This window comes from Dyella halodurans (assembly GCF_026283925.1).
Taxonomy (GTDB): Bacteria; Pseudomonadota; Gammaproteobacteria; order Xanthomonadales; family Rhodanobacteraceae; genus Dyella; species Dyella halodurans.
In genome coordinates, this window is record NZ_JAPDPF010000002.1 from 519,045 (window position 1) to 575,583 (window position 56,539).

The following is a 56,539-nucleotide window of genomic DNA, read 5'->3' on the forward strand; positions in this document are numbered from 1 at the left end:
ACAGCTGCGATGTTTCCAAGGACACCGCATCACAGGGAAACTGATCCGGATAGATCGCATTGAGGCCTACGACCTCGCCCGGAAGATAAAACCCAAGCACTTGCTCGCGGCCGTGCTTGTCCACCACACAGGTTTTCACCGCGCCGGACCGCACGGCGAAGATCGCCCGGAACGGGTAGCCGGTCCTGAAAATGTGCTCGCCACTCCGAAATGGCCCGACGTGCTCGACCAGGCAATGCAGCGCAGCCAATTCGGGTTTGCCGTATCCCATGGTCTGACAGGATCCGGCGAATGCGCAGGCACCACAGAAGTGAGCCGCGTCACCGTCGTCCGCAATGGACGGGTCAAGCGATGCGGGAAGGCTGGCCAAGGGTCCTGAGTAATGCATGCTCGTCGCGCAACCTGTTGTTGACCCGTTGTCAAATAGTGCGCGAGTAGCGCACCGACGGTGTTTCGTTTGGCAAATACGCGTCAAAGCACATGGCGATGCTGCGCAGCAGGAGGCGCCCTTTGGGGGTGACGTGAATGGCGCGCTCATCCACCGTGACGAGACCGTCCTCGTCCAGTCGCCGCAAGCGCTCCAGTTCGGGTGCGAAGTACTCGTTGAATATGAGTCGATGCTGGTCGCCGAATGCTTGCCTGTCGAGCTGCCCATCGCACATCAGCTTGCCAATGAGCTTTCGGCGGATCAGGTCGTCCTCGTCCAGATGCAGGCCGCGCGCGATGGGCAATTTGCCGGCATCGAGCGCCGCGAAGTAGCCGAAGAGATCGCGCGCGTTTTGGCTGTAGCTGTTACCGATTCGACCTATCGCGCTGACCCCAAGACCTACGATGTCGCAGTCGCCGTGCGTGGAGTAGCCCTGGAAATTGCGCTGCAGCGTACCTGCGCGCTGCGCCCGTGCCAGCTCGTCGTCGGCACGCGCGAAATGATCCATGCCAATGTAGACGTAGCCGGCGTCGGTCAATCGATCGAGCGCGCGACCGAACAGTTCCAGGCGAACTCCCGGTTCCGGCAGCTCGTCGGCCACAATCTGCTGCTGTGCCTTGAACAGGTTGGGCAGATGCGCATAGCCATAAACCGCGACACGGTCAGGATTGAGATCGATCACCTCATCCAGGGTGCGATCGAAGCCAGCCAGGGTTTGCCGCGGCAACCCATAGATCAAGTCGACACTGGCCGACACGAAGCCAGCGGCACGCGCGGCGTCCAGGACCTCTCGCGTCTCAGCGACGCTCTGAATTCGATTGACCGCCTGTTGCACGGCCGGATCGAAATCCTGGATGCCCACCGAAATTCGATTGAAGCCAAGATCCGCCAACCCACGCACGTAGTCGCCATTGGCGAAGCGCGGATCGATCTCGATGCCAAATTCACGATCGCTCGCTGAGCTGAAGTTCCAATGCTGCGCGAGCGACCCGACCAGGTCCCTCATGCGCGGCAGGTCGAGGAAATTCGGCGTGCCGCCGCCGAAGTGCAACTGCCTGACGACGCGATCAGGATCGAACTTCGAGGCCATCAGTTCGATTTCGCGATACAGGCGCTCCAGGTAGACGTCGGCCTTGCCGATGTCGCGCGTGATGACCCTGTTGCAGCCGCAATAGAAACATGGGCTCATGCAGAACGGCACGTGCACATAGATCGACAATGGGCGCGGAATGGGCTCGTCGTTGGAGACCCGGATGACGCTGCTTAGTGCCGCCTCGTCAAAGTCACCACGAAAATGCGGTGCGGCCGGGTAGCTGGTGTAGCGCGGCCCGTTGGTGTCGTAGCGAGCGATCAGTTCGGCGTCGAACTCGGGGGTTTGGCTGGCCTGGTTCATGGCTCCAGTGTCTGGAGCAAGCGCCGGGCCTGCCCTGACACAAGTCAGGAGAAACGCACAATGCCCTACTTCTCGAGGCGATACCGTTCATTTTGCAGGCCGCCAAGGCCGAGCCCGTTCGCGGCAGCGAAGCCCCAACCCCCTCCTGGATTGCCTTGAACCAGACAGTCCGGGCTCTTGCATCACCCCGGTACCCGCCGAAGCCGTTTACCGAGGTCGGCGCGCCACGCATCCGGTATGCGCGTCGCCGTTTTCGGCGCTCCTGTGCGGAATGCAAGGCGGAGCACCCATAGGGCGCTCCGCCTCATCGTCGACCACGGCAGGTCCGTTCGTCTCAGCGCTGCTTGATCAGGCTGTGCATGGTCAACGGGCCGCCAAACTGTTGCAGCAACCCGCCTTCCCCAAGGCGGCCCAGGGTGATGGGAGCGAAGCCAAGCGAGGTGGCGAGCGATGCGACTTGCTCGTTGGCGTCGGCGTGGTCGCCTGAAACAAAGATAGTGCGATGGCCTTCACTCTGGCGCGGTTCGTCCGCAAGCACCGCGGCCGGCAGCGTGTTGAAGGCCTTGACCAGCTTGGCGCCCTTGAACTGGGCCGCGACCACGTCACTGGAGGGACGCCCGCCAAGATCCAGCGGTTTGAACGCGGGAAACTCGATCGCGTTGGTGGCATCCACCACAACCTTGCCGGACCAGCTGGTGCGCAACTTGGCGACCTCCCCCACCGACCCGAACGGGACGGCGAGAATGATCACTTCCGCATCCAGGGCGTCGCTGGTCTTTACGGCGCTTACGGTTGGAGCAAAGGCTTGCACTGCAGCTTCCAGCGAGGCGGGTCCGCGACGATTGCTGATGACGGCCTTGACGTTGTTGCGGGCGAACTGTTTGGCGAGGGCGCCGCCAATGGCGCCTGACCCGATGATGGCGTAGCTCATGAGATGTCTCCTGATGAACGGTGGATGGGATGGACGTCAAGGATTAGCGCGACTTGTGGTCGAGGCTGAGCGGGCCCGCGCCATTGACGGTCAGCAGCAGGAAGGCGCCGGCGATCGACACGTTCTTCATGAACATGATCATCTGCATCTGGTCGGCGAAATTCGTGTGGAACAGGATGCCGGTCAGCAAGGTGAAGCCGGCCAACAGGAACGAGACGACGCGGGTCTTCCAGCCGAGCATGATGGCGACAGCGCCAAGCACTTCGGTGGCGATTACCAGCGGAAGCATGCCGGCGGGCACGCCGACCGAGGCCATGTAGCTGGCGGTGGCGGCGTAGGCAGTGATCTTGCTTAGGCCGGAAAGCAGGAACAGACCAGCGATCAAGACGCGGCCGACGAGTTCGGCGGAGCTCTTGAGGGTGAGGCCAGACGCGACTTGGGGCTGGTCGATGGACGATGCATAGCTAACGGTTTCAATCTTGGTGTTCATGATGGATTCTCCAATGGGGATGGATAGGTCATACAGGCGAACAACTGGGACTTACGGCAGGCGGCCGGCTGCGCGCAGCTGGCGACCGATACGTGCGATTTCCGCTTCGCCTTCGGCGAGCGCGCGAGCATTGGTGTGGACGGAGTACTTGCCCATCACCAGGGGATACGGATGCTTTACGGCGGCGCCCAGCACGAAGGACACGTCGTCATGCGCCACCACGTCGATGGGATGGTTGGATGCTTCAAAGATGGCGAGGTCGCCGGCCGCCAGGCTCTCAGGCACGCTGGCCGTACCTCGATGCAAGGCCATCCACGCCACGGTCTCGCTCGGATTCGGCTGAAAGCGCCACTGCTCGCCTGCCTTCAGGCGCACATGCAGGTAGGTGATGCCGGCGGGACCGCGGATCGGGCTGGTCGCACCTTGGTAGTGCCCAAGCAGTACCCGCGCCGGACCAACCGCCGGCACCTTTTCCGGTGCGATGTTCTGGCTTTCCGGGACACCATTTTCCTGATCCGGCGGTAGCGTCACCCAGAGCTGGAAGAACTCCACGGGCGTATTCCCCACGACGTGACCGTCGTGCCACACACCGCCTCCCGCCCTCATCCATTCCAGCCCGCCCGTCTGCACTTCGCCCTGCTTGCCGGTGGTGTCTTCGTAGGCCACGCGGCCCGAAAGCACGGCCGTCAAGGTCGCGATGCCGGAATGCGGGTGAATGCCGAACAAGGGGCCGGCTGACGCCGGCAGCACGCCCGCATCCAGAAAGACGAAAGGCTTGATCCACTGGCCGAGATCGGAGGGGCTGACCAGGCGGGTGATCGGGCCACGGTGATAGCCCGTGGTGACCGTCCAGAGCTTGCGCGGCATGACTACCGATCCAATGGTCGATTCGGCTTGCGATTGGAAGGAAGCAACAGCATTCATGGAGGCGCCCTCGTTTGCGATGGAGGAAGGCTAGGCCTTGCCCGTGCATCTGAATAGCCTATATATTTCGATCAAATCTATCGTTTTGGACGATATATGCTTGACGCCGTCACGCTGGACCAGCTGCGCACCTTCATTGCCGCGGCAGAAGAAGGCAGTTTTTCCGCGGCAGGTCGAAAGTTGCGGCGTGCGCAATCGGTAGTGAGCCAGACACTGCTGAATCTCGAAGCCCAACTGGGCGTCACGCTGTTCGATCGCAGCGAGCGCTATCCCCGGCTGACCGAGGCAGGCGTGGCGCTACTGGCCGAAGCGCGCGGCGTGGCCGACCAGATGGACGGTTTCAAGGCCCACGCCCGCTCGATGAAAGAGGGCCTGGAGCCCGAACTATCCGTGGCGGTCGACGTGATGTATCCGATGGACGGGCTGACGCGTGCCGCCGGCTACTGCCGCGAGTCCTTCCCCAACACGCCCTTGCGGGTGTTCGTGGAAGCGCTGGGCGGCGTGATCCAGCCGGTGATGGATGGCGTGTGCCGCATCGGCATCGTGGGTTCGTTGCCGGTGATACCCGACGAGCTCGCATCGGAGCCGCTGATCGATCTTCCCCTGGTCACCGTGGTGGCGCCGTCGCACCCGCTGGCGAAGCATAAAGGCGCAATCGGCAGCAGGTACTTCGAGAAGCAGGTACAGCTGGTGCTGACCGATCGCACCTCGTTGTCGGAGGGCAGAACCTTCGGCGTGCTTTCACCGCTGACCTGGCACCTCGCCGACCTGGGTGCGAAGCACGCATTCCTGGCCGCGGGATTGGGCTGGGGGCATATGCCCTTGCCCATGGTCAAGAAGGATCTTGATGCTGGAACCCTGGTGAGGATAAGAATCGAAGGGCTCCCGCGCGAGTCGTTTCTCCCGATGCACGTGGTCTATCGCAAGGACGTGCTCCCCGGGCCTGCCGGCCGCGCCTTCATCTCGCAATTGCGCTGCTAGTGACGCGTCGAGCCGTCGACGACACCAATGTCGTGATGAGCGCAAACTTTTGGCGCAATCGGATTAGGCCATTGAACAGGCCATGGAGACACTTGCTGGGCGAACACGACGAGGTGGTGCGTACGTATGAAAGTGGCTTTGTTCGGTGCGACCGGCATGGTCGGTCAAGGCGTGTTGCGTGAGTGCCTACGGGACCCCGCCGTCTCGCAGGTGGTCTGCATCGGACGCACGCCGCTCGGCGTGCAGCATCCGAAGATTGAGGAACTCGTCACGGAGAACCTCTTCGCCTTGGATCAGATCGAAGACAGGCTGCGCGGCCTCGATGCTTGCTTCTTTTGCCTGGGCGTTTCCTCGAGCGGCATGTCCGAGGAAAGCTATCGCCACCTTACCTACGACCTGACCCTGTCAGCAGCCAGTCTGCTGGCGCGGATTAATCCCCAGATGACCTTTGTATACGTATCCGGGGCGGGTACCGACAGCACCGAGCGCGGCAGAAGCATGTGGGCGCGCGTGAAAGGCGCAACGGAAAATGCGCTGCTGCGCCTGCCGTTCAAGGCGGCCTACATGTTCCGACCCGGGGTAATCGTGCCCCTGGATGGCATCCAGTCGAAGACGCCGAGCTATCGGGTCTTGTACAGCGTGCTCGGCGTTTTGCTGTTGCCGCTGCAGCGACGCTTTCCTCGCTCCATGAGCACGACGCGAAGCATCGGGCTCGCCATGCTGGAGGTGGCTCGGCACGGGGCGAAGTCGCCGACGCTGGGGCCCGCGGACATCCACGCCGCTGCGAGCGCAGCAACAGCAAGTCGGAGTGGAGACTCTCTTTAAGTGGATGCCTGTGGATCACGGCAGAGCGTCCGGCGTGCCGCGATGGAAGCGGAATGGTTCGCGTGCGGCAACCGCTATCGCCCTGCAACGCCCGCCATCGGACGGCAGGCTTATTTGGCTGATAGGGCCTGAAGCAAATGTTGACGCCCGTCCTCGAGTATTTCCTTGGCGAGGACGGGGTCGGCATCGACGACCGCGCGCGAAAGGAGTAGCGAACCGACCATCTGGCTGAAAAGAGCGACCGCCATCTTTCTCTGCTCTCGCGGATTGTCGCCGTCGATCACTTTTGCCAGCTCGTTGAAGTTCAACGCCAGCCCATCAGCATAGGACTGCCGCGCTTCCTTGCCGAGTCGCCGAACATCGCCGGCGAACGCCGTCAACGGGCAACCCGCCTCGATATTCGCCAGATGGTCCGGCGACAGGTACCACTCGATGTGCTGCTGCATGGGGTCGGCCGCCTTCGCCCTGGACGCCTCGATACCGGCGACGAGTTCGGCTGCACCCTCTTCCATCGCCTTCTCCATCACGGCAGCGACCAGGGCGTCCTTCGACTTGAAGTGGTTGTAGAAGCCACCCTGGGTGAAACCCGCGGCCTTGGTCAGCTCAGCCAGCCCCACGGCCGCCACGCCTCGTTCGCGGAACAGTTTCTCCGCAGCAGCAACGATAGCCCTTTTATTTTCAATAACTTGCTGCTTTGAAACACCCATAAGTTCACCCTTGCCCGACGGTCGGTTAGCGGTTCGTCCTCAATCACAATGTCGATCACCATTGACAATCTTTGGTGTCAGTGGCAGCCTGCGCATTGTCGATGGTGATCACCATTGTATTTCATCCTGGCGCCCAGCGGCCAGCTCCCGATGCTGAAGGCCACATCGACGAACCCGCGCCCAGGCGCAGCGCCAGTCGAGTCACCCGTATCCAAGAGGAACCACCATGTCCAAGACCTCGCCCGAACAGAACAAGGACCTCGTCATCAAGGCATTCGACACGCTGTTCAACCAGCGTGACTACGAAGCTGCCGAACGTTTGTGGTCCGACAAGTACATCCAACACAGCGCGCATATCGAACCGGGCCGCGACGGCCTGTTCAATCTGGTTGGCAGCATCCCCAGCAGCCTGCGTTATGAGCATGGACTGGTCATGGCCCATGGCGACTACGTCATGTTGCATGGCCGCTTCTCTGGCATGGGTCTACCGGCGAACTGGATCGTGGTGGACATCGTCCGCGTCGAGAACGGTCTGTTGGCCGAACACTGGGACGTGATTCAGGACGAGGCGACACAGGAATCCTCAAAGAGCGGCTTGCCCATGTTCGGCGCGTTCTTCCCCGCCTAATCGCCACCCCAGGCGACCAGGTTCGCCTCTTTTGAATCTCGCAAGCAGGTGCACGACATGAACGAGTTGCTTGAGTTGGCCGTTGAGGCACACGGTGGCTTAAAGCGTTGGCAAGCGCTGCGCCACGTTGCCGCCGAACTTTCCGTGGGCGGTGTGATCTGGGAGCTCAAAGGACAGCCTGGGCTGTTTTCCAATGCCAACTACAGCGCAGATCTCCAAGTCCAACGCGCCACGCTTGGCCGCTTTGGAAACACCGACCGCCTAGTCCAGTTCTCGCCGGACAAGCTCGTGCTGGAGACCTCAGCGGGGCATGTACTGGAGGAGCGGGCGCATCCACGCGAGGCCTTTGCGGGCCATGACAACGAGACGCCGTGGGATCCGCTGCACGCGGCGTATTTCAACAGTTACGCGCTGTGGACCTATCTCACCCAGCCGTTCCTCTACACCTACCCCGGCTTTCAGGTGGCGGAGATCGAGCCCTGGCAGGAAGACGGTGAAACCTGGCGCCGCCTCAAGGTGCTGTTCCCTGGGACCGTGGCCAGCCACACGCGCGAACAAGTGAGCTACTTCGGTCCGGACGGCTTGATGCGGCGCCACGACTACGCGGTGGACATACTTGGTGGTGCCCAAGGGGCCCACTACATGGATGACTATCGCGACGTCGATGGCCTACGTATCCCGCATCGACGCCGTGTCTATCCACTCGGTGCAGGCAACGAGCGCGTAGCCGAACCGTTACTGGTCACCATCGACATTTCGGCGGTGAGCTTTACGTAACCGATCACCGGATGTGAAGCCGAGAGATCAACGCTGTCCCGTATCACCATGCTCCCACGCGGAGAACGCGTGACACTGCCATCAGGGCGTTGCAAGGCTGACCGGGCACCCAGGCAGCATGTCTTGTGGATGCCGGTTCGACGTCATGCCCCGGATAACAAGGTTGCTCCAGCAGCCGTGATATTTACGGTGTCACGTGAATATCGCCGGTCGCCAAGGCCAAACCCACCCAGGCGATCTGAGCATCGGCGCTGGCGCTCGCCAGCGCGGCTTGCGACTGCGCCATCAGCGCTTCGTCGTTGGCCAGGTCCGTATACGTACCTACACCATGTTGATAGGCATCGAGAGCCGCCTCGTAGGCAACACTAGCCGCGTGTGAGTAGGCCTGCGCCTCGGTGTAGGCTTCGCGGCTGGTGCGCAGATCGTTATAAGCCTTCACCACTTCCTGTGCGACGCCGTCGCGCACGTGTTCCAGCTGGTCTTCAGCGGCCTGGACCTGGGACTGCGCGATCGACAGATGCGCCGAGCGCGAGCCGCCATCGAAAAGGGGCAACTCGAAATTGAGGAAGACGGCGCCGCCCGGCTTGTTGATCGAATAGTACGGACTGCCGTCCGTGCTCAAGGCGCCAATATTCTGGTAGTAGTTGCCGGCGAAGCTGACGATCGGACGATAGGCGGCATGCGCACTCTGCACTTCGCCTTCCGCGGCCTTCACCTTCTCTTCCGCCGCGCGCACATCGGGCCGTCCCGCGAGCGCCTTCTGCACGTAATGATCGATGGACTCGGCGGGAAGCGCGGGCAAGGCCTGGTCTTTCGTTTCGCTGACCGTCAATTGCGTGTCAGCGGACAGGCCGATCGCTGCAATCAGCGACGCATATGCCGTGCGCACCGCGCCATTCGCCTTGACCTGATTGAGCCTGGACATCGCCGTCTGGCGTTCGGCCTGGGCCGCGGCAACGACAGTAGCCCGGCCGTTGCGGCGCTGGGCTTCCGTGGCGTCCTGAATCGTTTGCGCCGCCTTGACCGCTTCGTCGGCTGCGAGCAATTGTTCGCGACTGGACTGATAGTCGAAATATGCACGCGTCACACTGAAGACCAGTCGCTGTTGCACGCCGTTGTAGGCCACTTCGGCGGCCGCATGGTTGGCGCGCGCGGTTGCCTCCACGCCCGCGCGACGACCGAAATCGAACAACAGCCACTTCACGGACAGGGAGGGAATAAACTCGCGCGTGTCGGAGGTGAAGTATCCGCGTGATATCAGGTTGGTCGGAATCGGCAACGGCGTGCGCTGGAAACCGCCCACCGCCTCGAGGGACACTTGCGGGGCGTAGCTGCTGCGAACGACGTCGACAGCCAGCTCCGCCTGTCGCGTGTGTTCCCAGGCCTCGCGTGTTTCGGGACTCAGGCATTGCGCGATATCGAGCAAGCGCGGCAGATCGTAGCCGCCATGGGGTGTCGACGACGCTTCCATGCAGTGCGCCCGCAGCGGGGCAGCCTCTTCGCCGCAGGCATCGAAGGCGGCCAGGCACATGGCCATGGCCGTCAAGATGCCACGCACCCGCTTAGTGGGCCGGCGCGACATCCACGATCTCCTTCTGCAGGCAGGCCATGGCCTCTCTTTGCATTCGCGACCCGGCAGCACCATCCGCCCCGGTCGGACGCCCCCCTGCCCACGGCGGTGGCGAGCGCCCCTGCCCCGTCCGTACGGCCGCCTCCGAGAGCCAGCGCGCGGCCTCGCTACGTTCGGTGGCCAATGCATCCTGTTCGGCGACGTCTCTTCCGTGGCTGGGCACGGCGAACGCCGCCGCGGCGACCCGATCCAGCTGTCCTAGCGCCAGGTGAGCTGACGCCTCGTCCGACACGGGTGAAGCAAACAGGCCGCGCTCAAAGAAAGCCAGGGAGGCGAGCTTGTGCGAGCGCACCAGCTCCTGTGCCACGGTCAGACGCAGCGGACGATTTTCCTTCGTCGTATCCGATACCAGGCTGGCCAGCAGGCCGATCGCCTTGGCCATGGACGAACGGACCACCTGCAAGGCGCTCACCGGCCACAGCGTGCTGAAGATCATCGACATCAGGATGTTTCCAAGCACGATGCCGACGAGGCGATCACGCAGCACGGTCAGATCGGTGGCGGGCGCATAGTCCTGCAGCACGCCAAGGTAAAACGCGAACGCCATTTGCATGCCTGCGTAGGCGAGGCGTTCGCTACTGGTGGCCACCCAGGCGCAAAGCGCCGATGCGACAGCGATCAGCAGGCTCAGATCGCCGATGTCGGTCAGGTGAGGCAACAAGTAGACGATGCAGAAGCCCGCCAGGATGCCGCCTGCCATGGCGCCGGCGAGGCGCAGGCTCAGCTTGTGCATGGTCTCCGCCATGCTGCCCAGGGCGACGAAGAAGCACGTCGTGATGGCCGTACGTATGCCAGGCCAATCCAACAGTGTGTAGATGCAGTAGGCCAGCGTCACCGCCAGCGTCGTTTTCAGGGCGAACTGTGCGTGGCTCCGGTTGCTGAAGGCGTCGGGTACGAACAGGTGCTTGGCTTTGAACGCGGGAGCCACCGCCACGGGCCTTTCTGTCGCACTCTTCAACAGCTCATTCGTCGTGCGCGCCAGCGCCAGGATGATCGGACGTGACGCAACGTCGAGGGCGCCGAGCCCGCGCGCGTCGACCACGCATTCGCGTACCCGAGGTGCCGTGCCGGTCAACAAGGCGTCGCGGCAGGCATCGATGGCATGCGCAATGGGCACGCGTGCGGCAAGCGGCGCATCCCTCGGCAGCAGGCAGAGCAAGGACAGCAGGGTGACCAGCCCCTCGAACATCTCAAGGTCGATCGCCGTCTTTGCCTTCAGTTGCCGGTCCCACAGGCAGGCGTGTTCGTGCAGGGCCATCGTGTCGACAGCCTCTTCCCGCAGCTTCACCGGGTCTGCCTCGCCCCGTCCATCGAGTATGTCGGCTGTTCGTCGGAGCAGATCATCGGCACGCCTGCGCACCAGCTGCACCGGATTCTCACCCCACGCCAGATCGATAAGCACCGTGACGAAGGCAGGCACAGCCACGACCACCCACAGCCACAGCAGGATTCGGGTCAGGACTTCGGCGGAGGGAACGTCATCGATCAGCGTCTGCGAGAGCACCAGCACGAAGCCGGCGAGAAATGCGATCGGCCCCAGGGTGCTGGTCCGGGCAAAGAACATGGCGATGAAGGTGCTGACCGCCAACAGCGGAAGACGCAGCCCGGGTTCACTCGCATCCAGCAGATAGAACAGGAAGGACAACGCCACGGCCACCGTGGCCGCCAACGCACCGCCGATGGCCGTGAGCAGGGTTGCCGCCGTTTCCTCGCCGCTGACCAGGAACACGATGTAGGCCATATAGGCCGGCAGGGGAATCTGGAAGACCATGCCGAGCGCGACGACCAAGGTACTGCCGGCAGTAATGCGCCAGACGGCCCGCATCCTCCCTGGACGCGGTGCCAACTCATGCCGCAGGAAGCCGAGCAGCATCGGGCGTTCCGGCGGACTGCTAGTCATGGTGATCGTGCTCCACCTTGACCGAAGCCGTCGCGCCGATGCGCATGAGCTGCTCGGGCGGGTCGTCGAGCCGCACCCACACCGGAAAACGTTGCGCCACCACCACCCAGTTGAGCGACCTTTCCACCACGGGCAGGCCGGGTCCGGCCTTGTCCTCCGGCTGCACGCCGGCGCCCAGGCTCTCTACATGGCCATGTACTGGCTGGTTCTCCCTGCCCATCAGCCAGGCCGTGGCCTTGTCGCCGATATGGATGTGCTCGAGATCGGTCTCCCGAAAATCAGCGACGGCATACCACTCATGCAATTTGATGAGGGTGAACAGTGGACTGCCGGCCGAGGCGAAGGCGCCCTCCGCCAGTTGCATGCCGACCACGCGCCCATCGAAGGGAGCGCGTATCGTCGCTTCGCGCAGATCCCGGGCGGCCAATGCCTCGGCAGCTTCGGCACCGGCGAGTTGCTCGACCAGGCTGGCAGTGTCGCCGACGGCCTCATGGGCCTGCGCCGCCTGCAACGTGCTGGCGGACAGCGCGGTTGCCGCGCTTTGCTCGTTGGTGCGCGCCTCATCGATCTGCTGCTGCGTGACGTAGCCCTTGCCAACCATTGGCTCCAGCCGTTCGCGCGTCGAGCGGGCCAGCGCGAACTGCTCCTTCGCCCGCTGGATCTGGGTGGACGCCGCCATGGCGCCCGAGGTCTGCGCATTCACCTGGCGACCCGTGAGATCGATGTCCGCCTTCAGCGCGGCGACCTTCGCCTTTGCCTGCCGCAAGCGGAGTTCGAACGGCTCGGGGTCGATCTGCGCCAGCACATCGCCTTGCTTGACCCGTTGGTTGTTGACGACGCGGATCACCGTAATGCGGCCGCTTACCTCCGGCGCAATACCGGCGGTGTAGGCAAACAGGTGAGCGTCGTGGGTCCGCGGACGGCGGTCCGCCACGAAGATGACGACGACGAGCAGGACGAGCGCCACCGCCACGATAAGCAGGGTAAGGCTGCGCCCAAGCCACGAAGGTCGATTCGTTGTTGTCGTCATGGCGGCACTCACTCAGGCAAGCCAGATCAGCCACACGGCGAACGTGAAGGCCGCAAACAGCCCCAGATAGGCGACCAACGGCGCCGGAAGGACGGCGTCGATGCCCGTGCGAACGAACACGCCACGCACGATCACGGTGAGGACCAGGGCGAGCAGCGCGCACACCATCCACGACGGAAAGTAGGAGCCGAGAATGTTTCGTGATGGCGCGCTGCTGCAGGCCTGGAGCAGGCCACCCATCGCGACCAGCGCAAGGCTACGCAGAGGGCCATGGCCAGCTCCGAGCGCTTTCGACCGCTCATCTCGCGTCAACCGCATTAGCCCAGCCTGTCGCATGTAACCCCCTCGAACTTCGGAGTGCGCCTGCATGGGAAGGCGGAGGCCCCTCCGCGCGCGCCCTCCAACAAGGTCCAGCCGGCGACCCATGTCCGTAGCGGGCGACGCAGCGGAACGTCCCCGGTCGGTGCGATGCCGCGCCGTGACCTGACTATTCGCGGACCACGTACGTATAGAAGCGGATGCGTCCCGCTTCCTGCACCTGGTAGACACCTTGCACTTCGTACGAGAACCCCGGGAAGCGGTTGCAGCTATCCTCGAACGCCGCGAAATAATCGACCATGGGCTGGGCCCGGTCATCGTAACGCTCGCCTGGGACGATGATGCCAATGCCCGGCGGATAGATCAGCGCCAGCGTGGCGGCGATGCGACCGGACACCTCGCTCATCGGCACGAAGTCCACCTCGCCACCGACAAGCGCCTCGTTTGCTTCACGCGCCGACATCGCCTGCTCGGGAAACGATTCGTATCGAAAGCACAGTCGCTGCAGCTCCTTGATGTTCTTGGATACAAAGAAGTCGTGCATTTCCTGGGCAAGCTGTCGCAGCGAATAATTTCGATAGCGCTCTTCGTACTTCGCGTAAAGCGCAGGAACGACCGCCGAAAGTGGGCTATCGGCCTCATAGTGGTCCTTGAAGCGCTCCAGCGCCGCCACCAGCATCGCCATCTTTCCCTCACCTACCGCGGGCGTCATCAGGAACAGGATGCTGTAGAGGTCATTCTTCTCGGGAATGACATGGATCTCGCGCAGGAAATTGGCGAGGATCGTCGCCGGCAGCCCGGTCTTCTCGTAGCTGCCCGAACTCGTATCGATACCGCGGGTGATCAGCATCAGCTTGGTCGGATCGACCATCGCCAGGTCGTCGCCCAGGTTGCGGTAGCCGTGCCATTTTTCACCGGGCGCCAGCTGCCAGAAGGCCTGCTCCCGCGCCAGCACGTCGGTGGGCACGTGCTCCCACTTGGTCTTCTTGCCGTGGAAGTCCACCATGTGCGGAACAAAGGGGTCGATCAAACCGTTGAAGCGCTTGCGTATCGCCTTGCGCGCCACGATGCCGAGCTTCACCATGTCGTCCCACAGCACCCTGCCCGCCTTGTCCCCATGCATTTGCGCGTTGACATCGAGACTGGAGAACAGCGGGTAGAACGGCGATGTCGACGCTTGCAGCATGAACATCTCATTGAAGCGCTTGTGATTGATGCGAAACGACTTGCCGCGGATGTGCTCGTCGCGAACGTGGATCTGCGACGCCTGGGAAAAACCGGCGAGCTGCTTATGGGTGGACTGCGTGGCGATCACGCCCGGGTCTTTTTCAGAGAGCTTCAGGCCCATGCTGAAATGGTGCTTCATCAGCGGATGAAACGCGCCGAAGCCCGCCCAGGCCTCGTCGAAGTGTATGTATTCGCAAAGGTGGCCGATCTTGTCCAGCACCTTCTTGGCGTTATAGACCGTACCGTCATAGGTGCACTGCTCGATGATGGCAACACGAATCGGACGCTCCTTCTTCCATGCATCGGTGCCTTTCAGCCGCGGATGGTTCTTCAGTTTTTCGCGGATCGCGTCTTCGTCGAACGCCGACGCATCGATTGGCCCCACCATGCCGAAGCCATTGCGATCCGTTTCGAGGTAGATCGGGATGGCGCCTGCGAACAGCAGCGCGCCGTGGTGATTGGACTTGTGGTTGTTCCGGTCAAACAGGACCACGTCCTTGCTGCGCAACAGGGCCGTATTCACGACCTTGTTCGACGACGAGGTACCGCTGAGTACGAAATAGGTGCGGTCCGCGTGAAATATCCTGGCGGCAGCCTGTTGCGCGGACAGCGCGGGACCCTCGTGGATCAGCAGGTCGCCAAGTGACACCATGGCATTGCAGATGTCGTCCCGGAATACGTTCTCGCCCATATGCTCATAAAAAAGCCGGCCAATTGGGTGATGCATGAACATCTGGCCGCCCTGGTGGCCGGGGCAGGCCCACGTCCGGTTGGCGTCGAAGTCGTATTGCATCAGCGCGCCGAAGAACGGCGTCCTGAGGCTAAGGGCATAGTGCTCGACCGAGGCCAGCAGGCGCTTCTCATAGAACTCCCGTGTTTCGAGTTCAGCGATCACCACGCCGTCGAGCGACTTCAGAAACGGCTCGGCAAACGTCTCGTCTTCCCGGCTGCTGATCATGAAGATCGGCATGCGCAGGCCTCGCTCATCGCGGGCGCTGATCGCGGCAGGCGCATCCTCGCGCGATACGATGATGGCGCCAAGATCGGCGCCGTTGCGGATCGCCTGCACAATCTGATCAGAGGCAATGGACTGCACGTCGAAGTGCAATTCATCCTCAAGGACTTGTGCGACGACTCCAGTCGGCTCACCAATAACGAGGATACGAAGATAGCGCTGGACAGGAATGCTCATGATCAACCTCGCCCTCACCTGTGCTGTTGGCGACGACATCGAATCCCGTAGTCGGACCGTTGGCGGCTGCGCCTTTCCTGGTTTGCGCGAAGGCCTGTGCTAAAGCAAGCCTACGTTCACGCCATCTTTCGGGATGGATAGCCGTAGTTCTGCCGGCGGTGCGACTGCCCGGCCTATCTTCCGCACATGGCCACGGGATGTAATCCGTATTTTTACGGAGCACGGCCACGATCGTGCGGAAAGCCGATGGCGCCGCGCAAAGTGCAGGCCAAGCGAGGTACTGCCAGGGCGATGTAGCGGCCCGACGACCAGGCAAGGTTTTGGAGCGGATGGCGCAGATCGCCTACCATGGCGGCATGCACAATCACACCGACCTGCAAGCTTCATCGCTGCTGCACGCAGTGAGTCTCGATGGATTCGCCTTTGTCTCAGCCGAAAACATGGGCACCCTGCTCGCCTCAAGCGGAGAACTGGAGGATTGGGCGGGCTTCGTGGATAGCTGGAACCATCTCGAGCCCGACCGGTATCTGGCGGCCAAGGGGCGCTTTCGTCGAAGGCGCCATGCGACGTTTTCCGCCACGGCACAGAGCCCCGTTGTGCCGGAGCCCCATCAGGCGCACTTCCAGGCACTGCAGTACAACGCGCTGCAGGGCGATATCGAACGATGGTTTGAGCCGATATCTGCCGCCGTGGTGGCTGGTTCCACCCTGCGTGCCATCCTGACCTTTTGCAACGAGTTCTTTAGTTCGTTGGCGTCGCCTGCGCCTCGCTGGCATATCGAGGTTCATCAATTTCGCATCGAGGCCACGGCCGGTGTGGCTGGCGAGCCGACGCCGGAAGGCAGCCATCGTGACGGCGTCGACTACGTCCTGGTGCTGCTGGTGAATCGCCACAACATAGCGAGTGGCACGACGACGATTCACGCGCCGGATGGGCGCCTGCTGGGGGAATTCACGCTTGCACGACCACTCGACGCGGCCTTGATTCATGATCCCCGGGTCTTCCATGGGGTGACGCCAGTGATGCCGCTCGTCGCCGATGAACCTGCGTTTCGTGATGTGCTGGTGGTGACGTTCAGAGCGGTCCCGTCAGAAGCAGCGACCGGCTCAACCTGATTGAAGCCGACGCGGGCGATCCAAATGGATGCCGAGGGCCGCCACACTGCGTTCCGCCCTACTCGCGACGTCTACCCGGCACGTCGAGGCAGCCGCGAATTCTTCTGACCAAGGCAAGAACGCCTGCAACGTGCTTTACGGTCCAAGGCTTTTCGCTATGCTGCCCGGAACGTAGCACTGCGCTATCGGGACTTGCCGAGGATCGCCATGACCTCCGTTCGTTTGACCGACCTCGCCCACGGCGGCGGCTGTGGCTGCAAGCTGGCGCCTTCGGTGCTTCAGCAACTGCTCGCCGACAAGCCGGCCACCATGCCATTCGCGCAGCTCCTGGTGGGCACCGAGTCCAGTGACGACGCAGCCGTATGGCAGGTCGACGAGCGCACCTGCGTGATCGCCACCACCGATTTCTTCATGCCGGTGGTCGACGATCCGTTTGATTTCGGCAGCATCGCCGCGGCCAATGCGCTGTCCGACGTGTACGCGATGGGCGGCAAGCCGATCATGGCCCTGGCCATCCTGGGAATGCCGCTGAACAAGATCGACGTGGAGACGGTGCGCGCCATCCTCGCCGGCGGCGAAGCGATCTGCGCGCAGGCCGGCATTCCCATCGCCGGCGGCCACTCGATCGATTCGGCCGAGCCGATTTACGGACTCGCCGCGATCGGACTATGCGAGCCCACGAACGTGCGCCGCAACTCTGGTGCGCGAGCGGGCGATGCACTGATCCTGACCAAGGGCCTTGGCGTCGGCATCTACTCGGCCGCCTTCAAGAAGCAGGCCCTGCCGACGCATGCGTATGCGGAGATGCTTGCCTCGACGACCCAGCTCAACCGCATCGGCCAGGAGCTGGCCATGGATGCGGATGTGCACGCCATGACGGACGTCACCGGCTTCGGCTTGCTCGGCCATGGCCTCGAATTGGCAGTGGCCAGCGGCCTGCGGCTTCGCATCGAACAGGCGCGCCTGCCCTTCTTCGCCCAGGCCGAGGCCTTGGCCGAGGCAGGCCATGTCACGGGCGCCTCCCAGCGAAACTGGAACAGCTACGGCGACCGCGTCGCCCTGCCTCCGGACCTGTCGGCATGGCGCCGCGCGCTCCTGACCGATCCACAGACTTCGGGTGGCTTGCTGGTCTCTTGCACGATGGAGCGAGCCGAAGCGATACGAGCGATGATCGAGGCGGCTGGCTATTCGCGTGCAAGCATCATCGGAACGGCCGTGACCGGCACGCCTGGCATCGAAGTCGTGTGACCAAACCGCCAGCAAGCGCGCTACGGGGCCAGCCTTCGGCTGTCCAAACTTGCTCCTGCAAGTTTGTCGAACCCGAGTGGGTTCTCACCCAGTCTTTCCCTTAGAAACGAAAACGCCCCCGGCGGGGGCGCTTTCATTTCTGGCGGAAGAGAGTGGGAGTCGAACCCACCCGAGACAGTCTGGCTGCCTCACCCGGATTTGAAGTCCGGACGCCCCACCGGGGACGATGCTCTTCCATGGAACACGATCACTATGGCACGGGCCCGAACAAGTCCAGGTAGCGTGCCTGGATCCTGCGCAAGGTGCCGTGATTGAGCGTGACACCCTGCCGGTCGAAGAATTCTAGTATCTGGATCGCCACTTTTCGACCTATCCCGAGGCGGTCGCGGAACTGCGCCGCGGTAAATCGGCCCTCGGCCGCCCGGGCGGCCAGTTCGGCGGCGATCAGCGCCATCTCGTGCATCGTCGCGCGCACAAAGAAATGGTCGTGCGCCACTTCGTCAACCAGGCCCAGCCGCGCCGCGAAGGTCATCAGTTGCCGGATGTCGTGCTCCGGACGCTTGAGCGTCCCGGCAATATCGCGGACCCGCGGCGGGCAGAAACGCGCATCGCCGCCAAGCAGCGGGGCGATCAACCGCCATGACGCCTCGCGTTCGGGACTCAACTGCAGCGAGTGGCCCGGCAGGCGCACAAACGCACCGTCGCGCACGACACGACCGGCGAGGTCCGCGTGCTGCAGGGCCAGCGCAAACGCAGCAGCAGGTAGTCTCGGTTGCGATGCAAGCCGCAGTTTCTCGCGGCCCATGCCTTGCAGGTCCGGGTTCGCCGCGTGAAAGGCCTGCACACACTCGACCACGCCCGCGACGAAGCGTTGCCAATGCTTCTGGCTGATCGCGATGCGCTGCTCGCCAACAGGAAAGACCACGGGCGAGATGGCGGCAGCCATGTCATCCACTTTGGCCGCAGACAAAGCGCGATCCCGCGCAAAGGCCGACAGATCGCTCACGAACGGTGGCGCATCGAGCAAGGCGGCAAAGGCCTCCTGCGGATCGACGATGGCCAACGCGGCCCGCTGGGCCTCACGTTCCGCGGTTCGACGTTGGCGTGACGGGGCACGCAGGTCGAGTAAGTCACCGCCGCCGATCGTGCGCTGGGCGGAGACATCACGCAGCACGAAGCGATCGAGCGCTGCAGCTGCCATCGGGCGACTCAATACCAGCTGCACGTCTGCAGTGCCGCCTGGGAGCAGCTGCTCGCCTTCAAGCAGGACAATGCGCGCGCCGACCTCGACGGCGCCATGGTGCAGTCGCGCCGGGAACCATTGACCGAGGGGCCTGGTTTCGCCTGGCAAGAGATGCAGGCGCGCGTCGATGCGCTCGGTCGGCGCGTGCAGGAACGGATCGACGACCATGTCGCCGCGATGAATCGCGTCCTTGGCGATGCCTTCACCGGCGAGATTGAGAGCGCAACGATCGCCTGCCCTTCCCTGTTCCACTTCGCGATTCTGCGCATGCAGCGAGCGCACGCGCGCGCCCAGCCCCGAAGGACTAAGCATGACCTGATCCTTGACGCGCACGACGCCGGACAACACCGTGCCGGTCACCACCACGCCGATGCCGGCCAGGGTGAACACGCGATCGACCGCAAGGCGAAAGCGACCGTCATCGGCGCGTTCGCCCGCCGCGCGTGCTTCGGCGGCAAGCCGATCGCGCAACGCATCGATGCCCTGGCCCGTGGTCGAAGCGACCGGCAGGATCTCGGCGCCCTCGAGCGTGGTGCCTGCGGTGGCCGCGCGAATCTGCGCGCTGACTTCAGCCAGCCGTGCGGGCGTCGCCAGGTCGGCCTTGGTAATCGCGATCAGGCCTCGAGCGATGCGCAACAGATCCAGGATCGCCAGATGTTCCAGAGTCTGCGGCATCACCCCGTCGTCGGCTGCCACCACCAGCAGGGCAAAGTCGATGCCACTGGCACCCGCAACCATCGTGTGCACGAAACGCTCATGGCCGGGAACGTCAATGAAGCCGAGTATCGAGCCGTCGTCCAGCGGCAGATAGGCAAAGCCCAGATCGATGGTGATGCCGCGGACTTTTTCCTCTTTCAGGCGATCGCAGTCGACACCGGTCAAGGCCCTGACCAGCGCGGTTTTGCCGTGGTCGATATGGCCGGCGGTGCCGACGATCATGGGGTGCCCGCAGCCAGGCCGTCCATGTCGAGCTGGCCCAGGGCCGACAGGAACAGTGATTCTTCCGCTTCGTCCAGGCAACGCAAATCCAGGTGGAGAGCGCCATCGGCCACGCGGCCGATGATCGGGCGCGGCAACGCGCGCAAGGCCGCGCCCAGCCGCTCCAGCTCGCGCTGGCTGCCATGCGGGCGGATCAGCAGCGCAGCACTGGCGAGGGTGTCCAGCGGCAATGCACCGGAGCCGACCTGGCTGGAGCAATCGCCGACCTCGACCACGAAGGCATCCCCAAGCTGCTCGGCCACCGCCGGCTGCAGGCGGCGCGCCTGCGCCGCGATCTCCACCTTGCGCCGACTCAGCCAGCGCAAGGTAGGCAGTCGCTCGGCGAGGCGATCAGGATCACGGTACAGATTCAGCGTGGCCTCGATGGCTGCCAGGCGAAGCTTGTCCACGCGCAGCGCGCGCTTGAGCGGATTGCGGTTGATCTGCGCGATCAACGCGCGGTCCCCGACAATGAAGCCGGCTTGCGGACCACCCAGCAGCTTGTCGCCGGAAAACGTCACCAGCCGCGCGCCCTCGGCCACGGCCTGGCGTACGGTGGGTTCCCTGGCCAGTCCGTAGCCGGAAAGATCGACGAGGCTGCCGGAGCCCAGGTCGTTCAACAAGGGCACCCCTGCAGCATCGGCCAGCGCCGCCAACTCGGTCGCGCCAACCTCCGCAGTGAAGCCCTGGATCCTGTAGTTCGAGGTATGCACCTTGAGCACGAGGCCCGTGTCTGGATTGATCGCGTCACGGTAATCGGCCGCATGGGTTCGGTTGGTGGTACCCACTTCGACCATGCGTACGCCGGCCCGCGCCATGATGTCAGGCATGCGGAAGGCGCCGCCGATCTCGATCAGCTCGCCGCGCGAGACCACCACCTCGCGCCCGAGCGCAAACGTATTGAGGCAAAGCAAGACCGCCGCGGCATTGTTGTTCACCACCGTGGCGTCTTCCGCACCGGTCAGGTCGCGCAGCAAGGCACGCAGGTGATCGTCGCGCTCTCCGCGTCCGCCACCGTCCAGGTCGTATTCCAGAGCCACGGCATGGCGCATCGCTGCCACCGCCGCATCGATCGCGGCTTCCGCCAGCACCGCACGGCCAAGATTGGTGTGCAGCACCGTGCCGGTGAGATTGAACAGCGGGCGCAGGCCCGCTGCGTGCGCTTCCAGCAAGCTGCGGGCCCGCTGCGCCAGTTCCATAGCACTGGGCGCCACGCTGGCGCCTGCACGCAGAGCCTCGCGCGCTTCGTCGATGGCCTGGCGTATTGCCTGGGTGGTAGGGACACGCCCATGGCGTTGCTGCAGCAACGCTGCTTCGGCGGTCGCCAGTACGGCGGCAACCGCTGGCAGGCGACGCAAGGAAGAAACCTCGGACTCGGCCATGGCGCTCATCCAGTGACATCGCCGATCACCCTGGGCTTGATGCGAGAGCGCGGCGGCGAAGACTCGGTAGCCCCTATGCTGGGGTGCGCGCCAAGCCTGGGTCAAGGCGAGCCTGCTCACCAGATCTTTGATGACGATCGGCCCTGACATATACATCGGCATCACATGGCACTGGCCACGCTGCCTGCGGGCAGGCGTACGTGCCACACCTCAGGTGCGTGCATGACAGCGATCTTGTTCCAGTGCCGTAGCGGGCGCTGCGCCATGATGGCATTCGCCGTTGCTCCAAGGTCTTGCCCCTCCGCAGCGCATCGGCCTGCGGCTTACGGATGGCAATGTCGTGCCCTGTAGGGCCGTGATGTCCGGACTGCTCGTCGGGGAAGATCGATGGCCGTCGCCTTGCACACAGCGCGCACCCTGCGCTTGTCCGTATTCGTCCTGCTGGCGATCGCCGGCTTGTTCTATGTGAAGTGGTACCCGTACTACGGGCGCGCTTTCGTGGCCGCGGCCCACCATTCCATAGGCCATTCGATCCTGATGGGCGATGAGGCCAGCGCACCAGCGCCGTCCTGGAGCGCGGCGCTCGGCTATGCGCTGGCCTATGGCAAGGCAATCTGGCAGGCCATGCTGCTGGGCTTGGTGCTGGGCTCGGGCATCCAGGCCTTGCTGCCGGTGAACTGGGTGCAGCGTGTGCTGGGTAGTCGCGGCTTCGGCGGCGTGCTGGCCGGCGGCCTGCTGGCCATGCCGGGCATGATGTGTACCTGCTGCGCGGCACCGGTGGTCGTGGGCTTGCGCCAGCACCAGGCGGCGCCAGGCGCAGCGATCGCGTTCTGGCTTGGCAATACGGTGTTGAATCCCGCGACCCTGGTGTTTACCGGCTTCGTGCTCGGTTGGCACTGGACCGTGCTGCGCATCCTGCTGGGTGTACCGATGGTGTTTGGGCTGGGCTACCTGGCCAACCGCATCACGTCGCCCGGACCGTCGCTGGCAGGCGGTTCGCTGCCGATGGAACCGGAGCCGCGCTCAACGACCGAGGTGGGCAAGCGCTGGGCGCGCATCTTCGGGCGCATGACGCTGCGGCTGATTCCCGAATACGTGGTGATCGTGTTGCTGCTGGGCGCGATCCGCGCATGGATGTTCCCGCATATCGGGCCGGCGATCGGCAATCAGTGGTTCTGGATCGCGGGATTCGCCTTGGCCGGGATGCTGTTCGTGATACCGACGGCCGGCGAGGTGCCGATCGTGCAGGCGATGCTGGCCCTGGGCATGGGAGGCGGGCCTGCCGCCGCCTTGCTGATGACCCTGCCCCCGGTCAGCCTGCCGTCGCTGGCGATGCTCGGGCGCTCGTTTCCCGCGCGTACCTTGGTGGTGATGGCCGCAGCGGTGTTCGGCTGCGGACTTTTGGGCGGCGCGCTCGCCTCGTTACTGGGAATGCGCTGAAGCGATCGTTGCGGGTCATCCCATCAGCAGCAAGGGGTTCGGCGCATGTCGGCCGTAGCCGTCTTCGGCGACCAGGATGTCCAGGCCCAGCGAGGCCAGGTCGTCGGCATACGGATCGACCTGCATGTCGTGCTGCTGGTACAGCAGCTTGACGTAGGTGTGGCAGTCGCCGCAGGTCTCGGCCTTGATCACGCCGGGATCGCCTTCGATGCCTTGCAGGAACAGCTGGCGCGTGCCGCCGCAGGTGATGCACATGGCGCGCACGTGGTTCCACGCGGTCGAGCACAGCGAGCAATACAGGTAGCGCGTACCGGGTATCACGCCCGTCGCGGTGATCAGGCCGGATACCGACGGTGAGCCACAGCAGGGGCATAACGCGCGCTGTTCGAGCAGGCGCAGGCCCTCAATCCGGAGACGCGCTGCCGAGCAGGTGAAATACACCTGCAGGGCGGCGGCGACATAAACGACCACACCCGCATCCGTCGCGGCCAACTCGCCGCGCAGGAAATCGTCGGCCAGCTGGTCCAGCGTGGCGGCTTCACTGCGCCGCAGCTGCTCCATCGCCTCGCGCGCAGCGAGCGGCAGGTCGCTTCCGTCAATATATTCGAGCAGCAAGGCGAGACCCTGCTGCCAGATCGCTTCGCGCCGATGCCCATCCGCCGCCAACGGCGGCAGACGCGCCTCGGCCGCTTGCGCCACGACTGCCGGGCTGAGCGCAGTGGCTGGGCCCAGCGTCGTGGCTACCACGTGCTGCGCGCGGGCCAGTCGGGCCATGAAGCGCAGCCACGCATCCATCGGATGTCCGGCGGCCAGTTTATCCAGCCGTTGTGCGGTGGCCGCGAAGCGTAGGGCCGGGTCGGGAAGCAGGATGGGATCGGGGGCTTTGACGCCGGCATGGACCGGACCGCTCCACTGGGCGTCGGGTGGTGCTGCGGCTTGCTTCACGGACGCTTCCTGTCGTTAGTTTCGTCGTGCTGGCCGGAAGCCAGCTCCTCCAGCCACTTGCGGTGATGACGCCAGGCCCATCCCGGCGTTACGTAGCCCTGGGTCATGGCGCGCACCGAATCGCGAACCCAGATCGCCGCGAAGACATGCACGATCCAGACGAGGATGGCCGCAATCGCCGCGAGGCTGTGGATCAGCACGGCCGCGCGCTGCACCGGGATGGAGGTGGCTGCGCCGAAATACACTTCCCATATCAGCAGGCCGGTGAAAAACAGCACCGGAATCAGCAGCGCCATCGACCAGAACACGATCTTTTGGCCTGCGTTGTTGCGACCGGTCTGCGGGGCGCGTTCCTCCTGGTTGGACACGATGAAGCGGGCCTGTTTCAGCCACTCGATGTCATCCTGGTGCACGAGATTCTCGCGCCAGAACTGCACGATCATGGCGAGATAACTGATAAGCAGCACGATGCCGATCCATGGATGGGCCGCACGCATCCATTGCCCGCCGCCGAACAGGCCGGACAGGAAGAACAGCATGGGGTGGAACATCGCCAACCCCGACAGCACCAGCAGCACGAAACAGATCGCGGTGATCCAGTGGTTGACCCGGTTTGTCGCGCTGTAGCGGATGATCACGTTCTTCGGCCGGCTCATGGCGACTTCTCCGATTCCGATTCGCGCAGCACGCGCTCGCCTGCGGCCTCGTCCTCGTCGGTGACTTCGTTCGGTCCCTCGATGATCAAGTGGAAGAAACCGACGACGGCCGCCAGCCCGACGCCAATCAGGGCTAGCGGCTTGAGGATGCCCTTCCACGCCTCGACTACCGGGCTGATCCGCGGATGATCGGGCAGGCCCGAGTACAACGAGGGCCGGTCCGCGTGATGCAACACATACATCACATGGGTACCGCCGACGGCCGGCGGGTCGTACAGGCCGGCCTGCTCGAAGCCACGGGATTTCAGGTCGACGATGCGTTCCCCCGCCCACTCCTGCATGGTGGTCTTGGAGCCAAACATGATCGCGCCGGTAGGACAGGCCTTGACGCAGGCCGGCTCCTGCCCGACCGCCACGCGATCGGAGCAAAGCGTGCATTTGTACGCCTTGTGGTCCTGCTTGCTGATGCGCGGGATGTCGAACGGGCAGCCCTTCACGCAGTAACCGCAACCGATGCACTTGTCGCTGATGAAATCGACGATGCCGTTGGCGTACTGCACGATGGCACCCGGCGCCGGGCAGGCCTTCAGGCAACCCGGATCCTCGCAGTGCATGCAGCCGTCCTTGCGGATCAGCCACTCCAGATTGCCCTGTTCGTTCTCGTACTCGGCGAACTTCATCAGGGTCCACACGCTCGGGCCCAGGTCCGCCGGGTTCTCGTACGAGCCTTCGAAGTGGCCGATTTCCGGCCGCAGGTCGTTCCACTCCATGCACGCCGCCTGGCAGGCCTTGCAGCCGATGCAGCGACTGACATCGATCAGCTTGGCCACCTGCTCCACGTGGCTGCGCACCGAGGGCGGCGTCATGGTCGATGCGGAACGCCGTACCAGGTCTTGCGATTGCAGGTCGGACATGTCGGCTTCCTCAGGCGGCGACCGGTGCGCTGGTCTTTTCGATGTTGACCAGGAACGCCTTGAACTCGGGTGTCTGGGTATTGGCGTCGCCGACGGACGGCGTCAGTGTGTTGGCGCCGTAGCCCTTCCTGGCCTGGCCGGTGAAACCCCAGTGCAGCGGCACGCCGATCACGTGGGTCGGCTTGCCGTCGACCGTGAGCGGCTTGATGCGCTTGGTCACATAGGCCTTGCACACCACGTGGCCGCGATTGGACGACACTTTCACCCAGCCGCCCTGCTCGATGCCTTTTTCCTTGGCCAGCACTTCGCCGATTTCCACGAATTCTTCCGGCTGCAGGATGGCATTGATCAGCGCGTGCTTGGTCCAGAAGTGGAAGTGCTCGGTCAGGCGATACGTGGTCGCCACGTACGGGAAGTTCTTTGGACTGCCAAACGCGGCACGGTCATTGGCAAACACGCGGGCAACCGGATTGTTCTGCACCTTCGGATGCAAGGCGTTTTCCACCGGCGATTCCAGCGGCTCGTAATGCTCCGGGAACGGCCCTTCCACCATCAGCTTGCGGGCAAACAGCCGACCCAGGCCTTCGTCGTTCATGATGAACGGACTAGCGCCCGCCGACGGATCCAGTGTTGGCGTGTAGTCGGGCACATCGATGCCCACCCAGCGTGTACCGTTCCACGAAATGACCGGCTTGGCCGGGTTCCACGGCTTGCCCGCCGGATCGGCGCTGGCGCGGTTGTACAGGATGCGCCGGTTCGCCGGCCATGCCCACGCCCAGTTCGGAGCGATGCCTTGCTCGCGCGGATCGGTGGCGTCGCGACGCGCCATCTGGTTGCCCTTCTCGGTGAACGAACCGCAGAAAATCCAGCAGCCGGATGAGGTGGTGCCGTCGTCACGCAATTGCGCAAAGCCATCCAGCAAGGTGCCCGCCTTGGTCACCGCGCCGGTGGCAGCATCCGTGAGGTCGGCCAGCGCGCGGCCGTTCATTTCCTTGGCCAGGTCTTCCGGGTCGGGACTGATGGGGTCGGTGTACTTCCAGGTGAGGTTGAGTATGGGATCGGGGAACGCACCGCCTTCCTTGCGATACAGCTCGCGCAGGCGATGGAAGATGCCGCTCATGATCCAGATATCGGACATGGCAATGCCCGGTGCATCGGCAGCCTTCCAGTGCCATTGCAGCCAGCGCGCCGAATTGACCAGCGAGCCGTTTTCCTCGGCGAAGCAGGTGGTGGGAAGCTGGAATACCTCGGTCTGGATTTCGGCCGAATTGGCCGGGTTCTGCGGGCCGAAGTCCTGCCAGAAACGCGAGGTCTCGGTATCCAGCGGATCCATGGTGACCAGGAATTTCAGCTTGCTGAGGCCGCGGCGGATCTTGCCGCGATCCGGGAACGCCTGCAGCGGGTTGAAACCCTGGCAGATATAGCCCGTCATCTGGCCGTTGTTCATCATCTCGAACGCCTTGATGATGTCGTACAGCGGGATGTCGAGCTTGGGCAGCCAGTCATAGGCCCAGTTGTTTTCCTGCGTGGCGGCGTCGCCATACAGTGCCTTCATCAGGCTCACGAACAGCTTGCGGGTGTTCTGGTAGAAGCTGATCTGGCCAGGTCGCAACGGCTTGAACTGCCGGGTCGACATGTAGGTGTCGAAGTCGGTTTCCTTGTCGTTGGGCAGGTTCATATAGCCCGGCATCTGGTTGGACAGCAGGCCAACATCGGTCAAACCCTGGATGTTGGAGTGCCCGCGCAAGGCATTCATGCCGCCACCGGCCACGCCGATGTTGCCCAGCAGCAGCTGGATCATCGCCATGTTGCGGATGTTCTGCGCACCCACCGAGTGTTGCGTCCAGCCAAGCGCGAACAGGCTGGTCATGGCCTTGTCCGGCGCAGACGTACTGGCAATGAGCTCGCACACATGCAGGAACTTGTCCTGCGGCGTGCCGCAGATGCGCGACACCATCTCCGGCGTGTAGCGGGAGACGTGCTGCTTGAGCAGGTTGATGACGCAATGCGGGTCCTGCCAGGTATCGTCGAACTTGGCGTAGCCGTCCGGGCCCAGTTCGTAGTCCCAGGTGGACTTGTCGTAACTGTGGGTATCCTCGTTGTAGCCGCTGAACAGGCCGTCCTGGAACGTGAAGCCATCCTTCACGATCAGGCCGGCGTTGGTGTACGCGCGAACGTACTCGTGCTGGATGGCGTCCTTGTCCAGCAGATAGCGGATGACACCGTTGAGAAACGCAATATCGGTGCCCGGCCGGATCGGCGCGTAGTAGTCGGCGACGGAGGCCGTGCGGGTGAAGCGCGGATCGACCACGACGAGCTTGGCGTCGTTCTCGATCTTCGCCTCGATCACCCATTTGAAACCGCAAGGATGCGCCTCGGCGGCATTGCCCCCCATCACGATGACGACGTTGGCGTTCTTGATGTCCTGCCAGGTGTTGGTCATTGCACCGCGACCGAATGATGGGGCCAGACTGGCCACCGTCGGTCCGTGTCAGACACGCGCCTGGTTGTCGAACACCACCATGCCAAGCGAACGCACCGCCTTCCAGGTGAGGTAGGAAGTCTCGCTGGAAGAGGCCGAGGCGGCCAGCATGCCTACCGTCGTCCAGCGATTGACGGTCGTGCCGGCTGCGTTCTTGGCGATGAAGTTCTTGTCGCGATCGTCCTTCATCAGCCGGGCGATCCGGTCCAATGCGTAATCCCAGGAAACGTCCTTGAACTCGGTGCCGCCCGGTGGCCGGTAGCGCGGCACCCGCAATCGCGTCGGCGCATGCACCACGTCGAGCAGGGCCGAGCCCTTGGGGCACAGGGTGCCGCGGTTCACCGGATGGTCCGGATCGCCTTCGATGTGGATGATGTTCGAGCGCGCGTTCTTGGCGCGGTCGCCCATGCTGTAGATCAGAATGCCGCAGGCGACCGAGCAATACGTGCAGGTGTTGCGCGTTTCCGTCGCGCGGGTGAGCTTGAAGGGTCGCACGGCGGCGGCTTGCGCCTCGCCTGACTCCCCAAACCCGAGCATGCCGAGGCTGGACGCTGCAAGGGCCAGTCCGGTGAACTTGATGAACTCGCGGCGAGTGAGTGGCATCGCTTGCGCTCCCGGGAAATTTGGCTGGACATACCGCCCGCTGGATGGGCGTGGACGTGGCTCGATTTCTCCTTGAAAGCGACGGGACTGGGCCCGTCGCCTGCTCAAAAAATCTAGCACAGATTAAGTGAAGGGTCCGGCACGCCTTATGCAACTGCTGAAGGTGATCTCCATGTCCGATGCGACCGTGCCGGCCTCTTTTGGGCGGCCTGCGCCACCAAGGCACCCACTTCCAAGGAAGCAACTCGCGTGAGTTCGCCTTCACGATGTGAGAACTAATCTATTAAGAATGTCTTCGCCGCATGGCCATGCGCACTTCTATCCGGGCCCAGCGGCCGATCGGTGGCGGCGAGGCGATCGCGCATCCGTTCAAGCATGGAAATGAGCGGCAACGCACGGGGAAGCAGCCATCAGCAGCGGGGTCGGCACCGGGCGAACTTGGCGCACTTTTCACGAATGGCACAAGAGGCACTGATATGAGCCGCGACTCCGACATGATCAGCACCGGCAGGAGAAGTCTCATGCAAGCATCGATGCTGGGAGCGCTCGCCATGGTCATGCCTGAGGGCGCCAAGCCACAGCACGCACCGATGGATTCGACGGCGATCGCCGCGGCACAGCGCCACAAGGTGCGATACCAGACCCGCAAGGTGGGTGACGTCGATGTCTTCTATCGCGAAGCCGGTCCGGCCAGTGCACCCGTCATCCTCTTGCTCCACGGCTTCCCCACCTCAAGTCACATGTTCCGTGACTTGATACCGCTGCTGTCGCAGGATTATCGCTTGATCGCACCTGACCTGCCCGGCTTTGGACAAACCAAGGCACCTCCGCGCGGGAAGTTCGACTACACCTTCGACAACCTTGCGAAAGTCACGGAAGGCTTCATCGAGGACCTGGGCCTGGCGCACTTTGCCATGTACATTTTCGACTACGGCGCACCGACGGGACTGCGCGTGGCCGCTGCGCATCCGGAGAAAATCGCGGCGATCATCACCCAGGACGGCAATGCCTACGTCGAAGGCCTTAGCGATCAATGGGGCGCCTGGCAAACCTATTGGCGCGAACCGACCCCCGCGCACCGCGAGGCGTGCCGCTCTTCGCTCTCGGCCGACACCATCAAGAACTGGCAATACCTTACCGGCGCCGATCCGCAGCTGATGTCGCCAGATGGCTACACGCTGGACATCGCGTATATGGCGCGACCGGGAGCGGATGACATCCAACTGGACCTGATCCTGGACTATCGGACCAACATCGATCGCTATCCGTCATTCCATGAGTACTTCCGAACCCACAAGCCGCCCTTGCTGGCGGTTTGGGGGAAGCACGATCCAGCCTTCATACCACCCGGCGCCGAAGCGTACCGTCGCGATCTTCCGGATGCAGAAATCCATTTCCTGGATACGGGCCATTTTGCGTTGGAAACCCATGCACCCGAGGTGGCCGCATTCATGCACGATTTCCTTGGTCGAAAGCTTAAAGGATGACGAACTGGCGACTGGCGGTTCGTCGATCGGCGTGATGCATCCGAGCCGAATTCATCCTCGGACCGCCAGCACCTGCCCTATCCGCCGGTCAGCCGTTTCCCCTGGTCGGAATCGGGCGTGCGCTGGCCTGTGACGGGTGCGCATCGGGACACGCGGTCCCATCACACGCATCGGCCGCGCCCGGCCAGCCGCCACCCAGGGCACGGAACGTCGCCACCGCGGCGCGCGCATCGTCGGCGTGCACGCGGGCCAGTTCGTCACGCGCGGCCAGCAGTTGCCGGTCTTCGTCCAGCACTTCGATCAGGCTGATGGCGCCGCCCTTGTAGGCATCCTGCGCGGCGCCACGGGCCTGTTCGTGCGCAGTCACCTCTTGCGTCAGATCGCGATGCTGCACTTCCAGCTCAGCCAGCGCGGTGATCGCGTCCTCGACGTCTTCGTTGGCACGCAACATCGACTGCCGGTATTGCGCCAGCGCCTCGGCGTTGGCGCCCTTGGCCTGCGCGACCTCGGCATCGATGCGACCAAAGTCGAACAGCCGCCAATGCAGTCCCAGCACCGCCTGTGGCTGGAACGCGGCGGAGGAAAACAGCGAGCCGTTCTGCAGGCTCTCGAAGCCAAGCAGGCCGCCGAGCGAAACCTTGGGGTAATACTCGGCCACCGCCACGCCGATGCCGGCGTTGGAGGCGGCCAGTCGACGCTCGGCCGCGATCACGTCCGGACGGCGGCGCAGCAGCATGTCGGGGCCGCCATGGGTACCTACGGCGGGCACGTTGAAGGTCTGCGGGCTATCGCGCAGTTCGCTGGCATAGGTGCCGGGCGTCGCGCCCCTCAGCACGTCGAGCCGATTCAGCTGTTGCGCCAGGGTGATGCGCAGCGGAGGCAAGGTCGCCTGCGCCTGCAGTACCAGCGCCTGGGCCTGGGCCAGTTCACGCGATGTGGCCAGGCCACCGGCGAGTCGTTCCTTCACCAGGTCCAGCAGCTTTGCCTCGGTATCGATCTGCTGTTGCGCCAGGCGAATACGTTCCTGCGCGCCACGCACCTGGAAATAAGCGTCCGCTGACTCGGCCGCTACCGAGACGCGTACGCCATCTCGATTGGCTTCGGCGGCATCGGCTTCTGCCCTCGCCGCCTCCGCACCGCGATGCAGGCCGCCGGCAAGATCCAATTCCCAACTGGCGCCCACGCCGATATTTTCCAGCGTTTGCGAACGTGTGTAGCCGGGGTGCCCGCTACCGAGTTCGCCCAAGGGACTCTTCAGCGATTGATACTGCTTCACCACTTGCCCATCCAGGCTGCCTTGCGGCGCCAACTGCGCGCCTGCTTCACGTGCCGCGGCACGCGCCTGGTCGACGCGCGCCATGGACGCGGCAAGATCGAGATTCTCGGCCAGGGCGCGCTGGACGATGCGGGTCAGCTCGGGGGAATCGAAGCCGGCCCACCAGCTGTCGAGGGCCGGAGCGGGCAGCGTGGTCGAGCGACTTTCCAGCGTCGATGCCTGCGCGTAATCCGCGTGGGTCTGCAGGTCGGGTCGCACGTAGTCCGGACCCGCCATGCAGGCCGTAAGCGTGCCAATGGAAAGCGCCAGGGCAAGCATGCGCGACACGGAAGAAAGCTTCAGTGGGAAAGACATGGGGATACTCCGAACGGAGTGAGACTGTGGGGAAGACATGAGCGGCTCAGTGCGCGTCCGCGGACGGCGCAGACGGGGGAACCACCTTGCGCATCAGCGGCACCATCACGGTGGCCACCGCAAAGCAGAGCATGATCACCAGGAACGCATCGGCATACGACAGCGTCTGCGCCTCGCGATAAGCGAGCAACCACAACTGGTGCAGGGCGCCATCATCCGTGCCATCGACAGCCTGCCCAAGTTCCGTGAGGCGACCGCCGGTCTGCGCCAGCCACTGGCCCATGGCTTCGTTCGTGCTGTTGAGATGCTCGGCGAGGCGATAGAAGTGCAGATTGGTGCGATCGTTGAGGATGGTCGCGCAGACGGCGATGCCGATGGCGCCACCCAAGTTACGCATCAGGTTGAACAAGCCGGAGGCAAGCTTCAGTCGCGCCGGCGCCAGGCTGCCAAGCGTCAGCGTCACCGTCGGCGGGATTGCCAACTGCTGCGCCATGCCGCGCAAGGCCTGGGGTAGCAGCAACTCGTGAGCGCCCCAGTCGTGCGTGATCGGACTGAAGTCCCACATCGATATGGCAAACAGCGCCAGCCCTGCCATCAAAATCCAGCGCAGGTCGAAACGTTGCGCCAGGTACGAATACAACGGGATGGTGAGAATCTGGAATACGCCGGTCGAAAATACCGCCTCGCCGATTTCCAGCGCGCTGTAGCCGCGTACACGACCAAGGAACAACGGGGTCAGGTAGATGGTGGCGAACAGCCCGATGCCGGTGACGAATGAAAAGAAGCAGCCGAGCGCGAAATTGCGATCGCGCAGTGCGCTGAGGTCCACTACCGGATGATCGTAGGTCAGGCTGCGGACGATAAAGCCCACGCCAGCCACACCGGAAATCCATGCCGTGGTCAGAATCGTGGCATCGCTGAACCAGTTCCAGCGCGGCCCTTCTTCCAGCGTGTATTCAAGGCAGCCAAGAAACGCGGCGAGCAGCACCATGCCGACATAGTCTGCGCGACGCAGCAACGACAGGTCGGGCGCATCGATATTCACCAGCAGCGGCACCGCGACCGCGACGAAGATGCCTGGAATCAGGTTGATATAGAACAGCCAGTGCCAGGACGAGTGGTCGGTGATCCAGCCACCCAGGGTCGGGCCAAGCGTCGGCGCCAACGAAGCCAGCGCACCGATGGTGGCTGCGGCAACGACACGCTGCTTGTTGTGGAAGAACACGAAGGCCGTGGTGAACACCATCGGAATCATCGAGCCACCCAGGAACCCCTGGAGGGCGCGGAACACGATCATGCTCTGGATATTCCAGGCCAGGCCACACAGCATGCTGGTGACCGTGAAGCCGGCGGCGGAAGCCGCAAACAGCCAGCGCGTGGAGAACACCCGCGACAGCCAGCCCGACAGCGGAATGACCACAATCTCGGCAATCAGGTAGCTGGTCTGCACCCACGCGGTCTCGTCCGTGCCGGCCGAGAGCCCGCCGCCGATATCGCGCAGCGACGCCGACACGATCTGGATATCCAGCAACGCGATGAACATGCCCACGCACATGCTGGCAAACGCGAAGATCTTCTGCGCCATGTTCAGTGCCGCTGGATCCATCGGCATGGCATAGCGCGCGGCCGTGGTGTTCATGGGGCGCTGGCCTGGCGGGCGGCACGCGTGTCGACATCGGCGACTACGGACAGGCCCGGACGAAGCACGCCTAGCGCGTCATCCCTGGGATCAAGCACGACGCGCACTGGCACGCGCTGCACCACCTTGGTGAAGTTGCCGGTCGCATTTTCCGGGGGGAGCACACTGAACTGCGCGCCCGTGGCCGGCGCCAGGCTGCCCAGGTGACCGTGGAACACCCTGCCCGGCATCACGTCCGCACGCACGTCGACGACCTGGCCGGCCTGCATGCGCGCCAATTGGTCTTCCTTGAAGTTGGCATCCACCCACAGGCCGTGTGCAGGCACCACCGAGAGCAGTTGCGTGCCCGCAGCAGCAAAAGCGCCGACTCTTGCACGCCGATTGCCAATCACGCCGTCGACGGGTGCGCGCAGTTCGGTGTAATTGACGTTGAGTTGCGCGATGTCCCGCTCCGCCCTGGCCTGCTGCAAGGCGGCCAGCGCCTGCTGCTTCTGCGAGGCGATAACGTCCAACTGCCGCTGCGCGGCAATCTGCGCGGCCTGGGCTTTTTCCGTATTGGCCTGGGCGGTCTTGTAGGTGGCGTCGGCGCGCTGGGCGCTTTCGATGGAAACGGCCGAGCGGCTGGAGAGGTCGCGGTAACGCGTTTCGTCATCGCGCGAGCGGACGAATTCCGCATCTGCCGCGGTGACGCCAGCCTTGGCCTGGCTGATGACCGCCTGCTGCAGGCGTTCGGTGGCCTCGAGATTGGCCAGCAAGGCTTGCTGGGCTGCCACCGCGCCATCCGCCTTGGCCAGCGCCGCCCGGTAGTCACGATCGTCAATCTTCACCAGCAGATCGCCGGCATGCACGACCTGGTTGTCCGTCACCGCCAGTTGCGTGATGTAGCCGGAGACCTTCGGCCCGATGACGGTGACATCGCCACCGACATACGCATCGTCCGTGCTTTCAATGAATCGCCCTACACCCCACCAGTGCACGCCATAGATCACGCCGGCGACCAGGGCCACGCCAAGGGCCGCACGCAAGGCGAGTTTTCGCCGGCTTCGGGGCACCGGGGCGACCTCGGGCTCCACCTCGGGAGGCACCTCCACACGCTTGACGACCGTGACGCTGCTCATCGGAAAACTCCAGCTCTAGTTTGGGAATCACTTGTCGTCGCCGCGCCGTTCGCGGCGCTGGCGACTGAGTTCAATGCGGGCGCGCATGCGCTCGTTGGCGGCAGGGCCCGCCTGCAGGACATGGCGCCCGCGCGATAGCGGCTCACCGGTATGTGCATCGACCATCACGGGCTCGACGTCGCGCCCGGTGTGCACGTCTGTCAGCTGCGTGCTCACGCCTTCAGGCGCGAAATGACGGTTGCCCCAGGCCAGCAAGGCGATCAGCACCGGACGAAAGTCCTCGCCGGCCGGCGTAAGGACGTATTCGTAACGCACCGGGCGATCCTGGTAAGGACGGCGAACCAGCAGCCCGCTCTCCACCAGTCCGCTCAGCCGCCGACTCAACATGTTGGGCGCGATGCCCAGGCTTTGCTGGAATTCGTCGAAGCGGGTGAGGCCGTAAAACGCATCGCGGAGAATCAGCATGCTCCACCACTCGCCTACCCGCTCAAGGCTGCGCGCAATGGCGCATTGCATACCCTCGAGGCTCTTGCGTTGCATGACTGAAGACCTGCGGCCATCAATAAGCTGATGGTCATCATATAATCAGTCACTATCGTTATGCAAGTAACTAGTTGTGAAAGAGGCGTCAAGACGGGAACGTCGCCGCTGAGCCTGCACGACGGGCGTGCCACCCACGGGCGATCCGTCCGGAAGATGCGCTTTATTTCGCGGACTGAGCCAAGGCGAGCGCTGCCCGGCGCCCTTGCGCGAGCAGCTCATCGGACATGGCCGGATCGCTCACCGCGCGAGCCAGCATCAGGGTGCCGACCAAGGAAGACAGCACAGCCATGGCGATGCCATGGCGCTGCTTGGGCGTCAGGTTTCCGGGCAGCGCGCCGGCGATCAGCGCCGTCGTTTGCGCCGTGCCCTCGCTAAACGCCTCTCGCAGCGACTCCGATCCGCGTGCGATTTCGGCGGAGAGAGCGGCCGCCACGCAGCCCTCGGCAACCCGGTTGCGGTGCGACGCGCTGAGATAGGTGTCGATCAGCGCTTCGATGCCGCCATGTTTCGCACGCTCGAGCGCCTTGCGCAAACGCTCGTAGGTCCCTTGCCAGGCGAGCATGATCGCCTCGCGCGCGAGATCGTCCTTGGATTCAAAGTGATTGTAAAAACCACCCTGGGTAAGCCCGATGTCGCTCATCAGGTTGGCGACGCCGACGGCAGCAATGCCTTCCCCGCGAAAACGCGCGGCGGCAGCCTCGATGATCCGCTGGCGGGTGGCTTCTTTGTGACCCTTGTCGTAACGCATGGTTTAACTCCTCCCCCTACATACCCGAACCGACACGCAGCCAGTTTCATCCAAAGTCGCTGATCCACGCTGGACCAAGGTCACCCATGAGCTCGGTCCAGGCGTGTAGCCACCGCCACGAGATGGCCAACATTCACGCCAACAGCCGATCCATCAGGCCTCCAACTCAATGGCGATCGCCGTGGCCTCGCCACCACCGATGCATAGCGAGGCTACACCGCGACGACCGCCCGTATGGCGCAGAGCATGCAACAAAGTCACCATCAGGCGAGCGCCGGTAGCGCCAATCGGGTGGCCCAGCGCGCAGGCACCGCCATGCACGTTGATCTTGTCGCGTGGAATGCCCAGCTCTTTCGACGCCATCATCGGCACGACGGCAAACGCCTCGTTGATCTCGAACAGATCGACGCTGTCCGTGCTCCAATCCAGCTTCTGCAGCAGTTTCTGGATCGCTGGAATCGGCGCCGTGGTGTACCAGGCCGGGTCCTGCGAATGCGTCGCGTGCCCTTTGATGGTCGCCAGGATGGGCAGGCCTGCCTGCTCGGCGATCGAACGCCGGGTCAGGATCAGGGCTGCCGCACCATCAGCGTTGGCCGAAGCACTGGCTGCGGTAATCGTCCCGTCGGCGCGAAAGGCCGGCTTGAGCGCGGGAATCTTCTCGGCGGATACCTTCTGCGGGTGCTCGTCGTGCTCGATCCACACGCTGCCATGCTTCGCCGGCAGCTCCACGGGCACGATTTCATCGCGGAATGCGCCACTCGCGATGGCTTGCTGCGCCCGCTTCAGCGTCTCGATGGCCCAGGTGTCCTGATCGTCCCGGCTGAATCCATAGGCCTTGGCGGCCACCTCACCGAAGTCACCCATCGGGCGCCCTGTTTCGTAAGCGTCCTCCAGGCCGTCGCGCATCATGTGGTCAAGGATCTGATCGTGGCCGACACGGTAACCGCTGCGTGCCTTGCTCAGCAGGTAAGGTGCGCCCGACATGGACTCCATGCCGCCGGCGACGACGATATTCGCCGACCCGGCACGGATAAGGTCATGGGCCAGCATCACCGCCTTCATGCCAGAACCACAGACCTTGTTGACGGTTGTCGCGCCTACCGCGTCCGGCAGGCCAGCGGCGCGTGAAGCCTGGCGTGCCGGAGCCTGACCCTGCCCCGCCGGCAACACACAACCCATCAGCACTTCATCCACTGACGCAGGATCTACGCCGGCCCTGGCGATGGCTGCGCCGATGGCCAGCGAGCCAAGTTTATGAGCGGGCTGACTTGCCAGTTCGCCCAGGAAGCGGCCAAGCGGGGTGCGTACGGCCGATACGATGACAACAGGATCGATGGTGGTCATGAGAGATTCGCAGAGTGAAGGAATGGCTGTTGCGTGCAGCCTCATGGCTTGCTCGCGGACGCGTCTGTCCAACGCCTCGATCCAGCGGGCACGCGCCGCGCCGGACCGAGCCGTGGGGCTCTCGCAAACCATAATATGATGGCGGTAATTTTATATTAAAGAGGCGCGACTCGTGGCCAGGCGGCATCCGCGCCGCATTCACCGCGCTGCTGGAGAAGAGATGATCGGAGGGCGACGTGTAACGCCTTCAACCCCGAGGCGGCGCAGCGGTGATGGAGCGTCGAAGCGCCGCCAACGGCGCGCCGTCATCGAAGCGAATGTCGCCGTCCACTTCGGAAATGCCCAATTGCTGCAGGGCGTGATCGAGATCGACGTGAACCGGACGGTCCTTCATGTCGTTGTATAAAGCCATCAGAACATCCAGCCGCACCGCGGCGTCACCCGCCGCCAGCACCTGTTCGACTTCCCAGTACGTCGTATTGCCACCGCTCGCCCGGTTGATTGCACGTAGCGCGTCCTGCAGTCGATAGCGCCCCGCGCTCTTCTCGTAGATGGCAATTTCTGCAAGCAGCCAGAACATCGCTCCGCCCCAATACGTGCGGCCCCAGGTATGCGTGTGATCGAGGCCCTCGTCGCCAGGACCAGGCTGGCCCTTGGACATGTCTTCGACCGCCCAGCGCCACACCTCCTGCGGCGTGATCTGTCCTGCCTGCGCCCGCGCAATCGGCTCGACATAGGTTGCATTGCCCTCCAACAGCCATTCACTACGCCGAGGCACGTTCGGCAAGGCGAGATGAACCATTTCGTGGACCAGCACCCAGTCATTGCGGAACTTGGCCTCGCTTGCGTCGGCACCGACATGCAGGCGCATAGCCGAGCTTTCCATGCCGTAAGTCGTTGCCGGGCCAACGTGGTCGCCCTCCCCGCCAATGACCAGCAGGCCCACGCGCTGCACCGGGAAACGACCGAAATAGGTGGAGACGGCGACGGCACTACGCTGGATCCAGGCAGCGACACGGTCCCGGTCCAAGGCGGAAGAGCCCTCCGCGAACACCACGAAGATGTCGCCGCCACCGATCGCCAGCTTCAGGTCGGGGCGGCCACGCAATGCCGCATAGACATCGCGCGCATCGTCGTAGCTTTGCGCAGAGACCGCGATGGACGGCAAGCATGCGGCGGCCACACCGCCAACGATGACACCGAGAACTTGCCTGCGATTCATCACGATGCACCCAAGCCTGGATCCGTTGCCCGCGCAAACAGCGACCATGCCACTGCGACGCGCAAGGTGGCGTCAACGAGGAACGCATGCCTGGGACACGTCGAACCAGGCCCCCACGGCGATCAATGCGCCAGGCGCTCGAGCACGATGTCCAACAAGGCACGCAAGCGCGCAAGGCGTCGCAGGTCATGGTGGTAACCGACCCAGGTATCCCGCGACGGCGGGTCTTCGCCAAGCTCGATACGCTCGAGCCCGGCAAAACCATCGCCCAACGGTCGAGGCAGAACGGCCACTCCAACACCCTGGGCGCACATCTGGGCCTGGATGAGGCGGGCATTGCTGCGCACGGCAACATGCGCACGCGGCAACAGGCGTTGCAGCCAGGCAACGTCCGGCATGCTGCCAAACGCCGTATCCATGGTGACCAGGGCGACATCCGCACCGTTGCCTGCCTCCGGATGCGCCGAGCCTGCACGGGTATAGAGCCCATACGGCATGGACAGCAGCTTGCGTGACACGATGTCCGGCTCTTCAAACGGCTTGATGCGAAAGGCCAGGTCCGCCTCGCGGCGTGAAAGATCCAGGAAGCGTGCATCGGTCAGCAGTTCAATCGTCACCCGCGGATGGGCGCGTGAGAACTCCGCCAGCACCGGTGTCAGCACATAGGCGCCGAACCAATCCGACGATGTGATCCTCAGCAGACCATCCAGCAGTTGTTCCTGGCCGGCCAATTGCCGCTGGAATGCCAGGGCTTCCTCCTCCATGCGTTCCGCATGAGCGAGCACCGCCGCGCCTTCATCGGTCATCACGAAGCCGTCATTCGTGCGCTGGAACAGTTTCTGCCCTACTGCCTCCTCCAGCGCGCGCAGGCGCCGACCCATGGTCGGCTGCGTCTGCCCCAGTTTGCGGGCCGCCGCGCCCAGGGTGCCCTCGCGGGCCACGGCCAGAAAGACACGAAGGTCATCCCACTCCATAAACAACTCCTCTCGCCGCGATGGACCAAGCTGCCGTGTACCGATACGGCCTGCACACCATGCATTTATGCATGGGAAGAATGCAATTTCTTGAGTTCCCATGCAAAAGGAATGGGCATAGCTTAGTCGCAGCTCCCTTATCGAGGCCTTGGCCATGAATACCGCGAACACCATGCACGCCGCCGTTCTGGAAACCCATGGCGGGCCGTTTCGCCACACCACGATCGCCCGCCCGCTTGTCGGCGCCGGGCAGGTCCTGGTGCGCGTCAAGGCGAGTGGCGTCAATCCGCTGGATCTGAAAATCCGCGGCGGCAACGCGGCACATGCCCGACACCCGCTGCCGGCCATTCTCGGGATCGATCTCGCCGGCGTGGTGGTTGCCGTCGGCCCGGGCGTGACCACGTTTCGCCGCGGTGACGAGGTCTACGGCATGACTGGCGGCGTCGGCGGCGTGCAGGGATCGCTGGCCGAGTACGCCGCCGTCGATGCCGAGCTGCTGGCGCTGAAGCCCACCAACTTCAGCATGCGTGAGGCCGCCTCACTGCCGCTGGCCTTCATTACGGCATGGGAAGGCCTGGTCGACCGTGCGCGCGTCGGCGCGGGACAAACCGTGCTGGTGCAAGGCGGCGCCGGCGGCGTAGGAACCATGGTGATCCAAATTGCACGAGCGCTCGGGGCCAGCGTGTTCGCCACCCATGCTGCTTCCAGCGCCGACGTCATTGCCCGCCTGGGCGCAACGCCAATCGACTATGCGCGCTGCACGGTCGAAGAGTATGTAGCGACCCATACCTCGGGCCGTGGCTTTGATGTCGTCTATGACACGGCAGGCGGCGTGAGCCTGGATGCATCGTTCAAGGCGGTGAAGCGTTTTGGCCACGTGGTCAGTTCACTGGGCTGGGGAACGCATGCACTCGCGCCGCTTTCGTTCCGTGCCGCCACGTATTCAGGCGTATTCACCTTGCTGCCGTTGCTGACCGGTGAAGGCAAGGCCCATCATGGCGAGATCCTGCGCGAGGCCACGCGGCTTGCCGAGCTGGGCACCTTGTTGCCGCGACTCGATCCACGCCGCTTCGACCTGAACTCCGTTGGCGACGCCCACGAACTGCTGGCGTCGCGCCAGGCGCAGGGAAAAGTCGTCATTGATGTCGCTGGCTAGAGCCTGCCTCGCCAGTGACAGGCCAACGGTACCTGATGGCCCGCTGGCAACAGCGCTGGTGCCGCCCTCAGCTGGGCTTGGCCAGGCTCTGCAGCGTCGTCGGCAGCAACTCGGCGATGGTTGGATGGATATGCACGGCATGCGTCACGGTGCGATAGGGCGCCTTGGCATACATGATGTCCAGCAGGCAATGAATGGCTTCATCACCATTCACGCCAAGGATGGCGGCGCCCAGCAGTTGCTCGCTTTTGCCATCCACGACCACTTTCATGAAGCCGAGGGTTTCGCCACGCTCGACGGCGCGCCCCACGCGGGTCATGGGACGGACGCCGACAAGCACGTCATGCCCGCTGTGCAAGGCTTCCTGTTCGGACATGCCGATGCGCGCCAAGGGCGGATCAATGTATAGCGCATAGGCCAGGATGCGATCGGAAATGCGACGTGGCTCGTGGTCCAGCAGATTGGCGGCGACGATCTCGTAGTCGTTGTACGAGGTATGGGTGAAGGCGCCCTTGCCGTTGCAATCCCCCATTGCCCAGATGCCTTCGACATTGGTTCGGCACTGATCGTCCACCACGATATAGCCATGCTCGTTCGTCTTCACGCCGGCCTTGTCCAGTCCCAGCGTATCGGTATTGGGTTGCCGACCGACGGCCAGCAAAAGGTGCGTGCCCTTCACCTCCATGCGCGGGTCCGCACATCGGGCCACCACGCTCAGATCGCCCGCCTTGCCATGCAGCTCGATGCACTCCGCGGCCAGATGCAGGGTGATGCCTTCCCGCTGAAGAATGTCGACGATGGCAGCCGATACTTCCGGATCCTCATGAGGAAGCAGGCGTTCGCTGCGCTCGACGATACTCACCCTGGAACCAAAGCGGCGGAACATCTGCCCGAACTCCAGCCCAATATAGCTGCCGCCCACGATCACCAGATGCTCCGGCAGCTCGCGCAGATCCATGATCCCCACGTTGGTCATATAGGGCACGGTATCGATGCCCGGAAAATCCGGCATGGTCGCGCGACCTCCCACATTGAGAAAGATCTCGCCTGCTTCGATCAACTGGTCACCGACACGCAGGGCATGCGGCGATTCGAAAGCCGCATGGCCACGCAACAAGGTGACATTCGGCATGCCGGCCAGCCAGGCCTCGACGCTGCTGCGCGAGCCATCGGAGATGCCGCGCGTGCGTTTCCATACACGCTCCATGGCGACACTCACGTCGCCGGCACGGTCGACGCCATAGTCAGTTGCGCGACGCCCCATATGCGCCACATAAGCGCTTGCCACCATCGACTTGGTGGGAATGCAGCCGGTGTTGACGCAGGTGCCACCCACCAGTTTGCGCTCGATCACCGCGACCTTGCGACCCGACTTCCCGAGGCGCTCCGCCAGCGACGGACCGGCCTGCCCCGCGCCCACCACCACTGCGTCGAATTGCTGTCCCATCGCACTCGCCCCGAGGAAGAATCGGGCAAGCGTGGCACCATGCGAAGCAAGGAAGCGTCAACGCAGGCACTTCATCCGCCGGCTCGCCGCGTGAGCTGGCGGACGAAATGCCCTCGGGGCCGTCCTCAGGACTCGATATGGCCGAACAGCTTGTGCACGATGAGCCAGCGCCCGTTGTGCCTCAGCAGCGACAGTACGTTGAAGTAGCGCTGCCCAAGCATCTCCACGCGCGCCGTGACACTGGCCACGCCATCCAACACATTGATCGAGATGGCACTCATCGTCTGTCGCTCGCCCAGCGCATGCGGGCTTTTCCGAGAGGCCACGGCCTCGATGTATTCCTCGGCCGAGCGCACGCGTAGCTGGCCCTGGACGTTGTCGCTCACTTTCGCCTCGGCAAGGAAGACGGCACGCAGGCCGTCAGCGTTTCCCGTATAGATACTGTCGAAGTAGGCATGCATCACGCCCAGGACGGCATCATGGCTGCTCATGCGTAGCGGACTCGCTGCTTGGTGGCATCGGGCGCCAACGCCTTGACGCTGGTTTCAATCAGCGAACGCAGCTCGCCGGCACCGACGAAACCCGTGACCAGGTTGTAGAGTTTGCTCCCATCCTCCAGCAGTAGTGCCGGGAAACTGGAGATTCCCCATCGGCGCGCCTGCAGGAAGTCTTCTTGTGTCGCTGCGACGGTTTCGCGCTCCCGCCACACGGCGAGAAACGCCTCGGCCGTGGTCGGAAAACCAAGGCGTGTCATGGTCGCCGCCACGATGTCGGCCAACACGGCACCGTCGGTGATATCCAGGCCGTCGGCATAGAAGCCGTGCTGGATGGCCCGGAACACACTCAACTGGTCAATCGATGGCGCCATCAAGCGAGCCGCGACGACCGCCCGGCAGGCCGGCTCCGTGTCGTAAACGAAGCCCGTGCGCGCCTTGAAGGCCTCGCGGTCAAACGGCAATCCACTCGCCGCCTCGACCCGCGACCAGTGGCCCAGTCGAAATTCACGCTGGGCCAGCGTCAGCGGCTCCGTCGCCCCAGCGCCGACACCGCCGACGACGATATCGAGCGAGAGCTCAGGAAACCCGCCCTGCACTTCGGCCAATTGCTTGCCGAAGCCGTAGCACCAGGAACACATCGGATCGCCGACAAAGATCAGTTTCATGTGATGAATCCAGAAAGTGGCTAGGGGTATGGTTTGTCGCTGCCGGCACCAGGATCGGAGCCAGCCTGTTGACTGGGCCGACACTCTATTTGTGCTTCGATCACGGATAAATATGCTTCAATGCAATTCATTTGATGCGTGGTGTAACAGATCATGCCCAGGCGGTTTGACGACATGGCGCTCGGCAGCATCGAGCTGTTTTGTCTGGCGGCCGAACTTGGCGGCTTCACCGCGGCCGCGGCCACGGCAGGCGTGACGCCGGCGGCCGTGAGTCGATCGGTCGCCAGGCTGGAGGAGCGCATGGGCGTGCGCCTGTTTGTGCGAACGACGCGACACATGCGCCTGACCGACGCTGGCCGCGTGTATTACGAGCAATGTCGACAGGCGCTCGACCAGTTGGTGGAGGCGGAAAGAGTCGCCGCGGGTGAGCAACTGCATCCTGTCGGCACGTTACGCATCAGCGCGCCGACGACGTATGCGCATTACCGGCTGCTTCCCTTGCTGCCGGAGTTTCGCGAGCTCCATCCCGAAGTACGCGTCGAGATCCACGTGGGCAACCGCAACGTGGATTTTTCCGAGGAAGGCTTCGACCTGGCCATCCGCGTGCGCTCGCCCGGAGACTCCGGGCTTATCGTGCGCCACCTGGAAGATGCGGCACTCGTCGTGGTCGGCTCGCCGACCTATCTCGCACGCCGCGGCACCCCGAACAGCCTCGACGACCTGCGCGAGCACGACTGCATCCAGTTCGACCTGCCCAGCAGCGGTCGGCGCATCACCTGGCTGTTCAAGGACCAGGGCAACGACATCGAACTGCGCACCGAGGGTGGCTACTCCCTTTCCGAGGATGTTCTTGGTGGCGTGACGCTCGCCCGGCACGGCGCTGGCCTGTTTCAGACCTATCGCTTCGTGGTGGAAGGTGATCTTCGCGCCGGGCGTCTGGTCGAAGTCCTGCAACAAGCCTCGGGGCGCTCGCGTCCCTTCAACCTGCTGTACCCCTCGAGCCGACACGTGCCGTTTCGCGTGCGGAGTTTCATCGACTTTCTGGTCAACAAGATGACCTGAGCCGCCGCCCCCAGGGCTGGCAATACATCGCACGGCGAGCTTGTTACATCGCGTATCAACAGAAGTACCGTGAAGCCCACACTGCCTTGGCATGGACGGGAATAGAATCGCCCCTTCGCATTACTGACTTGTCTCTGCCGGAGGACACATGTTCCATCTCTATACCTGGAAGACGCCGAACGGGCGCAAGCCGGCGATTGCGCTGGAAGAGCTGCAACTCGATTACGTCGTGCATGCGGTGGATATCAATAACGAGCAGCAATTCCAGCCGGAATTCGTGGCCATCTCACCGAACAGCAAGATTCCGGCCCTGGTCGATGATGCGAATGGCCTCAAGATCTTCGAGAGCGGCGTCATCCTCGAGTACCTGGCTGACCGCACGGGAAAGCTTCTGCCCACCAGCGGTGCAGCGCGCTACGAGACCTTGCAATGGTTGTATTGGCAGGTCGGCGGACTGGGCCCCATGTTTGGTCAGCTGGCGTTTTTTGCGAATCGCGCGAAGGAGAAGATCCCACTCGCGATCGAACGTTATCTCACTGAATCCAATCGCCTGCTCGACGTGCTCGAGCGCCGTCTTGCCGCTTCGCCCTATGTGGGAAGCGAGGATTACAGCATCGCCGACATCGCCATTTACCCGTGGGTGGTCTCGGTGATCAACAACATCCCGCAGCTGCTGGGCGACTTGGCAGCGACGCGGCCAGCACTGAAACGCTGGATGGACAGCGTTGCCGCGCGCCCCGCGGTGGTCAAGGGCATGGCTGTCCTCAACGACTACACGCCCGATGCACGCATCGCCTGATGCGTGCATCCCTGCGCACAGCAAAGGAGCTTCGCCGCCGCGCGTCACCGTAACAACCCATGATCAAGGGTCCAGCCCATGAGACGAATCGCCTTCCTCATGGCTTGCGCCATCGCCTGCGCAAGCCCCCTCACCGCAACCGCGGTCAGTCACGATAGTGCTCGCCCACCCGCAGGTGATGTCATGACTAGGTATCGAACGGTCAATGTCCAGGGCTTGAACATCTTCTATCGCGAAGCGGGCGATAGCCACGCGCCCGCGGTGCTCTTGCTGCATGGCTTCCCTTCTTCATCGCGGATGTACGACAAGCTGATGCCGGTGCTGGCGCAGCGATTTCACGTGATCGCGCCCGACTATCCGGGCTTTGGTCATTCCGATGCGCCGCCTCCCGAGACGTTCGCCTATACGTTTGACCACCTGGCAGCCGTCATCGATGCGTTCACGCAGCAACTAGGCATCCAGCACTACGCACTATTCGTCCAGGATTACGGTGGCCCGGTCGGGTTTCGCCTGGCGCAGATGCACCCCGAGCGGATCGCGGCAATCGTGGTACAGAACGCGGTGGCGCACGAAGAGGGCCTGGGTCCGTTGTGGACGACGCGCCGTCAGTATTGGGCCAACCGCGAGGCGTACGCCGACAAGCTCCGCGCCAACCTGATTTCGCTCGAGGCGGCAAAACAGCGGCATGTCGGCACGGATCCTGATCCCAGCCTATACGATCCCGATGCATGGACCGACGAATTTGCCTTCCTCAGTCGTCCGGGCGAGGGCCGTATCCAGGAAGACCTGTTCTACGACTATCGCACCAATGTTGCGTCGTACCCCGCCTGGCAGGCTTACCTGAAGCAGCACCACCCGCCCATGCTCGTCGTGTGGGGAAAATACGATCCATCGTTTACCGTGGCCGGCGCATCGGCTTACCAGAAAGACGTCCCTGACGCTGAAGTCCACATCCTCGATGCCGGACATTTTGCGATGGATACCAAGGCGCAGGAGGTGGCCGACCTCACGCTGCAATTCCTGAATCGGCAGCGCGATCACATGGTCCGCATGGCCGGCGAAGGCCGCTGAGGGTCGGCTGGCAACCCTTGGGCAAGGCCAGGTCGATTGCTGCGTGGCCCGGAAGACTGACTTCCGCCAGCAAGGTGTTCACTGAAGCTGCCGATGCGCCCAGAGTTGAGTGCGTTCTCCACGCAAGAGGCACTGTAGCGACATGAACCACGATGACGAAAAGGTCTTACTGATCACCGGGGTAAGTTCGGGTTTTGGCCGCGCCTTCGCCGAGGCGGCGGTGGCAGCGGGTCACCAGGTCATCGGCACCGTCCGCCGCGAGGATGATCGCGCACCGTTCGAGGCCATCGCCCCGGGGCGCGCCCGCGCCGTGGTGCTCGACGTCACCGATTTCGCTGCCATCGATGGGATCATCGCCTCGTTGCTGGAGGCATTCGGTCGCATCGACGTACTCATCAACAACGCTGGCTACGGTCACGAAGGCGTGCTGGAAGAGTCGCCGCTGGACGCCATGCGCCATCAGTTCGAGGTCAATGTCTTTGGCGCCGTCGCCATGATGAAGGCCGTGCTTCCCGGCATGCGCGAGCGGCGCTCCGGCCATATCATCAATATGTCGTCGATGGCGGGCTACACACCGCTGCCTGGCGTTGCCTACTATGCGGGCAGCAAGTTTGCGCTCGAAGGCATCACCGGCGTGCTGGCCAAGGAAGTGGAAGGCTTTGGCATCAAGGTGACGGCGATCGCGCCCGGTTCGTTTCGCACCGACTGGGCGGGTCGCTCGATGATCCGCAGCGAGCGCAGCATCGCCGACTACAACGCGCTGTTCGACCCCATCCGCAAGGCGCGCGAGGACAAAAGCGGCAAGCAGGCCGGCGACCCGGTGCGCGCTGCCCAGGCGCTGTTGCAGTTGATCGATGCGAAGCGGGCGCCGGTGCATCTGCTGCTCGGCAGCGACGCACTCAAGCTGGTCCGCGGACATCTTTCAGATCTCCAGGCGCAGATCGACGCCTGGGAGCCCGTCAGTCGCTCCACCGACTTTGCCTGAGGGATTGAGCATGGATTACCGCTATCTCGGCCGCAGCGCCCTCAAGGTGTCGCCGCTGTGCCTGGGCGCCATGATGTTTGGCGGTGAAACCGACGAGGCCACCGCGAAGCGGATCATCGACAAGGCGTTCAAGCAAGGCGTGAACTTCATCGATACGGCCGACGTCTATCGCGCCGGCAAGTCGGAAGAGATCGTCGGTCGCGCCGTTGCCGAACATCGCGATGCCTGGGTGGTGGCGACCAAGTTCGGCTTTCACACCGGCCGCGCTCCGAACGAGCGGGGTCAATCCCGTAAATGGATCTACCAGACGGTCGACGCGAGCCTCAGGCGCCTGGGCACCGACTATATCGACATCCTGTATTTTCATCGGGCCCTGCCCGGCCTGCCGCTGGAAGAAGGCGTGCGCGCCGTCGGCGACCTGATCCGCCAGGGCAAGCTGCGTTATTTCGGCGTATCCAATTTTCGCGGCTGGCGTATCGCCGAGGTGGTCCGCATCGCCGACCAGCTCGGCATGGATCGCCCGGTGGCCAGCGAGCCGCTCTACAACATCGTCGACCGCACCGCCGAGGTCGAACAGTTGCCGGCGGCCGCGCATTACGGGCTCGGCGTGGTCTCCTACTCTCCTCTCGCCCGTGGCGTGCTGAGCGGAAAATATCAGGTCGGCGCGGCGCCGCCACCGGGCAGCCGCGCCGGCCGCGGCGATAAACGCATCCAGCAGACCGAGTGGCGCCCCGAGTCGCTCGAGATCGCGCAGAAGATCGCCGCGCATGCCGCCGAACGTGGCACCACGCCCGTCGCATTTGCCCTGGCCTGGGTATTGAAGAATCGCCTGGTCAGCGCGACCATCGCCGGCCCTCGTACCGAGGCGCATTGGGATAGCTACATCGAGGCGTTGAAGGTCCAGCTCGGGCCCGAGGACGAGGCGTTCATCGATGGCCTGGTGCCGCCAGGCCATGCCTCCACCGCAGGCTATACCGACCCTCAATACCCGATCGAGGGACGGCAGGCGCTGTAACCCTCGGCAAGCGTCAGCTGTAGGTGCGCATGCCGCGCAGACCGCCGGCGAGTGAATAAGCCTCGCGCAATCCGTTGGCACGCAGAAGACGCGCCGCGTGCCCGCTGCGCTGGCCACTCGCGCAAACCAGCAGTGGGCGACACGTGGTCAACTCGTTCGCGCGAGCGAGGACTTGGGCAGACGGAATACTCAGCGACGGTACGCCAGGCAAGGGATCGAGCGCGATCTCAGCGGCTTCACGCAGGTCGACCAGGGTGAAGCCGGAGGCAATCGCATCCTCCAGCCTATCGAAGACGAGATCGACATCAGCCTGCTCGCGCGCCAGCGCCAAGGCCGCGCGCGCCACCTCGGCGCAGCCGCCATGCAAGGCACAACCCTGGGCGGCATCGATGGGCAGTCGCTGCATGTTGAGGTCGAGCAGGTTGACCAGCAGCAAGGCGTCTGCTTGCGGACGCGGCAGGTCGAGCAGGATTTTCAAGGCCTCGGCCGCCTGCAGCGTGCCGAGCACGCCGGGCACCGGGCCAAGCACGCCGGACTGCACGCAACTGCCGACGGTCTCCGGCGCCGGCGCCTGCGGCCACAGGCAACGCAGGCATGGCATGCCTGGCCGCGCCGCAATCACCTGCAACTGCCCCTCGTACTGGTACACGCTGGCCATGATCAGTGGCGTGCCACTCAGCACGGCAGCGTCGCTGCTCAAATAGCGGCTGCGCATATCGTCGGTGCATTCCACCACCAGGTCGAATTCGCGGAACACCTCCAGCGCGTCACTGGCGCGCAGGGGTTCCGTCCAGGTGCGTACCTTCACCGCAGGATTCAGCGCCGCGAGACGACGGGCGGCCAGATCCACCTTGCGTTCGCCAATGTCGCGCGCGTCGTACATCGTCTGTCGATGCAGGTTGCTTGCATCCAGACGATCGCCGTCGACGATGCCCAGCGTTCCCACGCCCGCACCCGCCAGGTAGCTGAGCACCGGACAACCCAGACCACCGGCACCGATGACCAGCACCCGCGATGCCGCCAGCTTCGCCTGCCCTGCGTCACCTACCTCGCGCAGGCGGGTCTGGCGCGAGTAGTCGGGTACGAAGGCCTTCGCGTGGTCGTGATGCACGTGAGGCGGGTGCGCTTTGTGTTCGTGTTCGTGCTCGCGATACACATGGGTGCAGGCCACCCACTCGGACGCGCCGGTGAGATAGTGTTCCTTCTTCCAGATCGGTAGCCGATGCTTGATCTCGTCGATGATGTAGCGGCAGGCGCGGAACGCCTCGTCGCGATGCGGCGCGCATGCCCCTACCCATACCGCCAGGTCGCCAACCTGCAGATGCCCCGTACGATGCATGCAACGCGCATCGGTAACGCCGTAACGGGCCATCGCTTCCTCGAGGATGCGTTCGCCTTCCACCTGGGCCAGCTCGGCATAGGCCTCGTACTCCAGCCCATCCACCTCGCGCCCCTCGTTGCTGTCGCGCACCCAGCCTTCGAACGCGCAAAACCCGCCGCTGCCGGGGTGCTTCAACGTATCGTGCAGCAAGCCGGTGTCAACGGGTTCGGCTGAAAGACGAAAGCGCATCATCCACCTGCCACCGGTGGAATGAAGACGATCGTATCGCCATCGCGCAGCGGGCGATCCCATGCGCTGAACTGCGCATTGACCGCCACCTTGAGTACCTCGGCCGCCAGCGAGAAGCCACGACGCAAGCGCAGCTCCTCATACAGCTCGCGCAGCGACGAAGCAGCGGTGTTCACCTGCTCTCCGCTCATGCCGGCTTGTTCGCGCAACTGTGCGTAATACTGCAGATGCACCAGGATCATGCCAGCGTCTCCAGGCGATGCTGCATGGCCTCACGCTCCTCCGGTGTATTGACGTTATCCAGAGCCGCGCCGGGCGTCGGCAACAAGCGTGCACTCGATTGCATGAGTGCCTTGCGCGGGCAGTAGCTGCCGCTTTCATAACGTTGCCTGAGCAAACCATGGCTGGCCGGCTCCCAGATCGCGCAGAGCGGCTCGGGCAGTCCGTCATGGCTGCTGGCAAAGGCGGTAGCCGCCACCGCGGGGTCGCGGCGCGTCACCAATAGCTGCAAGGTGGCTGTGTCCAGCAGCGGCAGGTCGCAAGCCAATACCAGCCACGCCGCTTCGGGATATTCGTCCTGTGCTGAAAGAATCCCCGCGGCCGGACCGATCGCTTCATAACGATCGAGGATCAGCGGCAGACCGGCACGCAGCGGGTCATCGCGCTGCGTGTCGCGGGCCGATACAAAAGCGCGCTCCGTCACCGCTTGCAGCAGGCGCCACGCGCGCAGCAATTGCGGCTCGCCGCGATAGGCCAATGCCGCCTTATCCTGCTGCATGCGACGACTGGCGCCGCCCGTCAGCAGCAGTCCGTAAAGCGGAGGCACCTTGGACTGTCCGTTCATGGCGTTTCCATTGCATCCGTCCCGATGTCGTGCTTGCCGCCGGTCTTCTTCAGCAGGCGGATATCGCCGATCACCATATCGTGCGACATCGCCTTGCACATGTCGTAGATGGTCAAGGCAGCGATGCTGGCGCCGGTCAGTGCTTCCATCTCCACGCCGGTACTGCCGCGGCACGACACGGTGCAGTCGATCAGTGCATCGTTGTGTTCCATGCGAATGGCGATGTCGCAACGATCCAGGCTGAGCGGATGGCATAGCGGAATCAGCTGCGGCGTGGCCTTGGCACCCATCACGCCGGCGATCTGCGCCACCGTCAGCACGGCACCCTTGGGCGTGACGTAGCCGGCGGCGTGCAGCGCCTGCGCCACCTCGGCAGGGAACGTAAGCCTTGCCCGCGCCTGGGCCGTGCGCTGCGTCACCGGCTTGGCGCCGACGTCGACCATGCGCGGCTGCTGTGCCTCGTCGACATGGGAAAGCTTGGCGGGAGGAAGGCTCACATCAGGCTCCGAAAGCGGGGCGGGTCAGGTGGAACATTATCGACCTGGTAGGCAGCAGTGGCATTAAGAAACCGTCTAGCCGCCGATGTAATGCATTTCGATCTTGTGCCGCTTCTTGCCATGGCGTTCGGCGCGCTCCTCGCTGTAACGGTCGTTGCGGCCCAGCCACACCTCGCGCAGGCGTTGCGTCAACGCCTCGTCGCTGGCGCCACCACGCAGGGCAGCCCGGAAATCCGTGCCCTCGGTAGCGAACAGGCAGGTGTACAACATACCTTCCGATGACAGCCGCGCGCGGCTACAACCACCACAGAATGGCTGGCTGATCGAGGAAATCATGCCGATCTCGCCTGCACCATCGAGGAAGCGATAACGCGTAGCCACCTCGCCCGGGTAGGTCGGCGGCACGGCGCGCAGCGGCCAGCGCGCGTCGATCAGCGCGATCAGTTCCTGCGACGGCACCACGTCCTCGATGCTCCAGTCATTGCGATTGCCCACATCCATGTATTCGATGAAACGCACGACGATGCCGCTGCCGCGAAAGCGCTCGACCAGGTCGGGCACGGTATGTTCGTTGACGCCACGCTGCACCACGGTATTGAGCTTGACCCCATGCGGGAAGTCCGCCGCCCGGGCGGCTTCGATGCCGGCCATCACGTCGTCCAGTGCGCCCCGCCCACCGCTCATGCGATGGAACAGGGCGGGATCGAGCGTATCCAGGCTGACGGTGACACGATCGAGTCCAGCGTCACGCAGTTCCCTGGCGTGCCGGGCCAACAGCACGCCATTGGTGGTCAAGGCCAGGTCGGTGATGCCTGGAATGCCGCGCAAACGCGCCACCAGCTCGGCCAGATGCGGCCGCAACAAAGGCTCGCCGCCGGTGAGGCGCAGCTTGCTGACGCCCAGCGCGGCGGCCAGGCGGCATAGCCGCTCGATCTCGTCGAAGCTCAACCGCTCGTCGTTGCGCAGGAAGCTGAAGTGCTCGCCATAGGTCGTTTCGGGCATGCAATACGGACAGCGGAAGTTGCAGCGGTCCATCACCGAAATGCGCAGGTCGTGCAGGGGTCGACCGCGCTGATCCCGCGGCAATGCCGTCGCTGTGTCGTCGCTGGCCTGGAACAGGTTCATGTCACCACCGATGGAACTCGACCACGCTGCCCGCCGGCACGCGAGCGTTGCCAGGCGGCAGCTGCACGACACCGTGCGTGTGCGGCAGCGCGGAGAAATCGCCCGACGTGCGCGCCGGCACTGGCCTGGCCACGCTCCGGCCCTGCGCGTCGGTTTGCACGTAGGCGGGCACGAAACAGGTCAGCATGGGGTTGGTATCCACCTCAGCCTCAAGCCGGACGACTTCGGTCGGCGCCGGCTTCATGCCCAGCGAAACCAGCAGGGCCGGCTTGACATAGCGGATGGCGCAGACCAGCGCAGACACCGGGTTGCCCGGAAGCGCAAAGACTGCCTGTTGCCGCGGCCCAATGCCAAACCACATCGGCTTGCCGGGCCGTTGGGCAATGCGATGAAACACGCGCCGCACGCCGAGCGCATCCAGTGCCGCCGGCACATAGTCGCGCTGCCCCATCGACACGCCGCCCGACAGGATCAGTACGTCGTGTTCGCCCAGCAGGCGGGTCAGCCGGTCCTGGGTGGCGGCGACATCGTCGGCAATGTGTTCCAGCGCGATACGATCGAAGCCATGCAGTCGCAACGCGGTGGCGATGGCGATGTCGTTGGAACGCCGAATCTGCCCTTCGCCCAGCGACGAGCCCACGTCCACCAGCTCATCGCCGGTCGAAACGATGGCAATGGATGGCGTCTTGCCCACTTCAACACTGGCCAGGCCGTTCGCGGCAAGGAGCGCCGCTTCGGGCGCACCGATGCGCATGCCAGCCTCAAGCAGCCGGGTTCCGGCCACGCAGTCCGAAGCGCGCGCATGAATGAATTGCCCGCGGCTGGGCTGGTAACCATCGATGAGCTGGTAATGCGCCGAGTCGCGGCGAAGCTGCTCCACCGGAATCACGCAATCGCAACCGATCGGCAACATGGCGCCGGTGGTGACTTCGATACAGCCCGTCGCGTCAGCAAGCGTCTGCATCGACATGCCAGCCATCTGGGAACCGGCCAGGGTGAACTCGCGCGGCAGTGACGCGCTCCAGCGCACCGCGATGCCATCCATCATCACGCGATCGAACGGCGGGTGATCGTGCTCGGCATGGACTGCCTGGCGCAGGATGCGGCCAGCGGCCCGGTCCAGCCTGATGCGCTCACTGCCGAACGACGGCATGTGTTGCGCGATCAGGGCTTCCGCCTCGGCGATGCTGAGCAACTCGGTCAGGGACATGGCAATGCGCGGTTGTAGCCGGTGGCACCCAGGGGGCAGCGCTGCCAAGGATTATGGTGAGCGCCCTGCAGGATCACAACCGCGCCAGCTCACGCGCCCAGGGCCACGGCTTTGACCTGCGCCCAAATCTGGTTGCCAGGCGCCAGCCCCAGAGCGTGCCAGGATCGGCGGGTGATCCGTGCGAGCAGGATGCTGCCCCCCGCATCCAGCTGTACCAGGCATTGCGAGGGATGGTCGGCGTCGGCCATGGCCAGGATGCGGCAAGGAATCTGGTTCAGCGCACTGCTTCCTGCCACGGGTGCGCGGGCCAGCACGATGTCGCGCGCACCGATGCGGCAGCGCAAGGCCTGGCCGACGACTTCGTGGCGATAAGGCAGCCACAGCTTGCCGCCCGAAAAGGCCAGCTCGATCAGCTGGTCGTGCGCGTCGTAGCCGGTCACCCTGCCCTCGATCACGGCGCCGACCGCCTCGCCCAGCGCCGGCGGCAGATCCAGGCGGGTCAGCGTCGCCTGCAGCGGCCCCTGGGCCACCACATGTCCGGCATCGAGCAAGACCAGGTGATCGGCCAGGCGGGCCACCTCGTCAATGTTGTGGCTCACGTAGATCATTGGCACCGCGAGCGAGGCGTGCAGGCTTTCCAGGCAACCGAGCAGTTCGGAGCGGGCGGCCACGTCCAGTGCCGACAAGGGCTCGTCGAACAACAGCAAGGCCGGATCGGACAGCAAGGCGCGCACCATCGCCACTCGCTGGCGCTCGCCACCGGACAGCGTGTCGACGCGTCGATCGAGCAAGGCACGCAGACCAAAGCGGTCGATCAGCCCTTCGCGATCGACATGCGCCGGCCGACCGGCACGTCGAAAGCCAAAATCGAGATTGCCCGCGACGGATCGGTGCTCGAACAGGCTCGGTTCCTGGAAGACATAACCCAGTCGCCGCCGGTGCGGTGGCACGAAGACACGATGGGCGTCGTCCTGCCAGACCTGCTTGCCGAAGGTCACCCGGCCCCGGCCACCACGCTCGAGCCCGGCGATCGCGCGCAGGCAACTCGTCTTGCCCGCGCCGGACGGACCAAACAGCGCGGTGATGCCGCGCGGTGGCAGGTCGAAGTCGACATCCAGGGCGAGTGCGCCTTGGCGCCACGCCAGCTTGGCGTACAAGCCATGCTCGGCTTCAGGCACGCGCGTGCCTGCGCGAGCGCAACAGCGACGTGGCCAGCAAGGCCACAAACGAAACCAGCAACAGGCAAAGCGACAAGACATGCGCCTGGTGATACTCGCCGGCCTGGACGTGATCGTAGATGCGCATCGAGACCACCCGGGTCAGGCCCGGAATATTGCCGCCGATCATCAACACCACGCCGAATTCGCCCACCGTATGCGCGAAACCCAGCACGGCTCCGGTAACTACGCCGGGCAGGGCCAGCGGCAGTGCCACCGAGACGAAGCGGTCCAGCGGCCCCGCACCCAGGCATGCGGCCACTTCCAGCGGCTGCCGGCCAATGGCGTCGAAAGCGTTGTGCAGCGGCTGCACCACGAAGGGCAAGGAGTACAGCATCGAGGCCACCACCAGGCCCTGGAACGTAAATGGCAGGGTCGCCAGACCGAGCGCCGCCATCAACCGTCCCACCACACCGTGGGGACCAAGCAGCATCAACAGGTAGAAGCCGAGCACCGTCGGCGGCAACACCAGCGGCAGTGCCACCACGGCGGCGATGGGTCGCCGCCAGCGTGAACGCGTTTGTGACAGCCACCACGCCAACGGCGCACCCAGCAGCAAGAGCAGTACGGTTACCGTGGTGGCCAGCCGCAAGGTAAGCCAAAGCGCCTGCAGATCCTCGCCGGACAGTAGGGACACGGCGCTCAGTGCTCCCCGGTGTCAGGAAGATTGAAGCCGTACTTGGCGAAGATCGCCCGCGCATCCTCACCCTGCACGTAGGTCGCAAAATCCTGTGCCAGCGCATTATCAGCACCACGCTGGGTCAGCACAAAGCTCTGCTGCAGGGGTTCGTACAACGAGGGCGGCACCAGGATATAACTGCCCTTGCCGGTCCACGCCCGCGCCAGCGACTCGGCGATGATGCCGACCTGGGCATTGCCGCTCTGCGCAAACTCCGCCGTCTGCGCAATGTCATTGCCGAACACCAGGCGCGGCTGCAACGCGTCCCACACGCCTGCTGCGCGCAAGGCCTGCTCGGCCCGCTTGCCGTAGGGTGCGTGTTGCGGATTGGCGATCGCGATACGCCCGAAGGAGGGCTGCAGCAGGTCGGCCACGCGCACTTCGCTCATGTCGAAACTGGCGCTCCACAGCACGAGGTGTCCGTAAGCGTAGGGCACGGGCTGGCCACTGGCCTTGCCTTCGGCCACCAGTCTCTTCGGGTAACTGCTGTCTGCCGAAAAGAACAGGTCGAACGGGGCGCCTTCTTCGATCAGCGTCAGCAGATTGCCGGACGAGCCGTACGCCACGTCGATCCTGCTATCGGGGTGGCCCTGCTTATAGGCATCCACCAGTGTGTTCATCACCCCATTCAGATCGGCCGCCGCCGCTATCGTGATGTGATCATCGTCCGCTGCTGCGGGCGTCCACGGCAACAGCGTCATGCTCAAGGCCAGCAGTCGAAGCAAGAAAAGGCGAGTCATACGATCCCATCTCCATTTGCGTCCATCGTGTCGGCGTGCTGAGAGTAGCCCAACCGAAGCGTATGCGGATTGCCTACGACGACCGGCGTCGGCGCACGCTTTCGCGAACGTCGACATCGAACAGCAGCTTCAGCGCATCAGCGTCGCCTGTGCCGGCCAGGATGAACTTCAAGCCTTCCCGGGTAGGCAGCCGCCGCGCATGATCGCGCACCGCGGCCTCGGGAATCTCGATCTGCCAGGTGTCGGCCCGCCCCGAGAAACTGGCGGTATCGCCTGCGCCCAGCCGTACCGTGCAGGTCAAGGTGAAAGCCTGTGCAAAGGCCGTGCGCGACACCAGGGCATCGCCCGCCATCAACGTGGCCAGCTCAACCTCACCGATGCGGACGCGCAGGTTCTGGCCTTCGATCTGCAGTTTCATGCTGGTGTTCCCTGTTAGTTCGAGTCACCGCTGGTGCCGATGCGCAAAGGCACGCCGGGATGAAGGCTGACAATCTCGACCAGCATGCCGGGAAGGCAGTCGCCAGCGCCCTCGCCCAGCACCACCCACGCATCCGCTTCGGCGAACGGTTGAATGCGAAACGGCTGCTGTAGTTTGAGCAGGCTCGCGTGAAGACGCCCGTCACGACCCTGGCTGAGCCTCGCGCGCAGGAAGTGACGCAGGCCCGGCTTCGGCTGCTGCGGCGTATCCAGCACGGCATGCAGCACCACTTCGCTGCCCTGCCCCGCCCAGGCCCGCAGTACGGGCGCGACGAAGAAACGGAAACCGACGGCCACCGCCATCGGCGTGCCGGGGAGCGCAAGCACCAGGGTGTCATCGCCCAGCATCGCGGCGAGCACCGGCTTGCCCGGGCGCATGGCCACCTGGTGGA

General features: G+C 64.0%; 54 protein-coding genes, 1 tRNA gene and 1 pseudogene (2 of these 56 only partly in view). 14 read left to right on the forward strand and 42 right to left on the reverse strand.

The window, feature by feature from the left end; translation table 11 throughout:
- The 5 genes from OUZ49_RS05905 to OUZ49_RS05925 form a co-directional block, all read right to left on the reverse strand.
- On the reverse strand, positions 1-388 hold the 5' portion of the coding sequence (locus tag OUZ49_RS05905; protein ID WP_266149085.1) for a helix-turn-helix domain-containing protein. It extends 377 nt beyond the left edge of the window; 388 of the gene's 765 nt are visible here — the first part of the coding sequence; the start codon lies at positions 386-388; its stop codon lies off the left edge, out of view.
- 31 nt (positions 389-419) lie between these two features.
- Entirely contained in the window at positions 420-1,820 is a 1,401-nt protein-coding gene (gene hemN, locus OUZ49_RS05910; RefSeq protein ID WP_266149087.1) for an oxygen-independent coproporphyrinogen III oxidase, read from the reverse strand.
- A 334-nt stretch (positions 1,821-2,154) separates the two neighbouring features.
- Positions 2,155-2,766, reverse strand: a complete 612-nt coding sequence (locus OUZ49_RS05915) for an NADPH-dependent F420 reductase (RefSeq protein WP_380004634.1) — start codon at positions 2,764-2,766, stop codon at positions 2,155-2,157.
- A gap of 28 nt (positions 2,767-2,794) precedes the next feature.
- Entirely contained in the window at positions 2,795-3,241 is a 447-nt protein-coding gene (locus tag OUZ49_RS05920) for a DoxX family protein (RefSeq protein WP_266149091.1), read from the reverse strand.
- Positions 3,242-3,292: 51 nt separating this feature from the next.
- Positions 3,293-4,165, reverse strand: coding sequence for a pirin family protein (locus OUZ49_RS05925; RefSeq protein WP_266149092.1), 873 nt, complete (start codon positions 4,163-4,165; stop codon positions 3,293-3,295).
- 96 nt (positions 4,166-4,261) lie between these two features.
- On the opposite strand from OUZ49_RS05925, the gene OUZ49_RS05930 reads away from it, so the two are divergent.
- Both OUZ49_RS05930 and OUZ49_RS05935 read left to right on the forward strand, forming a co-directional pair.
- Positions 4,262-5,146, forward strand: coding sequence for a LysR family transcriptional regulator (locus OUZ49_RS05930; RefSeq protein ID WP_266149093.1), 885 nt, complete (start codon positions 4,262-4,264; stop codon positions 5,144-5,146).
- Between the two features lie 126 nt (positions 5,147-5,272).
- A complete protein-coding gene (locus OUZ49_RS05935) occupies positions 5,273-5,971 on the forward strand; it encodes a Rossmann-fold NAD(P)-binding domain-containing protein (protein WP_266149094.1) in 699 nt (232 codons plus the stop codon).
- A 110-nt stretch (positions 5,972-6,081) separates the two neighbouring features.
- Here OUZ49_RS05935 and OUZ49_RS05940 read toward each other — a convergent pair whose 3' ends face one another.
- Positions 6,082-6,678: a TetR/AcrR family transcriptional regulator gene (locus OUZ49_RS05940; protein WP_266149095.1), complete on the reverse strand. Its 597-nt coding sequence runs from the start codon at positions 6,676-6,678 to the stop codon at positions 6,082-6,084.
- Between the two features lie 226 nt (positions 6,679-6,904).
- On the opposite strand from OUZ49_RS05940, the gene OUZ49_RS05945 reads away from it, so the two are divergent.
- Together OUZ49_RS05945 and OUZ49_RS05950 are read left to right on the forward strand one after the other, a co-directional pair.
- Positions 6,905-7,306, forward strand: coding sequence for a nuclear transport factor 2 family protein (locus OUZ49_RS05945; protein ID WP_266149096.1), 402 nt, complete (start codon positions 6,905-6,907; stop codon positions 7,304-7,306).
- Between the two features lie 57 nt (positions 7,307-7,363).
- Positions 7,364-8,083 carry a hypothetical protein gene (locus tag OUZ49_RS05950; protein WP_266149097.1) on the forward strand — a complete coding sequence of 240 codons (720 nt, stop codon included), beginning with the start codon at positions 7,364-7,366 and terminating at the stop codon, positions 8,081-8,083.
- Between the two features lie 184 nt (positions 8,084-8,267).
- Here OUZ49_RS05950 and OUZ49_RS05955 read toward each other — a convergent pair whose 3' ends face one another.
- The 5 genes from OUZ49_RS05955 to speC all read right to left on the reverse strand — a co-directional run bounded on the left by OUZ49_RS05955 (position 8,268) and on the right by speC (position 15,380).
- Entirely contained in the window at positions 8,268-9,665 is a 1,398-nt protein-coding gene (locus tag OUZ49_RS05955; protein WP_266149099.1) for a TolC family protein, read from the reverse strand.
- Positions 9,646-11,613 (reverse strand): FUSC family protein, encoded by a 1,968-nt coding sequence (locus OUZ49_RS05960; protein ID WP_266149101.1) that lies wholly within the window; start codon positions 11,611-11,613, stop codon positions 9,646-9,648. The genes OUZ49_RS05955 and OUZ49_RS05960 overlap by 20 nt, the downstream gene beginning before the upstream one ends.
- On the reverse strand, positions 11,606-12,643 hold the full coding sequence (gene mdtN, locus OUZ49_RS05965) for a multidrug transporter subunit MdtN (protein WP_266149103.1): 1,038 nt from the start codon (positions 12,641-12,643) through the stop codon (positions 11,606-11,608). Before mdtN ends, OUZ49_RS05960 begins: the two co-directional genes overlap by 8 nt.
- Positions 12,644-12,655: 12 nt before the next feature.
- On the reverse strand, positions 12,656-12,883 hold the full coding sequence (locus tag OUZ49_RS05970; RefSeq protein ID WP_266149105.1) for a YtcA family lipoprotein: 228 nt from the start codon (positions 12,881-12,883) through the stop codon (positions 12,656-12,658).
- A 247-nt stretch (positions 12,884-13,130) separates the two neighbouring features.
- Entirely contained in the window at positions 13,131-15,380 is a 2,250-nt protein-coding gene (gene speC / locus OUZ49_RS05975) for an ornithine decarboxylase (protein WP_266149107.1), read from the reverse strand.
- Between the two features lie 329 nt (positions 15,381-15,709).
- Between speC and OUZ49_RS05980 the strand changes: the two genes are divergently transcribed.
- Complete coding sequence (locus OUZ49_RS05980) at positions 15,710-16,495, forward strand: 2OG-Fe dioxygenase family protein (RefSeq protein ID WP_266149109.1); 786 nt, start codon at positions 15,710-15,712, stop codon at positions 16,493-16,495.
- A 207-nt stretch (positions 16,496-16,702) separates the two neighbouring features.
- Entirely contained in the window at positions 16,703-17,743 is a 1,041-nt protein-coding gene (gene selD, locus OUZ49_RS05985; RefSeq protein ID WP_266149111.1) for a selenide, water dikinase SelD, read from the forward strand.
- A 140-nt stretch (positions 17,744-17,883) separates the two neighbouring features.
- On the opposite strand, the gene OUZ49_RS05990 is transcribed toward selD, so the two are convergent.
- The 3 genes from OUZ49_RS05990 to selA all read right to left on the reverse strand — a co-directional run bounded on the left by OUZ49_RS05990 (position 17,884) and on the right by selA (position 21,355).
- Positions 17,884-17,979 (reverse strand) — tRNA-Sec (locus tag OUZ49_RS05990).
- 14 nt (positions 17,980-17,993) lie between these two features.
- The gene (selB, locus tag OUZ49_RS05995; protein WP_266149113.1) at positions 17,994-19,925 is read right to left on the reverse strand and encodes a selenocysteine-specific translation elongation factor; all 1,932 of its coding nucleotides are present in this window, start codon (positions 19,923-19,925) and stop codon (positions 17,994-17,996) included.
- Entirely contained in the window at positions 19,922-21,355 is a 1,434-nt protein-coding gene (gene selA / locus OUZ49_RS06000) for an L-seryl-tRNA(Sec) selenium transferase (protein ID WP_380004168.1), read from the reverse strand. Before selA ends, selB begins: the two co-directional genes overlap by 4 nt.
- A gap of 378 nt (positions 21,356-21,733) precedes the next feature.
- Between selA and OUZ49_RS06005 the strand changes: the two genes are divergently transcribed.
- Positions 21,734-22,786 (forward strand): permease, encoded by a 1,053-nt coding sequence (locus OUZ49_RS06005; RefSeq protein WP_266149117.1) that lies wholly within the window; start codon positions 21,734-21,736, stop codon positions 22,784-22,786.
- Positions 22,787-22,801: 15 nt separating this feature from the next.
- On the opposite strand, the gene fdhE is transcribed toward OUZ49_RS06005, so the two are convergent.
- The 5 genes from fdhE to OUZ49_RS21005 are packed head-to-tail and all read right to left on the reverse strand — an operon-like array spanning position 22,802 to position 28,386.
- A complete protein-coding gene (fdhE, locus tag OUZ49_RS06010) occupies positions 22,802-23,731 on the reverse strand; it encodes a formate dehydrogenase accessory protein FdhE (RefSeq protein ID WP_266149119.1) in 930 nt (309 codons plus the stop codon).
- On the reverse strand, positions 23,728-24,387 hold the full coding sequence (locus OUZ49_RS06015; protein WP_266149121.1) for a formate dehydrogenase subunit gamma: 660 nt from the start codon (positions 24,385-24,387) through the stop codon (positions 23,728-23,730). Before OUZ49_RS06015 ends, fdhE begins: the two co-directional genes overlap by 4 nt.
- Entirely contained in the window at positions 24,384-25,301 is a 918-nt protein-coding gene (fdxH, locus tag OUZ49_RS06020; RefSeq protein WP_266149123.1) for a formate dehydrogenase subunit beta, read from the reverse strand. Before fdxH ends, OUZ49_RS06015 begins: the two co-directional genes overlap by 4 nt.
- Before the next feature lie 10 nt (positions 25,302-25,311).
- Positions 25,312-27,780: a formate dehydrogenase-N subunit alpha gene (gene fdnG, locus OUZ49_RS06025; protein WP_465251862.1), complete on the reverse strand. Its 2,469-nt coding sequence runs from the start codon at positions 27,778-27,780 to the stop codon at positions 25,312-25,314.
- A gap of 12 nt (positions 27,781-27,792) precedes the next feature.
- Complete coding sequence (locus OUZ49_RS21005; RefSeq protein ID WP_465251863.1) at positions 27,793-28,386, reverse strand: hypothetical protein; 594 nt, start codon at positions 28,384-28,386, stop codon at positions 27,793-27,795.
- 590 nt (positions 28,387-28,976) lie between these two features.
- Between OUZ49_RS21005 and OUZ49_RS06030 the strand changes: the two genes are divergently transcribed.
- Positions 28,977-29,873, forward strand: a complete 897-nt coding sequence (locus OUZ49_RS06030) for an alpha/beta fold hydrolase (protein ID WP_266149392.1) — start codon at positions 28,977-28,979, stop codon at positions 29,871-29,873.
- 88 nt (positions 29,874-29,961) lie between these two features.
- Here the strand turns inward: OUZ49_RS06030 and OUZ49_RS06035 are convergent, their stop codons facing one another.
- The 8 genes from OUZ49_RS06035 to OUZ49_RS06070 all read right to left on the reverse strand — a co-directional run bounded on the left by OUZ49_RS06035 (position 29,962) and on the right by OUZ49_RS06070 (position 39,091).
- Positions 29,962-31,503, reverse strand: a complete 1,542-nt coding sequence (locus OUZ49_RS06035; protein WP_266149127.1) for an efflux transporter outer membrane subunit — start codon at positions 31,501-31,503, stop codon at positions 29,962-29,964.
- A gap of 46 nt (positions 31,504-31,549) precedes the next feature.
- Entirely contained in the window at positions 31,550-33,142 is a 1,593-nt protein-coding gene (locus OUZ49_RS06040; RefSeq protein WP_266149129.1) for a DHA2 family efflux MFS transporter permease subunit, read from the reverse strand.
- Positions 33,139-34,260 carry an HlyD family secretion protein gene (locus tag OUZ49_RS06045; protein WP_266149131.1) on the reverse strand — a complete coding sequence of 374 codons (1,122 nt, stop codon included), beginning with the start codon at positions 34,258-34,260 and terminating at the stop codon, positions 33,139-33,141. The genes OUZ49_RS06040 and OUZ49_RS06045 overlap by 4 nt, the downstream gene beginning before the upstream one ends.
- A 27-nt stretch (positions 34,261-34,287) precedes the next feature.
- A complete protein-coding gene (locus tag OUZ49_RS06050) occupies positions 34,288-34,800 on the reverse strand; it encodes a winged helix-turn-helix transcriptional regulator (protein ID WP_266149133.1) in 513 nt (170 codons plus the stop codon).
- Positions 34,801-34,963: 163 nt separating this feature from the next.
- Positions 34,964-35,551 (reverse strand): TetR/AcrR family transcriptional regulator, encoded by a 588-nt coding sequence (locus OUZ49_RS06055; RefSeq protein ID WP_266149135.1) that lies wholly within the window; start codon positions 35,549-35,551, stop codon positions 34,964-34,966.
- Between the two features lie 153 nt (positions 35,552-35,704).
- On the reverse strand, positions 35,705-36,886 hold the full coding sequence (locus OUZ49_RS06060) for an acetyl-CoA C-acyltransferase (protein ID WP_266149394.1): 1,182 nt from the start codon (positions 36,884-36,886) through the stop codon (positions 35,705-35,707).
- A gap of 256 nt (positions 36,887-37,142) precedes the next feature.
- On the reverse strand, positions 37,143-38,117 hold the full coding sequence (locus OUZ49_RS06065) for a gluzincin family metallopeptidase (protein WP_266149137.1): 975 nt from the start codon (positions 38,115-38,117) through the stop codon (positions 37,143-37,145).
- A gap of 122 nt (positions 38,118-38,239) precedes the next feature.
- On the reverse strand, positions 38,240-39,091 hold the full coding sequence (locus OUZ49_RS06070) for a LysR family transcriptional regulator (protein WP_266149138.1): 852 nt from the start codon (positions 39,089-39,091) through the stop codon (positions 38,240-38,242).
- Between the two features lie 154 nt (positions 39,092-39,245).
- Here OUZ49_RS06070 and OUZ49_RS06075 point away from each other — a divergent pair, with 154 nt between their 5' ends.
- The gene (locus OUZ49_RS06075; RefSeq protein ID WP_266149140.1) at positions 39,246-40,247 is read left to right on the forward strand and encodes a zinc-dependent alcohol dehydrogenase family protein; all 1,002 of its coding nucleotides are present in this window, start codon (positions 39,246-39,248) and stop codon (positions 40,245-40,247) included.
- Between the two features lie 67 nt (positions 40,248-40,314).
- On the opposite strand, the gene OUZ49_RS06080 is transcribed toward OUZ49_RS06075, so the two are convergent.
- From OUZ49_RS06080 to OUZ49_RS06090, 3 genes are all read right to left on the reverse strand, one after another.
- The gene (locus OUZ49_RS06080; protein WP_266149142.1) at positions 40,315-41,694 is read right to left on the reverse strand and encodes an FAD-containing oxidoreductase; all 1,380 of its coding nucleotides are present in this window, start codon (positions 41,692-41,694) and stop codon (positions 40,315-40,317) included.
- A gap of 125 nt (positions 41,695-41,819) precedes the next feature.
- Positions 41,820-42,185, reverse strand: a complete 366-nt coding sequence (locus tag OUZ49_RS06085) for a nuclear transport factor 2 family protein (protein WP_266149144.1) — start codon at positions 42,183-42,185, stop codon at positions 41,820-41,822.
- Positions 42,182-42,856 carry a DsbA family protein gene (locus OUZ49_RS06090; protein ID WP_266149146.1) on the reverse strand — a complete coding sequence of 225 codons (675 nt, stop codon included), beginning with the start codon at positions 42,854-42,856 and terminating at the stop codon, positions 42,182-42,184. The genes OUZ49_RS06085 and OUZ49_RS06090 overlap by 4 nt, the downstream gene beginning before the upstream one ends.
- Before the next feature lie 153 nt (positions 42,857-43,009).
- Here OUZ49_RS06090 and OUZ49_RS06095 point away from each other — a divergent pair, with 153 nt between their 5' ends.
- The 5 genes from OUZ49_RS06095 (at position 43,010) to OUZ49_RS06115 (ending at position 47,788) form a co-directional block, all read left to right on the forward strand.
- Positions 43,010-43,918 carry a LysR family transcriptional regulator gene (locus OUZ49_RS06095; RefSeq protein WP_266149148.1) on the forward strand — a complete coding sequence of 303 codons (909 nt, stop codon included), beginning with the start codon at positions 43,010-43,012 and terminating at the stop codon, positions 43,916-43,918.
- Positions 43,919-44,066: 148 nt separating this feature from the next.
- Entirely contained in the window at positions 44,067-44,717 is a 651-nt protein-coding gene (locus OUZ49_RS06100) for a glutathione S-transferase N-terminal domain-containing protein (RefSeq protein ID WP_266149150.1), read from the forward strand.
- 183 nt (positions 44,718-44,900) lie between these two features.
- A complete protein-coding gene (locus OUZ49_RS06105; protein WP_266149151.1) occupies positions 44,901-45,788 on the forward strand; it encodes an alpha/beta fold hydrolase in 888 nt (295 codons plus the stop codon).
- Between the two features lie 142 nt (positions 45,789-45,930).
- Positions 45,931-46,773, forward strand: a complete 843-nt coding sequence (locus tag OUZ49_RS06110; RefSeq protein WP_266149152.1) for an oxidoreductase — start codon at positions 45,931-45,933, stop codon at positions 46,771-46,773.
- A 10-nt stretch (positions 46,774-46,783) separates the two neighbouring features.
- On the forward strand, positions 46,784-47,788 hold the full coding sequence (locus OUZ49_RS06115; protein ID WP_266149153.1) for an aldo/keto reductase: 1,005 nt from the start codon (positions 46,784-46,786) through the stop codon (positions 47,786-47,788).
- A gap of 13 nt (positions 47,789-47,801) precedes the next feature.
- Here the strand turns inward: OUZ49_RS06115 and OUZ49_RS06120 are convergent, their stop codons facing one another.
- From OUZ49_RS06120 to OUZ49_RS06170, 12 genes and pseudogenes are all read right to left on the reverse strand, one after another.
- Positions 47,802-48,959: a HesA/MoeB/ThiF family protein gene (locus OUZ49_RS06120; RefSeq protein WP_323134914.1), complete on the reverse strand. Its 1,158-nt coding sequence runs from the start codon at positions 48,957-48,959 to the stop codon at positions 47,802-47,804.
- A pseudogene (locus OUZ49_RS20950) lies at positions 48,957-49,361 on the reverse strand (molybdenum cofactor biosynthesis protein MoaE); the annotation flags it as partial. The pseudogene OUZ49_RS20950 and the gene OUZ49_RS06120, both read right to left, overlap by 3 nt.
- Positions 49,358-49,600, reverse strand: coding sequence for a MoaD/ThiS family protein (locus tag OUZ49_RS06125; RefSeq protein ID WP_266149155.1), 243 nt, complete (start codon positions 49,598-49,600; stop codon positions 49,358-49,360). The pseudogene OUZ49_RS20950 and the gene OUZ49_RS06125, both read right to left, overlap by 4 nt.
- Complete coding sequence (locus OUZ49_RS06130) at positions 49,597-50,202, reverse strand: NTP transferase domain-containing protein (protein WP_266149156.1); 606 nt, start codon at positions 50,200-50,202, stop codon at positions 49,597-49,599. Before OUZ49_RS06130 ends, OUZ49_RS06125 begins: the two co-directional genes overlap by 4 nt.
- Positions 50,199-50,699: a cyclic pyranopterin monophosphate synthase MoaC gene (moaC, locus tag OUZ49_RS06135; RefSeq protein WP_266149158.1), complete on the reverse strand. Its 501-nt coding sequence runs from the start codon at positions 50,697-50,699 to the stop codon at positions 50,199-50,201. Before moaC ends, OUZ49_RS06130 begins: the two co-directional genes overlap by 4 nt.
- A gap of 75 nt (positions 50,700-50,774) precedes the next feature.
- Positions 50,775-51,824, reverse strand: a complete 1,050-nt coding sequence (gene moaA, locus OUZ49_RS06140) for a GTP 3',8-cyclase MoaA (RefSeq protein ID WP_266149159.1) — start codon at positions 51,822-51,824, stop codon at positions 50,775-50,777.
- A gap of 1 nt (position 51,825) precedes the next feature.
- The gene (locus OUZ49_RS06145; protein ID WP_266149160.1) at positions 51,826-53,034 is read right to left on the reverse strand and encodes a molybdopterin molybdotransferase MoeA; all 1,209 of its coding nucleotides are present in this window, start codon (positions 53,032-53,034) and stop codon (positions 51,826-51,828) included.
- Positions 53,035-53,123: 89 nt separating this feature from the next.
- On the reverse strand, positions 53,124-54,212 hold the full coding sequence (gene modC / locus OUZ49_RS06150; protein WP_266149162.1) for a molybdenum ABC transporter ATP-binding protein: 1,089 nt from the start codon (positions 54,210-54,212) through the stop codon (positions 53,124-53,126).
- Positions 54,205-54,888: a molybdate ABC transporter permease subunit gene (gene modB, locus OUZ49_RS06155; protein ID WP_266149164.1), complete on the reverse strand. Its 684-nt coding sequence runs from the start codon at positions 54,886-54,888 to the stop codon at positions 54,205-54,207. Before modB ends, modC begins: the two co-directional genes overlap by 8 nt.
- A gap of 5 nt (positions 54,889-54,893) precedes the next feature.
- Entirely contained in the window at positions 54,894-55,670 is a 777-nt protein-coding gene (gene modA / locus OUZ49_RS06160; RefSeq protein ID WP_266149166.1) for a molybdate ABC transporter substrate-binding protein, read from the reverse strand.
- Positions 55,671-55,743: 73 nt separating this feature from the next.
- Positions 55,744-56,088: a hypothetical protein gene (locus tag OUZ49_RS06165; RefSeq protein WP_266149168.1), complete on the reverse strand. Its 345-nt coding sequence runs from the start codon at positions 56,086-56,088 to the stop codon at positions 55,744-55,746.
- A gap of 14 nt (positions 56,089-56,102) precedes the next feature.
- A protein-coding gene (locus OUZ49_RS06170; RefSeq protein ID WP_266149170.1) for a molybdopterin molybdotransferase MoeA crosses the window boundary here: on the reverse strand, positions 56,103-56,539 show its 3' end. Its footprint extends 823 nt past the window's final position; only the last 437 of its 1,260 coding nucleotides appear in the window; the start codon falls outside the window, past its right edge; the stop codon is at positions 56,103-56,105.

Excerpts from the sequence above, each read along its gene's own strand:
- OUZ49_RS05940 (WP_266149095.1), bottom strand. The coding sequence starts at position 6,678 with ATGGGTGTTTCAAAGCAGCAAGTTATTGAAAATAAAAGGGCTATCGTT.
- OUZ49_RS05930 (WP_266149093.1), top strand. The coding sequence starts at position 4,262 with ATGCTTGACGCCGTCACGCTGGACCAGCTGCGCACCTTCATTGCCGCG.
- OUZ49_RS06090 (WP_266149146.1), bottom strand. The coding sequence starts at position 42,856 with ATGAAACTGATCTTTGTCGGCGATCCGATGTGTTCCTGGTGCTACGGC.
- OUZ49_RS06165 (WP_266149168.1), bottom strand. The coding sequence starts at position 56,088 with ATGAAACTGCAGATCGAAGGCCAGAACCTGCGCGTCCGCATCGGTGAG.
- modA (WP_266149166.1), bottom strand. The coding sequence starts at position 55,670 with ATGACTCGCCTTTTCTTGCTTCGACTGCTGGCCTTGAGCATGACGCTG.
- mdtN (WP_266149103.1), bottom strand. The coding sequence starts at position 12,643 with ATGACGACAACAACGAATCGACCTTCGTGGCTTGGGCGCAGCCTTACC.
- OUZ49_RS06130 (WP_266149156.1), bottom strand. The coding sequence starts at position 50,202 with ATGAACGGACAGTCCAAGGTGCCTCCGCTTTACGGACTGCTGCTGACG.
- OUZ49_RS06045 (WP_266149131.1), bottom strand. The coding sequence starts at position 34,260 with ATGAGCAGCGTCACGGTCGTCAAGCGTGTGGAGGTGCCTCCCGAGGTG.
- OUZ49_RS06015 (WP_266149121.1), bottom strand. The coding sequence starts at position 24,387 with ATGAGCCGGCCGAAGAACGTGATCATCCGCTACAGCGCGACAAACCGG.
- moaA (WP_266149159.1), bottom strand. The coding sequence starts at position 51,824 with ATGAACCTGTTCCAGGCCAGCGACGACACAGCGACGGCATTGCCGCGG.
- OUZ49_RS06100 (WP_266149150.1), top strand. The coding sequence starts at position 44,067 with ATGTTCCATCTCTATACCTGGAAGACGCCGAACGGGCGCAAGCCGGCG.
- OUZ49_RS05935 (WP_266149094.1), top strand. The coding sequence starts at position 5,273 with ATGAAAGTGGCTTTGTTCGGTGCGACCGGCATGGTCGGTCAAGGCGTG.
- OUZ49_RS21005 (WP_465251863.1), bottom strand. The coding sequence starts at position 28,386 with ATGCCACTCACTCGCCGCGAGTTCATCAAGTTCACCGGACTGGCCCTT.
- hemN (WP_266149087.1), bottom strand. The coding sequence starts at position 1,820 with ATGAACCAGGCCAGCCAAACCCCCGAGTTCGACGCCGAACTGATCGCT.
- OUZ49_RS05980 (WP_266149109.1), top strand. The coding sequence starts at position 15,710 with ATGGCGCAGATCGCCTACCATGGCGGCATGCACAATCACACCGACCTG.
- OUZ49_RS05920 (WP_266149091.1), bottom strand. The coding sequence starts at position 3,241 with ATGAACACCAAGATTGAAACCGTTAGCTATGCATCGTCCATCGACCAG.
- OUZ49_RS06125 (WP_266149155.1), bottom strand. The coding sequence starts at position 49,600 with ATGATCCTGGTGCATCTGCAGTATTACGCACAGTTGCGCGAACAAGCC.
- OUZ49_RS06035 (WP_266149127.1), bottom strand. The coding sequence starts at position 31,503 with ATGTCTTTCCCACTGAAGCTTTCTTCCGTGTCGCGCATGCTTGCCCTG.
- OUZ49_RS06065 (WP_266149137.1), bottom strand. The coding sequence starts at position 38,117 with ATGAATCGCAGGCAAGTTCTCGGTGTCATCGTTGGCGGTGTGGCCGCC.
- speC (WP_266149107.1), bottom strand. The coding sequence starts at position 15,380 with ATGAGCATTCCTGTCCAGCGCTATCTTCGTATCCTCGTTATTGGTGAG.
- fdxH (WP_266149123.1), bottom strand. The coding sequence starts at position 25,301 with ATGTCCGACCTGCAATCGCAAGACCTGGTACGGCGTTCCGCATCGACC.
- OUZ49_RS06095 (WP_266149148.1), top strand. The coding sequence starts at position 43,010 with ATGCCCAGGCGGTTTGACGACATGGCGCTCGGCAGCATCGAGCTGTTT.
- OUZ49_RS05945 (WP_266149096.1), top strand. The coding sequence starts at position 6,905 with ATGTCCAAGACCTCGCCCGAACAGAACAAGGACCTCGTCATCAAGGCA.
- OUZ49_RS06085 (WP_266149144.1), bottom strand. The coding sequence starts at position 42,185 with ATGAGCAGCCATGATGCCGTCCTGGGCGTGATGCATGCCTACTTCGAC.
- OUZ49_RS06110 (WP_266149152.1), top strand. The coding sequence starts at position 45,931 with ATGAACCACGATGACGAAAAGGTCTTACTGATCACCGGGGTAAGTTCG.
- OUZ49_RS05955 (WP_266149099.1), bottom strand. The coding sequence starts at position 9,665 with ATGTCGCGCCGGCCCACTAAGCGGGTGCGTGGCATCTTGACGGCCATG.
- OUZ49_RS06080 (WP_266149142.1), bottom strand. The coding sequence starts at position 41,694 with ATGGGACAGCAATTCGACGCAGTGGTGGTGGGCGCGGGGCAGGCCGGT.
- OUZ49_RS05960 (WP_266149101.1), bottom strand. The coding sequence starts at position 11,613 with ATGACTAGCAGTCCGCCGGAACGCCCGATGCTGCTCGGCTTCCTGCGG.
- OUZ49_RS06055 (WP_266149135.1), bottom strand. The coding sequence starts at position 35,551 with ATGCGTTACGACAAGGGTCACAAAGAAGCCACCCGCCAGCGGATCATC.
- OUZ49_RS06070 (WP_266149138.1), bottom strand. The coding sequence starts at position 39,091 with ATGGAGTGGGATGACCTTCGTGTCTTTCTGGCCGTGGCCCGCGAGGGC.
- selB (WP_266149113.1), bottom strand. The coding sequence starts at position 19,925 with ATGATCGTCGGCACCGCCGGCCATATCGACCACGGCAAAACCGCGCTG.
- OUZ49_RS06050 (WP_266149133.1), bottom strand. The coding sequence starts at position 34,800 with ATGCAACGCAAGAGCCTCGAGGGTATGCAATGCGCCATTGCGCGCAGC.
- OUZ49_RS06105 (WP_266149151.1), top strand. The coding sequence starts at position 44,901 with ATGACTAGGTATCGAACGGTCAATGTCCAGGGCTTGAACATCTTCTAT.
- OUZ49_RS06040 (WP_266149129.1), bottom strand. The coding sequence starts at position 33,142 with ATGAACACCACGGCCGCGCGCTATGCCATGCCGATGGATCCAGCGGCA.
- OUZ49_RS06115 (WP_266149153.1), top strand. The coding sequence starts at position 46,784 with ATGGATTACCGCTATCTCGGCCGCAGCGCCCTCAAGGTGTCGCCGCTG.
- OUZ49_RS06005 (WP_266149117.1), top strand. The coding sequence starts at position 21,734 with ATGGCCGTCGCCTTGCACACAGCGCGCACCCTGCGCTTGTCCGTATTC.
- OUZ49_RS05925 (WP_266149092.1), bottom strand. The coding sequence starts at position 4,165 with ATGAATGCTGTTGCTTCCTTCCAATCGCAAGCCGAATCGACCATTGGA.
- selA (WP_380004168.1), bottom strand. The coding sequence starts at position 21,355 with ATGAGCGCCATGGCCGAGTCCGAGGTTTCTTCCTTGCGTCGCCTGCCA.
- OUZ49_RS05970 (WP_266149105.1), bottom strand. The coding sequence starts at position 12,883 with ATGGGTGGCCTGCTCCAGGCCTGCAGCAGCGCGCCATCACGAAACATT.
- selD (WP_266149111.1), top strand. The coding sequence starts at position 16,703 with ATGACCTCCGTTCGTTTGACCGACCTCGCCCACGGCGGCGGCTGTGGC.
- OUZ49_RS06145 (WP_266149160.1), bottom strand. The coding sequence starts at position 53,034 with ATGTCCCTGACCGAGTTGCTCAGCATCGCCGAGGCGGAAGCCCTGATC.
- OUZ49_RS06075 (WP_266149140.1), top strand. The coding sequence starts at position 39,246 with ATGAATACCGCGAACACCATGCACGCCGCCGTTCTGGAAACCCATGGC.
- OUZ49_RS06030 (WP_266149392.1), top strand. The coding sequence starts at position 28,977 with ATGGATTCGACGGCGATCGCCGCGGCACAGCGCCACAAGGTGCGATAC.
- OUZ49_RS05950 (WP_266149097.1), top strand. The coding sequence starts at position 7,364 with ATGAACGAGTTGCTTGAGTTGGCCGTTGAGGCACACGGTGGCTTAAAG.